Genomic DNA, 56476 nt, shown 5'->3' on the forward strand with positions numbered 1-56476 from the left:
AATCACCGCACAATCAAAGCACCGCACGCCCCTAAACCGGATCGAACCAGACCCTTGGGGTCAACTCCGACAGGCTGCTAGGGATCAGGTCAGTTCGCGACGGCCCGAAGCCGGGGGCCGGTTGATCCGCGCAGGATCGGCCGGCCCGACAGCACCATCTTGCGGGCGGGGCCGCCGGGGCGCGACAGGCGGTCGAACAGCAACTGCATGGCGGTGGTGCCGATTTCATGCACCGGCTGTTCGATCACGGTCAGGCCGGGGCCGACCAGACCGGTCCAGGTTTCGTTGTCGAACCCGGCTACGGCCAGATCATGGGGCATGCTGAGCCCCAGGCGGCGCACCGCACGGGCGGCACCCAGCAGCAGCTGGCCATTGCTGGCGATCACCGCATCCGGCCGGTCGGGTGCCGCCAGCCAGCGCAGCAGTTCGGCTTCGCCGGCATCGGCGGTGGGCGCCACGAACTGTGCCGGTGCCGCAAGGCCGCGGGCGCTGAGCATGGCCGCGAAACCGGCATGGCGTTCGACACCGGTGGTGCTGGTGTTGCCGAACAGACCGCCGATCCGCCGATAGCCTTGTTCCAGAAGATGCGACACCAGGGTGCCGGCGGCGGCGGCATTGTCGAGCACCACCGCGTCGTGCAGGCCCGGCGGGCCGGCGCGGTCGATCAGCACGGTGGGGAAATCCAGCGGCGATTGCGACAGTGCTTCGGCGGATATCCGGGTGGGCGCGAAGATCAGGCCGGTGACCCGTTCTTCCTGCATCAGCCGCAGATACAGGGCTTCCTTTTCCGGATTCTCGTCGGTGTTGCACAGGATGACGCGCATGCCGGCGTCATAGGCCGCATCCTCCACCGCACGGCTGACGGCGGTGAAGAACGGGTTGCGGATGTCCGACACGATCAGCCCGATGGTGCGGCTGTGCTGCGACCGCAGCCGCCGGGCCGACAGGTTGGGACGATAGCCGGTGGCGCGGATCGCGGTTTCCACCTTGGCGCGCAGGCCCGTGCTCACCGGCCCGCCGGTCAGCACGCGGGACACGGTGGCGACCGATACGCCGGCTTCGCGGGCAACATCCTTGATTCTGGTCATGGCCCTGGTTCTGATCGTGTTTCTGAAATCGTTTTCAGTGCGTTGGCGATCATTTTGGCTGATCGGATGGCTGAATGCAAGCATATGCTGCACTGCAGCATATGTGCGAACCGGTGCTGCCTTGACATCAGAACTGTAATCGATTTCAATTGCCCAACCGAAGCGTTTCCCGGCGGCCTGGCGTGAGCCGATTCCGGATCCTGATGGGCTCGGATCCCGGGAAATGCGTGCCGGAGATGCCGTGCCGGCACCAGACGATGCCGCCACGGGCTCGGGCTCTCGGTCACCACCACCACCACCGCCACTGCCATCGCTTGTGCGCCGCGGGCCACCGAAGAAGCCCGGGCCATCCGGAGGATACCCGCGCTGATGACCCCCGCTGCCCCGCCTCCCGTATCGCCGTCCCCCGTATCGCCTTCCTCCGTATCGCCGCCCGGGATCGTCCGCCGGGATCTGATCCGGCTGAATGCGCGCCCGGCCGACAAGGCGGCGGCGATCCGCGAAGCGGCGCAGATGCTGGTGGCGGCGGGGTTGATCGCGCCCGCCTATGCTGAGAGCATGGAACGGCGCGAGGCGGTGGCGAATACTTTCCTGGGCGCCGGTGTCGCCATTCCCCACGGCATGGTCGAGGACCGGGGCATGGTGCGCGGCAACGGCGTCGCCATCCTGCAGATCCGCGACGGCGTGACCTGGAATGATGGTCAAACGGCGCGACTGGTGGTGGCGATCGCCGCGACATCCGATGCCCATATCGGCATCCTGCGCCGATTGACCCGGCTGTTGCAGGATGAAGACCGGCTGGCGCGGCTGATGGTGACCGACCAGCCCGGCGATATTCTGCGCGCGCTGACCGATGACGCCGATGCCGCCGGCGGGTCCGGGATGCCGGCAGGCGATCTTCCACGCAGCTTCACCTGGACCGTCGACTATCCGACCGGCCTGCATGCCCGGCCGGCCGCAAGCTGGGCCGATACCGCAAGACGGTTTTCCGGGCCCATCCGCGTGCGCCACGGCACCGAGACCGCCGACGCCAAGAACATGATCCCGCTGCTGCAACTGGGCCTGCGCGCGGGTGACGAGATCACGGTTTCGGCCGATGGCGCCGATGCCGACCGGGCGCTGGAGCGGCTGCGCGCGGTGATGACCCGGATCAGTGCCGAGGAACAGACGGCCGCCCGGCGTGCGGCCGAACGCGCCGCCGCCCCCACCACCGGCTGGACACCACCGGCGGATGACCGCTCACCGGTGATCGCGGGCCTTGCCGCCAGCCCCGGTCTGGCGATCGGCCGGATGCATCTTCTGGCCACCGGGCCGCTGACCGTGCCCGACCGGCCGGTGCCGCTGATCGAGGGTGGCGACATCCTGCATGACGCCCTGCAACTGACCCGTGAACAGTTGAAGGTGCTGGCCGATGACACCGCCCGTCGGCTGGGTGCCGCCGAGGCCGGTATTTTCCAGGCCCAGGCCGGTTTGCTGGATGATGCCGATCTGGTCACCCTGACCTGCCAGTTGATGGTTGAAGGCCATGGCGTCGCCTGGTCGTGGCACGAGGCGGTGGAGCGTCAGGCATTGGCGCTGGCCCGCCTCGACAACCCGGTGCTGGCGGCGCGCGCGGCCGATCTGCGCGATGTCGGCCGTCGGGTGCTGCTGCGGATCGATCCCGCATTGAAAGCGGGCGGCGCCGACGACCTGCCGGATGAACCATGCATCCTGATCGCGCCCGATCTGTCGCCCTCGGATACCGCCGGGCTGGATACCGGCCGGGTGATCGGGCTGGCGACCGCCCAGGGCGGCCCGACATCGCACACCGCCATCCTGGCCCGCACGCTGGGTCTGCCGGCCATGGTCGCGGGCGGCGGCAGCCTTCTTGACCTTGAGCCCGGCACCCGGGTGATCCTGGACGGTCAGGCCGGCCGTCTCTACCCCGATCCGTCGGATGCGGCGATCGCATCGGCGCAGGCCTGGGCCGCCGAACAGCAGGCGCAGCGCCTGCGCGATGCCGCGGAACGCGGCCTGCCTGCCCGCACCCGCGATGGCCATACGGTGGAAATCGGCGCCAATGTGAACCGCCCCGATCAGGTGGCGATGGCATTGGACCAGGGGGCCGAGGCGGTGGGGCTGATGCGCACCGAATTCCTGTTCCTGGAACGCAGCCGCACCCCGGACGAGGACGAGCAATACGCCTATTACCGCGATATGGCCGCGGCGCTGGACGGCAGGCCGCTGATCGTGCGGGCGCTGGATATCGGCGGCGACAAGCAGGTGGCGCATCTGGGCCTGCCGCATGAAGACAATCCGTTTCTGGGCGTGCGTGGCGCCCGGCTGCTGCTGCGCCGGCCGGATCTGCTGGAACCGCAATTGCGGGCACTGTACCGGGCGGCGGCCGATGGCGCGCGGCTGTCGATCATGTTTCCGATGATCACCTCGCTGGGCGAGGTGCTGGAGCTGCGCCGGATCGCCGAGGGCATCCGTGCCGTGCTGGGGGCCCCTGAAGTGCCGCTGGGCATCATGGTCGAGGTGCCGTCCACCGCGATCCAGGCCGATATCTTCGCGCCCCATGTCGATTTCTTCTCGATCGGCACCAATGATCTCACCCAATACGGGCTGGCGATCGACCGACAGCATCCCGACCTTGCGGCCGAGGCCGACAGCCTGCATCCGGCGGTGCTGCGGCTGATCGCGATGACGGTGGATGGCGCGCGCAAATCCAGCCGCTGGGTGGGTGTCTGTGGCGGCATCGCCGGCGATCCGTTCGGCGCCGCCCTGCTGGTGGGGTTGGGGGTCGAGGAATTGTCGATGACCCCGCGCGACATTCCGGCGGTGAAGGCGCGGCTGCGCCAACTGGATCATGTGGCCTTGCAACGCCTGGCCGCCGAGGCGCTGGCTGCCGGCACCGCGGCCGACGTCCGCGCGCTGGAAGGGCGGCTGTCATGACGGCGGGCATGCAGAGACAGGCAGCGGAACAGGCACCGGTCGTGACCGTGACCCTGAACCCGGCCATCGACCAGACCGTGATCATCGACCGCCTGACCCCCGGTGCCGTGCACCGTGCCCGGCGGGTGGAGCGCAATGCCGGCGGCAAGGGCGTGAATGTCGCAAGCTGCCTGGCGGATTGGGGCCTCGCCGCCACCGTCACCGGCGTGCTGGGCCAGGACAATACCGCCAGCTTCGATGCCCTGTTCGCGGCCGGTGGCATCACCGACCGCTTCATCCGGGTGCCGGGCGCGACCCGGGTGAATATCAAGCTCGCCGATCTCGACAGCGCCGACACCACCGACATCAATCTGCCGGGGCTGGATGTCGACACCGGCGCCATCGGCCGGCTGATGGCGGTGCTCGACGACGTGGCCGGGACCGGGGCGATCGTGGTGCTGGCCGGCAGCCTGCCGGCCGGGGTCGATACCGATCTCTACCGGGTGCTGACCGGTTATCTGCGCGGCCGCGGGGCGCGGGTGGTGCTGGATACCAGCGGCCCGCCGCTTGCGGCGGCACTCGATGCCCCCCCGGAGGCCATGCCCGATTGCGTGAAGCCCAATCGGGCGGAACTCGCCGACTGGGCCGGCCGGCCGCTGGATGATGACGCGGCGGTGGTGGAGGCCGCCCGCGCCCTGGTCCGGCGCGGCATCGGGCTGGTGGTGGTGTCGATGGGTGCCGATGGCGCGCTGTTCGTCACCGCCGAAGACGTCATCCATGCCGCCCTGCCACCCGAGCGGGTGTTGAGCACGGTGGGCGCGGGCGATGCCATGGTCGCCGGTATCGTGGCGGCGATGGCCGAGGGGGGGGCGATCGAGGATCTGGCCCGGCGCGGGGTTGCCTTCGCCACGGCCAAGCTGGCGCTGGTGGGGCCGCATCTGCCGCCGGCACCTCGCGTTGCGGCCCTGGCGGCGCAGGTGATGCTGGATCATCCGCTTTCCCCCGCACGCCTGCAGGCCTGAGCGCCGACCATCGCCATCCGGCGGCCCCGCTGCTTCCGCTCCCGCACATGATACGGCGCCCAGAGATGCCGTGACGGAGGAACCCCATGTCGATACTGCTGGCCGTGATCACGGCCGATGACCGCAGCACCCGCGGGGTGCTGGCCGCCGAGGCGTTGCGCAAGCGGGCGGGCGAGCAGGGCCATCACCTGTCGATCGAACTGCGCCACGACGATGAGATCCGCGATCCGATCGCCCCCGAGGCGATCGCCGGTGCCGATGCGGTGCTGCTGATCGGCGGCGCGGGCGATGCCGCGCGCTTCGCCGGCCGCCATCAGGTGACCGCCACCATCGACGACGTGCTGCGCGATCCGGCGGCGGTGCTGGCGCGGGCCACGGCGCCGGCCGCCGCACCCGCCGCACCGGCTTCCGACGCACCGAAGCGGATCGTCGCCATCACCTCATGCCCGACGGGGATCGCCCATACCTTCATGGCGGCGGAAGGCATTCTTCAAGCGGCAAATGCGCTGGGCCATGAGGCGCGGGTGGAGACGCAAGGCTCGGTCGGTGCCCGGGATGCGCTGACTGCCGACGAGATCCGTGCCGCCGACATCGTGATCATTGCCGCCGATACCCAGGTCGATCTGTCGCGGTTCGCGGGCAAGCGGGTCTTTCTGTCGGGCACTAAGCCTGCGATCAATGACGGCCGCGCGCTGATCGCGCGCGCCTTCGCCGAAGCGACCGTGCAGGGTGGTGGCGCGGAGCCAGCCGCCACTGCCGCCGCCGATACCAGGGCGGGCGGCGGCAGCGGCCGCACCGGGCCCTACCGGCATCTGATGACCGGCGTGTCGTTCATGCTGCCCTTCGTCACCACCGGCGGTCTGCTGATCGCGATCGCCTTCGCGCTGGGCGGCATCTATGCCTATGACGATGCCAATCAGGGCACGCTGGCCTATGCCCTGTTCCAGATCGGCGCCAAGGGTGCCTTCGCGCTGATGGTGCCGGCGCTGGCCGGCTATATCGCCTATTCGATCGCGGACCGGCCGGGCATCGCGCCGGGCATGATCGGCGGCATGCTGGCGGCGGAACTGGGCGCGGGGTTTCTGGGCGGCATCGTCGCCGGCTTCATCGCCGGCTATGGCACCGCCTGGCTGAACCGCAACATCCGGCTGCACAAGAACCTGGAAGGCCTGAAGCCGGTTCTGATCCTGCCCATCCTGGGCTCGCTGCTCACCGGTCTGCTGATGATCTATGTGGTGGGCGAACCGGTGGCGGAGTTGCTGGCGGTGCTCAGCGCCTGGCTGAAGGGCATGCAGGGTGGCAGCGCCATCGCGCTCGGCCTGATTCTGGGGCTGATGATGGCCTTCGACATGGGCGGTCCGGTCAACAAGGCCGCCTACGCCTTCTCCACCGGTCTGATCGCGTCCGAGATCTATGGCCCGATGGCGGCGGCGATGGCCGCTGGCATGACCCCGCCGCTGGGGATCGCGCTGGCCACAAAGCTGTTCCCCGGCCGGTTCACCCGTGACGAGCGCGAGGCCGGCAATGCCGCCGCCGTGCTGGGGCTGGCCTTCATCAGTGAAGGCGCCATCCCCTTCGCCGCCCGCGACCCGCTGCGGGTGATCCCGTCGCTGATGATCGGATCGGCCTTTGCCGGCGCGATCTCCATGGCGGTGGGCGCGCAGTTGAAGGTGCCCCATGGCGGCGTGTTCGTGCTGCCCATCCCCAATGCGGTGGTGTCGCTTGGCGGCTATCTGGTGGCGCTGGTCGCTGGCACCGTGGTCACGGCGCTGATGCTGCGGGTGCTGAAGAAGCCGGCGCCGGTGGTGCCGGCCTGACCACGGCCCACGCTGACCACGGCCCACGCTGTCCATGGCTCAGGCTGCGCGCCGCCTTTCCCAGGTCTCGATCAGATCGGCGGCGTCGGCGACCAGTCCCAGATGCATGGCGATGATCCGCCGGCTCGATGCCTCCAGATCGGCATTGGTGCCGGCGATCAGATCGTTCAGCACCGTCACCCGATAGCCCAGATTGGAGGCGTCGAAGGCGGTGTTCAGCACGCAGCAATCGGCCAGACAGCCGTTCAGCACCACCGACTGCACGCCCATATTGCGCAGCAGGAAATCCAGATCGGTGGGATAGAAGGCCGACAGCCGCTTCTTCGACGACACGATCAGGTCGCGGTCGTCGACATCGGTCACGAATTCGGTCCAGTGCGAGCCCTCGATGGCATGGGCGTCGGCATTGGGGATCGGCCCCACATGCAGCGGAAACACCCGCCGCCAGGCCGAGCTGATGCCGTGGATATCGTCGATGCCGCTACGGCGCAGGGTGCTGCGGACATGGATCACCGGCACGCCCAGCCGGCGGGCGGCGGCGTGGAAGCGGTCGACCCCATCGACGATCGCCCGCGCCCGCGGCGCAGGGCAGGGGCAGTCGGGGCTGTCTTCCAGATGGCCGCGGTGCAGGTCGATGGAGATGACCGCCGTGCGGGCCGGGTTCAGGAAATCGTCGAACCCGCTGTCGAGCGGCCGCCGCTCGGCGTCGATATAGACATGCATGGCCTGTACAGCCCTCGATACGGAAGCGTGTGGCCGGGGGTGGCGGTGATGGTAGTGCAGATCCGGTCCGGGGGGAATGGACGACACCGCCGCAATCATCCGTCTTGCGACAGGCGGGCTGCCGAATGATGCTGTCCGTCAGGTGGCGTTCAGGCACGGACGAGGCGGATCATGACGATGGAAATGGCGCGTCAACTGGCGGTGCGGGCGATCCGTCCGGCGGAGACCGGTGATCTCGCCGCGATCGCCACCATTTACGGCCATCACGTGCTGACCGGCCGCGCCTCGTTCGAAGAGCAGCCGCCAACGGCGGACGAGATGCGCGCCCGCCATGCGGCGATCACGGGCGCCGGCTATCCTTATCTGGTCTGCACTATCGATGGCGCCGTCGCCGGCTATGCCTATGCCAGCCTCTACCGCGCCCGACCGGCCTATCGCTATGTGGTCGAGGATTCGGTCTATATCGCCCCCGGGCTGGAGGGGCAGGGCATCGGCCGCGCGCTTCTGGCCGCCCTGATCGACCACTGCGCCGCCGGCCCCTGGCGCCAGATGATCGCGGTGATCGGCGACAGCGGCAATGCCGGCTCGATCGGCCTGCATGCGGCCCTCGGCTTCGAGACGATCGGCACCTTCCGCTCCATCGGCTTCAAATTCGGTGGCTGGGTCGACTCGGTGCTGATGCAGCGGCCGATCGGGGCAGGAGATCAGACGTTGCCGTGACGATCCGTCGCCGCGTTCAGGCGCAAAACACGCGATCGAGCCGGCATGGCTTCCGCCCATGGCGGCGATGCCGTCGCTAGAGTGATTTTCGCGCAATCCGGTTCACGAAAATCACTCTAACATATTGGTTTGTAGAGCATCTTAACCCAATCAGGTGGTTCCACCTGATTGCGATCTGCTCTAACCGTTCAAGCGGTCAAACGACTGGGAGTAGCGATCCTCCCGTTCGGCAAAGCGCTGGAAGTGCACGCGCTCGACAAGGATTTCCTCAGCGTCAGGCTGCTTCTGGAGCAGCGCCATGGTCTCGGAAATATAGTCACCGAGAGGCATGGCATTGGGGTCGCCGGCCTGCTGCGGGCCTGTCAGTTCGGTCTGAACATAAGGCGGCACCAGTTCGATGACCTGCACCGACGTGTCGCGCAACTGCACGCGCAGCGTCTGGCTGTACGAGTGGATGGCCGCCTTGGACGCGCAATAGGTTGGAAAGCCGCCACGTGGCAGGAAGGCCAGCCCCGACGAAACCGTCAGCACAGCCGCATCCGGCCTCGCCATAAGGTGGGGAAGCAGCGCGGTCGTCAGACGGATCGGACCGAGCAGATTGGTGGTGATCGTGGCTTCCGCCGTGGCCGTAGAGCCGTCGCGGACGGTTTCGGCCGGCATGATCCCGGCATTGTTGATCAGGATGTTGAGCGAGGGAAAGTCCGTCGTAACCTGGCTGGAAAAGGCGCGGATCGCGTCCGGATCGTCGACATCGAGTTGATAGGTACGGATTCCGGGATTGGCGCATTCCACCTCCGTCAGCTTGTCCCGGTTGCGGCCGGTGACGATGACATCATTGCCTCTTTCGAGGAATGCTTCGGCAAGAGCGCGGCCAATACCGCTTCCGCCTCCGGTGATGAGGATGGTGTTGCCCGTGATTTTCATGTCCGTCTCCTTTGGCCTGCGTCCGACACGAAGATAGCGTGCCTCACCATGCCCTTCCTGCCGCATCCTCGAAAGAACCTGCCTGTTTCTCCAGACTGCGTATCTGCGCCCTTGTGGAATTCCCCCATACGGGCACCATTGTCGTGCCTGTTTCTATTGAGGATCCCATGACGCTCGACGACCTTTCTCGCAAGGTGCTCGCCTATGCCGATGCCCGGGACATTGGCGACGAGCCGAGCACGACGGACGTTCCGGGTCTGAAGGTGTCGCGTCGGATACAGGCGACCGAATTGGTTCCGGTTCTTTACGAGCCCATTTTCTGCCTGGTCCTGGAGGGCGCAAAGCAAGCGCGTCAGGGATCCCGGATCATCGATTTCCCGAGGGGGCACTCGGTTGTTGTCGGCATCGATCTTCCCACAGACGCCCGCGTCGTCGAGGCGTCGCCAGAGCGGCCCTATGTTGCGTTGGCGCTCAAACTCGATATGGGCCTCATTCGGGAGCTGTCAGCCGAACCGGGTTTCGCTGGCGGCGCCGGCGGGGAGGTCGCAGCGATATCGGTGGCGGAGGCGGACGACGCCATCATCGCCGCGATGGGGCGCCTGTTCGCGCTTATGGACAAACCCGCGGCACTGCCAGTTCTACACCCGCTGCTCATACGCGAAATCCACTATTGGCTGCTGTGTGCCAATCACGGCTCGCTGCTTCGCGCACTGACACAGGCCGGCAGCAATGCGTCGAGGATTGCCGACGCCATCGTCATCATCCGCAGCAACTTCGAACGGCCGCTTGTCGTGGCCGACCTGGCAAGTGCCGTCGGCATGAGCGTTTCGGCCTTCCATCTTCAATTCAAGGCCGTCACCGGTACGACGCCGCTCCAATACCAGAAGCGCCTGCGGCTCATCGAGGCGAAACGGCTCATGCAGTCCGAGAGGCAATCGGTCTCCAGCGCAGCGTTCAGTGTCGGCTACGAAAGTCCCACCCAGTTCTCACGAGAGTATGTACGTATGTTCGGGCTTCCGCCTGCAAGGCATGCGCGCGTGCCGGCACGCGCGCATGCCTCGAACTATGAAGACCCGAGGTGGATGTAAGGCGACCGTGGCGAAAATGGCGGCGGCAGTATGCCCGACACCTGCCACGGCCGGGGCCGAGCCAGGGCACCGCTCGCCACCCGGAACCAACCTCTCGGCCGGGGCGTTGGATGGGGATCGCACCCTATCCCTGACAACGCTCCACCAGAGGACACCGATCTGCCATGGCACGCGATCTTCGCTTCGAGCCCCATGACCAGCCGGCGGGTGGCTGGGGCTCGGTACGGTCCCTGTTCCGGCACGTGACCAATGCTCATGGCTGGAGCCGCGCGGTGCCGGTGCTGCCGAAGCAGAACAAGCTCGACGGTTTCATGTGCGTGAGCTGCGCCTGGGCGAAGCCGGCGGAACCGCACAGCTTCGAGTTCTGCGAGAACGGCGCCAAGGCGACGTTCTGGGAACTGACCGCAGATCGGGTGAAAACCGGCTTCTTTGCCGATCACACGGTCAGCGAGTTGCTCGGCTGGTCGGATCACGCGCTGGAGGCCGAGGGCCGGCTGACCCGGCCTCTTCGCTATCACGGCCCCACCGACACCTATGTGGTGGTGTCGTGGGCGGAGGCCTTCGCGGATATCGGCGCCCGATTGAAGGCGTTCGAACCCGACCGGGTGGTATTCTATGCCTCGGGTCGGGCCTCGCTTGAGACCTCGTATATGTATCAGCTGTTCGCGCGGCTCTATGGCACCAACAACCTGCCCGACAGTTCGAACATGTGCCACGAGACCACATCGAAGGCGCTGCCCGAGAGCATCGGCGTGCCGGTCGGCACGGTACGGCTCGATGAATTCGATGCGACCGATTGCATCCTGTCGTTCGGGCAGAATGTCGGCAGCAACGCGCCGCGTATGCTGCATCCGCTGCAGCGCGCGGCCGAACGCGGCGTGCCGATCGTGGTGTTCAACCCTTTGCGTGAACGCGGCTGGGAAAGCTTCATCAATCCGCAGGCGCCGGGTGAGATGATCACCCGCGAGCCCACCGACCTTGCCTCGCAATATCATCAGCTGCGGGCCGGCGGCGACATCGCGGTGCTGATGGGCATGTGCAAGGTGCTGGTCGATCGCGACGATCAGGCCAGGGCCGACGGCAGCCCACGGGTGCTGGACGTGGACTTCATCCAGGAACACACCCACGGCTTCGAGGATTTCATCAGCCGGGTCCGCGCCAGCAACTGGGCCGAGATCGAGCGGGCGTCGGGCCTCAGCCGCCAGGCGATCGAGGCGGCGGCGACCACCTATCTCAACGCCCGGCGGGCGATCGCGATCTATGGCATGGGGCTGACCCAACACCGGCGCGGCGTCGACAGCATCCAGATGCTGGTCAACCTGTTGTTGCTGCGGGGTAATATCGGCCGGCACGGCGCCGGCATCCTGCCGGTGCGCGGCCATTCGAATGTCCAGGGCCAGCGCACGGTGGGCATCGCCGACGAGCCGCATCTGGTGCCGCTGGACCGGCTGGCGGCGCAATATCATTTCCAGCCGCCCCGCAACAAGGGCCTGAACACGGTGGAGGCCTGCGAGGGGATCATCGACGGCACGGTCGACGCCTTCATTGGTCTGGGCGGCAATTTCGTGCGCGCCATCCCCGATCGCGAGCGGATGGAACCGGCCTGGCGCCGGCTGAAGCTGGCGGTGCATGTGGCGACCAAGCTGAACCGCAGCCATTTGATCACCGCCGAGACCACCTATGTCCTGCCCTGCCTGGGGCGGCTAGAGGTCGACGAGCAGGCAACCGGTCCGCAGATCGTGACCATGGAGGACAGCACCGCCTGTATCCACGCCTCACGCGGGGTGGCGCCGCCGGCGGGCCCGCATCTGCTGTCGGAACCGAAGATCGTGGCGGAACTGGCCAAGGCGACGCTGCCGCCCAATCCTCATGTGCCGTGGGACGACTGGGTGGCCGATTATGGTCGGATCCGCGATGCCATCGAGGAGACCTTCCCTAACGATTTCAAGGACATGAACCGGCGGATGGGCACGCCCGGCGGTTTTCCCCGGCCGCTGGCGGCGCGCGAGCGGCGCTGGAACACCGATACCGGCCGGGCCAATTTCAAATGCCCGTCCAGCCTGAACGCCAGCTTCGACGCCGATGACGATCCCGCCGTGATGCGGCTGCTGACCCTGCGCTCCAACGACCAGTTCAACACCACCGTCTATGGCTATGACGACCGCTTCCGCGGCATCCATGGCAGCCGGATGGTGCTGATGATGAATGCCGACGACATCATCCGGCTGGGCTTGACCAGGGGTGGCACGGCCACGCTGACCACGGTTGCCGATGACGGCGTCAGCCGCCGGATGGATGGCTTCACCATCGTGGAATACAATATTCCCCATGGTTGCTGCGGCGCCTATTACCCTGAATGCAACGCCCTGATCCCGCTGTCGCACTATGCCGAGGGCAGCAAGACGCCGGCGGCCAAATCGGTGCCGGTGCGGGTGAGCGCACAGCCATGACGCCGCCGGCCGCCGGGGCGGGATGGGGAGCGACGCGTCAGGCGGTCGGGCCGGCTGGCTCTGGCAGTTCAGGTCGTCGCGTTGCTGGCGGCGATGGGGGTGCTGTCGCGGCTGTGGCCCGAGGGCCGGCTGTTGCCGCCGCCCTGGCAGTTCATCGGGCTGGTGCCGCTGATGGCAGGGTTGATGATACCACTGGCGGTAAACCGCCGCTTGCGGCGGATCGACGAGACCCGCGACCGTGAGCCCGACGTTCTGATCACCGACGGCATCTTCGGCCACAGCCGCAACCCGGTGTGTCTGGGTTTCGCGCTGCTGCTGCTGGGGGCGGCGCTGATCTTCAACGTCCCTGCCGCCCTGCTGCTTGTGGTGGGGTATGTGGTGGCCGCCGATATCTGGATCATCCGGCCCGAGGAGCGGCGGATGGCGCGAGGCTTCGGGGCGCGGTACGACGCCTATCGCCGCCGGGTCCGGCGGTGGATCTGACCGGCGCTGCCCGACACCCTGTCACCATATCTCGCGGAACGGCCGCACTTCGGTCAGGAACGACCAGGCGCTTCTGGGTTGATGCGCGAGGTGCCAGAGTTCGGCGGCGATGTCGTCGGGCTGGATGAAAAAATCGTCGGGCGCATCGGGAATGCGGGCGCGGGCACGGGCGGTGTCGATCACCGCGTCGATCACCAGATAGGCGACATGCACGCCCTTGGGGCCAAGATCACGGGCGATCGCCTCGGCCAGTATCCGCTGAGCCGCCTTGGTCGGCGCGAAGCCCGCGAAATTCGCCCGACCGCGCAGCGCCGAGGTGTTGCCGGTGACCAGGATCGTGCCCCGGCCGGCCGCGACCATGGCCGGAGAGACCCGGCGGGCCAGATGCATCAGCGCCATGACGTTGACGTCGAAGTTTCGCGCCAGCACCGCCGGATCAATGGTCATGAAGCTGCCGAAGGCGCCGCCGACGGCATTGTGCACCACCACCTCCGGCGCGCCGGCCCAGGCTTCGGCCCGGTCGATCGCCGCCATGAAGGCGGCGGTATCGGTGACGTCGGCCGGGCAGGCGAGGGTGCCGGGGATCTCGGCCGCGATGGCGTTCAGCCGGTCGGCGTCACGGGCGATCATCGCCACCCTGAAGCCGCCTTCGACAAAGCGGCGGACGGTGGCGAGCCCGGTGCCCGGGCCGACGCCGGTGACGAGTGCGGCTTTGGCGGTCATGATGCTCCTGCCCTCCTGATCCGGTATCGGTCGCGACGGAAGGTGGCTTTTAAATTATGATCATCCTGTAAAATAGATTGATCGCGCCGTTGTCGTCAATGGCGACCGGGTGGGCCAGATGCCGACCGGCCCCTCAGACAGAGGCCATATAACCGCCATCGACATAGAGCAGGGTGCCGGTGATATAGGCGGCGGCGGGCGACGCCAGGAAGATGGTGGCACCGAGCAGGTCGTCGACCGCGCCGAACCGGCCGGCGGGAATGCGGGCGAGCATGGCCTGTTGCCAATCGGGATCGTTGAAGAACACATCGGTCATGTCGGTGCGGAAATAGCCCGGACCGATGCCGTTGACCCGGATGCCATGGGGCGCCCATTCGGTGGCGAGCGTGCGGGTCAGCCCCAGCAGTCCGCTTTTCGTGGCGCCATAGGCCGCCGCCGTCGGCACGCCGACCTCCGATGTCAGCGAGCAGATGTTGACGATGGCGCCGGCGCCGGCCGGTGCCATGATCCGGCCCGCCGCCTGGGCGCAGAAGAAGGCGCCCTTCAGATTGGTGTCGTGGATGCGGTCCCACAACACCTCGTCGACATCCAGCGACGGGCAGACCTGCTCGATGCCGGCATTGTTGACCAGGATATCCAGCCCGCCCAGACGTTCGGCGGCATGGGCGATGCCGGCCTGCGCCGCGGCGGTATCGGCGACGTCGAAGGGGGCTGCCACCGCGGCACCGCCGGCGCCGATGATCCGCGCCACCACCCGTTCGATGGCGGTGAGATCGCGGCCGGAGACCGCGACCGCGGCACCGGCCTGGGCCAGCCCGATGGCCAGCGCCCGGCCGATGCCGCGGCTGGCGCCGGTGACCAGGGCCTTGCGGCCGGCAAGGGAGAACCGGGCGAGGACATCGGTGGGCAGGGTATGGGGCATCGGTCTGGATCCTGACGGTGGTGATGGCAGACGATGATCGGCCTTGCGCGGTCTTGTATCAATGCTCCGGCGTGGCTCATGCCAACCAGTGGGGGCCAACCAGTGGGGGCCAACCGGGCGCTGTCAGGCCGAAACCTCGGCTGTCAGGCCCAGGCGGCGCAGCAACTGCCCGTCGCGATCCTCGCCGGGATTGGCGGCGGTCAGCAGCCGGTCGCCCACGAAGATGGAATTGGCGCCGGCCAGGAAGCACAGCGCCTGCATCTCGTCGGTCATTGCCGTGCGCCCCGCCGTCAACCGGACATGGGACTGCGGCATCAGGATACGGGCGGTTGCCACCACCCGCACGAAGGCGATCGGATCGACCGGCGGCGCATCGGCCAGCGGCGTGCCGGGCATCGGGATCAGCAGGTTGATCGGCACGCTTTCCGGCGGCTCGGGCAGATTGGCCAGGGTCACCAGCATGTCGATGCGGTCGTCGATGCTCTCTCCCAGGCCCAGAATGCCGCCGGCGCAAACCTTGATGCCGGCGGCCCGGACCCGGTCGAGCGTCTCCAGCCGGTCGCCATAGCTGCGGGTGCTCACGACCTGTGGATAGAAGCCTTCCGAGGTGTCGAGATTGTGGTTGTAGAAATCGAGCCCGGCGGCGGCCAGCCGGCCGGCCTGATCGCAGCTCAGCATGCCCAGCGTCATGCAGGTCTCAAGCCCCAGCGCTTTGACGCCATCGACCATCGCCACCAGCATGTCCATGTCGCGATCCTTGGGCTCGCGCCAGGCGGCGCCCATGCAATAACGCGTGGCGCCGCCGGCCCTGGCCCGGCGAGCCTCGTCGATCACCCGTTCCACCGCCATCAGCCGGCCGGCCTTCAGCCCGGTGGCGTGATGGGCGGACTGGCTGCAATAGCCGCAATCCTCGGCACAGCCGCCGGTCTTGATGTTGAGCAGCGTCGACAACTGCACCCGGTTGGGGTCGAACTGCGCCCGATGCACGGTCTGGGCACGGAACAGCAGACCGTTGAACGGCGCGTCATGAATATCGCGCGCGGTGTCACGGGTCCAGCGGGGGGTCGGATCCGGCATTGCGTCCTCCGTCTAATTATAGATAATCTATAAATGATCTGGCCTTCATGTCAGTATTGCGAAGGATCCCCGGTGAGGCACCCGGATTCTTCATAGATTATCTATAAGTGATCATGGCCGAAACGATTGCAGAGCGGATTGCGCGGGTGTTGAGCGCCAGGATTGTCAGTGGCGAACTGGCGCCGGGCACGGCCCTGCGCCAGGACCGGATCGCGGAAGACTTCGAGGCGAGCCATGTGCCGGTGCGCGAGGCATTTCAGCGCCTGAAGGCCCAGGGGCTGGCGGTGGCGGAGCCCCGCCGGGGCATGCGGGTGGCGCCGCTGGACCCGACATCGATGATGGAAATCGTTGAGATCCGCGCCCGGCTGGAACCGCTGGCCCTGAAGGTCGCCACGCCGTTGATGAACGCCACCGCGTTCGAGCGGATCGAACGGGCGCTGGTCGCCGGCGAAGCGGCCGACACCATGGCCGACTGGGAGCGCGCCAATCAGTCGTTCCATCGCGAACTCGCCGCTCCCTGCCGGATGCCGCGTCTGCTGGCGATGATCGACGATCTGCAACTGGCCAGCGCCCGGATCATCTTCGCGGTCCATCGTTCCGCCGGCTGGCAGCCGGGATCGAACCATGCCCATCGCCAGATCTTCAACGCGGTGAAGCGCCGCGACGCGGTGCGTGCCGTGGCCCTGCTGGAAAGCCATATCCGCATGCTGGAACGGCCGGCCGGGGCCGATGGCGCAATCACCGCCTTGCCAGACACATAAGTCTGTGCTTATGTATAAATCATGATCGAGACCAACCCCTCCGGGGCGGATGGCATGGCCACACCGCCCGATATCTTCAAGGCCCTGGGCGACCCGACCCGCTGCGCGATCTTCGAGAAGCTGGCGGGCGGTGCCATGAATGCCAGCCGCCTGCGCGACGGCATGACGATCAGCCAGCCCGCGATGTCGCAGCATCTGGCGGTGCTGCGCAAGGCCGGGCTGGTGCGAGAGCACCGCCAGGGGCGCTTCGTGAATTACGAGGTCGACCCGGCGGGGCTGGCGCTGATCGCCGGCTGGCTGGCGAAATACCGGGCTTATTGGCCGGCGCGGATCGAGGCGTTGACCGTGCTGCTGAAGGACATGGATCAATGAGCGACACCGAAGCCGATGGCGGCCCCGAAGATCGGGGGCTGCCGCATCTGACACTGGAATACGACCTTGACGCACCGCCCGACCGGGTCTGGCGGGCGATCAGCGTGCCTGAATTCCGCGAGGCATGGTTGCCGGCGCGGGATCTGGCCGATGAAAAACCGATATCGTCCGAGCCCGGCCGGCAGGTGGGCTATCGGCTGCGCGAGGCCGAGCCGCCGTTTCTTGAAAGCGTGGTGACGTTCCAACTGCGGCCCAATGCCGATGGCGGCACCCGGCTGAGGATCGTTCACGGGCTGACCGGTGCCGGCAACGCGCGACCGCTGCCACTGGCCGCGAACAACAATCGCCGCGATGAGATGCGCGCGGCCTGATGATGCCCCCACACCAGCCGCATTCCGGCGCCGGATAGCAGGACATCGCCCATGCCCGACACGATGCAACTCGTTCCAATGGTCGTGGAGCGATCCGACCGGGGCGAACGCTCCTATGACATCTTCTCGCGGCTGCTGCGCGAGCGGATCATCTTCCTGAACGGCGAGGTCAACGACACGGTCTCGGCGCTGGTCTGCGCGCAATTGCTGTTCCTTGAGGCGGAGAATCCCGACAAGCCGATCTTTCTGTACATCAACTCGCCCGGCGGTGTGGTCACCAGCGGCTTCGCCATGTACGACACGATGCAGTATATCCGCTCACCGGTGCACACGGTGTGCATGGGCACCGCGCGGTCGATGGGTTCGTTCCTGCTGATGGCGGGGGAACCGGGCCAGCGCGCGGCCCTGCCGAATGCCAATCTGCACGTCCACCAGCCGCTGGGTGGCTACCAGGGCCAGGCATCCGATATCCTGATCCATGCCCGGGAAATGGAGCGGACCAAGCAACATATCAGCCGGCTCTATGCCCGCCATTGCGGGCGCAGCCTCGACGAGGTTGAACGCGCGCTCGACCGCGACCGCTTCATGACCGCGCAGGAGGCCCTGGACTGGGGGTTGATCGACCGCATTCTCGATGTGCGCGGGGCCGGCCGTTGATGGCTTTGGCGTGATCGGCACGCCAGGATGCGCTATCACTCGGGCCTTCGCATGTTGTCTGTCGACAGAAGGCGCGCCCCTGATGACCACCGCCATCGCCACCGAGACGCAGATCGCCGGCACACCGACGGCGCTGGCCCGTGATCTGGCCCGCGCCGGCCGGATCGCCGAGGCCGAGGCGGTGATCGCCGGTCTGGTGGCCGAGGTGGCGGGCTTCGTGCCGGCGCGGGTGGCGATCAACCGCGATGGTTATAGCCTGAATTCGGTCAACGGCTTCATCGATGCCGAGGATGGCCGGGCGTTCTTCTTCAAGTTCCATCAGGAAGAGGACGAGGCCGAGACGGTCGGCGAATATTACCGCGCCGAACTGCTGGCCGAGGCCGGCTTCCCGGTCGACCGGCCGATCGTCGCCTGTGGCGAGGTCGGCCGGCAGATCCTGATCTATGCCCGCCGCGACCAGCCCCGGCTGGCCGATCTGGCGCGCGCGGTCGAGGCTGCGGACGCCGGGTTGGCGGGGCCGGCGCCGGTGACGGCCGAGCGGCTGATCGCCGCGCAGGCGGCGACCGACCGGATCGTCGCCGCGCGCTATCTGGCCGGCCTGCACGACATCACCGCCGAAGAGGCCGCCGCCGAGCCGCTGCACCGGCTGTTTCACGACCGGCTGGTCGACCGCGATGCGCCCGACCGGGCGGGTGGTCGGATGGCGCGGTTCTATGACGGCCGGATCTTCCATCTGGGCGGGCGTGCCGCCGCCCCCGACCTGACCCTGTCGTGGTATCAGATGCGGGATCTGCGCTGGACGGTCGGCGGCGTCACCTATGACCGGCCGCTCGGCGCGCTGTTCGACGAGGCCCGCGCCCGCCTGGTGCCCTCGCGCTTTGCGGGCGCCGGGGTCACGGCCCATGGCGATGCCCACAATGCCAATGTCTGGTTCGAGGCGGGGGCGGGTGAGGGCGGCGTGGCGGACCGACTGAGCTTCTTCGACCCGGCCTTTGCCGGCCGTCACGTGCCGGCGCTGCTGGCCGAGGTGAAGGCGACGTTTCACAACATCTTCGCGCATCCCTTCTGGCTGTATGACGCGGCGCTGGCCGAGACGTTGTATGGTGTGCGGGCCGAACTCGATGCCGATGGCCGCGGCATCATCATCGCCCATGATCACCGCCTGTCGGATCTGCGGCAGGGCTTTCTGGATGCCAAGCGCGACCATCTGTGGCGGCCGCTGCTGCGGGCGCTCGCCGATCGCGGCGCGCTGGATGACGACTGGCGGCGGGTGGTGAAGCTCGCCCTGTTCTGCTGCCCGACGCTGGTGATGAACCTCAGGGCGGGCCCGGATGCAGGCGGCGCCGGTGGCGGCCATCACGGTCCGGCGGCCTCGGCGATCGGGCTTGGCATCGCCATCGCCATGGGCGCCGAGCCGGTGGCGGGACAGAGCGACGCGCTCTCCACTATGCTGGATGCGGTGACACCCTGACGGAAACCATGCGGATGTCTGCTGTCACCATGGCCGCCCGGCTGTGGTTCCGGGTCATCTTGACAGTTTTCCTGCAATCCGTTGGACTGGCCGCAACCGCGCAAGGCGGCGCCTTTTCACAAGAACTCCCGGAGGTCTTGAACGATGCCCGCAGATGCAGCGGCCGCGCCGGCCATGGTGCGCGTCGACGGGGTCAGCCGCAGCTTCGACGGCACATTGGCCGTGGATGCGGTGTCGTTCGATCTGGCACGCGGCCGGTTCCTGACCATCCTTGGCCCCAGCGGTTCGGGCAAGACCACGCTGTTGCGGATGATCGCCGGCTTCCTGACACCCACCGGTGGCGAAATCGTGCTGAACGGCCGGCCGGTGTCGTCGGAACCGCCGCATCGCCGATCGATCGGCATGGTGTTTCAGAAGCTGGCGCTGTTCCCGCACATGACCGCGGCCGAGAATGTGGCCTATCCCCTGCGCATGCGCCGCGCCGATGCCCGCACCATCCCCGATCGGGTGGAGCGCTATCTGGAACTGGTGCGGCTGGGCGGCTTCGGCCGGCGGCGCATTCATGAATTGTCGGGCGGTCAGCAGCAACGGGTGGCGATTGCGCGTGCGCTGGTGTTCGAGCCCGACCTGCTGCTTCTGGATGAACCGCTGGCGGCGCTGGACAAGAAGCTGCGCGAGGAAATGCAGCTCGAATTCCGTCGCATTCAGCGCGAGCTTGGCGTCACCACCATCAACGTCACCCATGACCAGCGCGAGGCGCTGGTGATGTCGGACGAGATCATGGTGATGGATGGCGGCCGCGCCCAGCAGATCGCCGGGCCGGTGGAAACCTATCGCCGCCCGGCCAACCCCTTCGTCGCCGGCTTCATCGGTGTCGCCAATCTGCTCGACGGCCGTGCGGCGGTTGATGGTGGCACGGTCGCGGCCTTCGGCACCCTGGAATGTCCGGCGACGCCGGCGGGCGGCGATGTCATTGCCGCCGGCCAGCCGATCACCGCGGCGATCCGGGCCGAACAGTTGCGGATCGCCGATGATGCGGATGTGCTGGAGGTCGACGGGCCGGGCGCGCTCGATATCATCGTCTCGGCAACGGTGGTCGAGGCAATCTTTGAAGGCGAACGATCCGTTTATGCGGCCAAGGTGCCGGCACTGGGCAACGCCGTGCTCAGGGTGTTCGACCATGATCCGGCGGCGCACCGGGCCTGGGGCGTGGGCCAGCCGGTCTATCTGGGCTGGACCGCGCGCGACCTGCTGGTCTGGCCGCGTTGAGCGGCGCCATGGCGGCACGCGCGGGCCATCAGCGATCGGGAACAATCAAGCGGCCGGCGGCATCAGGCCGGCCATCCAGACGAGACAGGGAGACAGGGGGCCATGTCGATGCATGACGACGAGATCCAGGGCGCCAGCCGCCGGCAGGTGCTGAAGAGTGGCATGATCGCCGCGGCCGGTGCCGCGCTGGCGGGGACGCCGGCGATGCTGATCGGCCGCCGGGCCTTTGCGGCCGAGCCGGCCAAGCCGGCCGAGATCATCGTCCGCGCCTGGGGCGGGGTCTGGGTCGATGCGCTGGACCAGGGCGTGTCGCAGAGCTTCACTGAAGCGACCGGCATTCGTGTCCGCCATGATCTGACGGAAGACAACGAGATCCAGCCCAAGATCTGGGCGGCGGTGGCCCAGAACCGGGTGCCGCCGATCCATGTCAACTGGGATACCTCGACCAATGCCACCAAGTCGGCACTGCGCGGCGTGACCCTGGATCTGTCGGATCTGTCGAACCTGTCGCAGCTTCTGCCGGTGGCGCGCCCGAAGGGGCTGGAGGGCTGGCCGATCGTCAACACCTATTCCTATGTCTATGTCCTGGCCTATCGCACCGAAGCCTTCCCCGATGGCGCGCCCAAGAGCTGGAACGTGATGCTGGAGCCGCGGTTCAAGGGCCGGGTGGCGCTGTACAATGACGGCATCGGCTTCCACCCCTCGGCGCAGGTGGCGGGCGGCGGCAAGGTCTCGGACATTCCGGGCAACATGGCCCCGGCCTGGGAGTTCATCCGCAAGCTGAAGGCGCAGCAGCCGCTGCTGGGCGAGGATCCGGACTTCACCAACTGGTTCCAGCAGGGCGAGATCGACGTCGCCTGCACGATCATCTCCAACGCCCGCGAGGCGAAGCAGAACGGGATTCCGGTCGCCTGGACGGTGCCGCAGGAAGGCGCCAAGGTCGATACCGATGCGCTGTGGGTGCCGAAGGGGCTGCCCGAGAACGAGGCCTATTGGGCGAAGCAGTATGTGAACCATGCGATTTCCAAGGGCGCCCAGCAGGCCTGGACCGAAAAGCTTGGCCTGCCCGGCGTTCAGCCCGGCCTGACGCCGCCGGCCGATCTGGCCGGCGACCCGGCCTATCCGACCACGGACGAGGATTTCGCCCGGCTGATCAGCGTGCCGACCCCGGTGCTGGTCGAACATGAGCGGGACTGGTTCCAGACCTTCAAGGAAATCATGCAGGGCTGATCCTGCCAGCGGGCGGACCAGTTCCGCTGGCCCGCCCGCTATCCATGAACCGTGAGCAAGGACACCGCAGCGCGTCATGCCCCGACCATCCAGAACCGCCTATCCGCTGTCATGGCGGCTGCTCGACGCGGCCGAGGCAGTGGTGGGGGCCATGCGTCCCAAGCGGCCGGAGATCGTGGTGCCGGCGCTGTTCCTGGCGCCGGCCATCCTGCTGGTCGCTGTGCTGGTCTGGGGGCTGGCCGGCATGGTCGGCGACAGCCTGCATGTGCTGGATACCGCCACATTCCTGCCGGCGGCCGAGGCCAGCCTTGGCAATTATGCCCAGCTCGCCGACCGGCCGATCTATGCCACCGTCATCCGGCGCAGCCTGGTGGCGGGGGTGATCGTCACGGCGGCGACCCTGCTTCTGGCCTTTCCCTATGCCTATGTGATGGTGCGGACATCGTCGTCGGGGCTGCGCCGGCTGCTGCTGATCGGCCTGTTCCTGCCGTTCTTCATCGGTCAGGTGGTGCGGGCCTATGGCTGGCTGATCATCCTGGGCAACAAGGGCATCGTGAATGCCGCGATCACGGCCCTGGGCTTCGAACCGCTGAAGCTGATCTATACCTATGAGACGATCCTGTTCGGGCTGGTGCAATACATGCTGCCCTTCGCCGTGCTGCTGATCGCACCGGCGATCACCGCGATTTCCGAGGAGATGGAGATGGCGGCGGCATCGCTTGGCGCCAACTGGTGGCGCGGTTTCACCACCGTGGTTCTGCCGCTGGCGCGGCCGGGGCTGATCGCCGCCGGCGTGGTGGTGTTCACCCTGACCCTGACCGATTTCGCCATCCCGAACATCCTGGGCGGCGGCACCAATGATTTCGCCGCCAATGCGATCTATGACGCCTTCTTCCGGATATCCGATGCCGGGCTGGGGGCGGCGCTGGCACTGGTGCTGACCTTCATCGGCAGCACCATCGTCGGCGTGATCCTGGCGATCGCCGGCGCCGGCACGCTGGGCCTGGGCGGAAGGGCCGGCAAATGAGCGCCGCCAGCACCAGCCCGCGTGGCAAGCGCCTGGTTCTGTGGGCGGTGGTCGGCTTCGATCTGCTGATCCTGGCCCTGCCGACCCTGATCGTGCTGGGCGCATCCTTCACCGCCGGCAATATCGTGACCTTCCCGCCCGATGGCCTGTCGCTGCAATGGTATGAGAAGGTGGTCGGCGCCTATGAACTGCGGCAGGCATTCTGGCGCTCGCTATGGGTGGCAGTGGTGTGCACGCTGATCAGCCTGCCGGCGGGGACGCTGGCGGCGATCGCGCTGGCGCGCTGGCGGATCGCCTTCGGGCGCAGCCTTCAGGTCTATCTGCTGCTGCCGTTCACGGTGCCGCTGATCGCATCGGGCATCGGCATGATGCTGCTGTTCGGCCGCATCGGCATTCTGGGCCAGTTGTGGCCGGTGGGGCTGGCCTGCGCTGTCATCAACCTGCCCTTCATGATCTGGGCGGTGGGCGCATCGGTGAACGGGCTGGACCCGGATCTTGAGAATGCCGCCGCCAATTGCGGCGCGCCGCCGGTCCAGACCTTTCTGACCGTCACCCTGCCGGCGGTGATGCCGGGGGTGATCACCGGCGCGCTGCTGATGTTCGTGCTGGCCTTCAACGAATTCCTGGTCAGCCTGCTGCTGGTGGATGCCCGGATCGTGACCCTGCCGGTGCTGATCTACAACTCGATCCGCAGCGTCATCACGCCCGATCTGGCGGCGGTGTCGGTGGTTTATATCGTGGTGGCGGCGCTCGCCATCCGTGCGCTCGACAGGCTGGTCGGGCTCGACCTGTTCCTGCGGTCCAAATAGCCCTCTCTCCCAAGGAGCCAGCCCGATGCCGGCCGCCGTCAGTTTCCACGATCTGTCCACCCTCGACGCCGCGGCGCGCGCCGGGCTTCTGAAGCGTGCCGAAAGCGATCTGGGGCCGTTTCTCGACAAGGTCCGGCCGATCATCGAGGCGGTGCGCACCGAAGGCGACGCGGCGCTTGCCCGCTTCGCCCGGGATTTCGACAAGGCGCCGGTCGATCCGGCCCGTATCCAGGTGGAGCCGGCCGCCTTCGACCGGGCTTTCGATGCGGTCGAGCCCGAGGTGATCGAGGCGATCCGCTATGCGGTCGACAACATCCGCCGCTTCCATCAGGACCAGAAGCCGGAAGAGATGTGGCTGCACGAAATCCGGCCCGGCGCCTTCGCCGGCGACCGCTTCCTGCCGATCCCGTCGGTGGCCTGCTATGTGCCGCGCGGCAAGGGGTCGTTCCCCAGCGTGGTGATGATGACCACGGTGCCGGCTGTGGTGGCGGGGGTGCCCGAGATTTCGATCATCACGCCCCCCGGGCCTGATGGCGAGGTCGATGCGGCAACGCTGGTGGCGGCACGGCTGGCGGGGGTTGAGACGGTCTATAAATGCGGCGGCGCGCAGGGCGTGGCGGCGGTGGCCTATGGCACCGAAACCGTGCGCCGGGCGGTGAAGATCGTCGGCCCCGGCAGCCCGTGGGTGGTGGCGGCCAAGCGGCTGCTGTCGGATGTGATCGACCCGGGCATTCCGGCGGGGCCGAGCGAGGCGATCATCTTCGCCGACGACACCGCCGATGGCCGGCTGGCGGCGCTGGATCTGCTGGTCGAGGCCGAGCACGGCCCCGACAGTTCGGCCTGGCTGGTGACCACCAGCCGTCAGGTGGCCGACGATGCGATCGCGGCGCTGGATGGCTACTGGGCGAAGATGGGCGCGCAGCGCACCGCGTTCTCCACCGCGGTGCTGACCGGTCCGCGCGGCGGCGTGGTGCTGGCGCCGGATCCGGAGGCCGCCTATGCCTTCATCAACGACTATGCGCCCGAGCATCTTGAGGTGCTGGGCGACGAGCCGTTCGCGCATCTGGGCCGGCTGGTCAATGCGGGCGAGATCCTGCTGGGCAACCGCACGCCGGTGACGCTGGGCAATTTCGTGCTGGGGCCGAACGCGGTGCTGCCGACCAATGCCGCTGCGCGCACCTTTTCGCCGCTGTCGGTGTTCGACTATATGAAGCGGTCATCGGTTGGTTATGTGACCGCGAAGGCCTATCCGGAACTGGCCCGTCATGCCGGCATCCTTGCCCGTTACGAGGGCTTCGAGGCCCATGCCGCGGCGGTGTCTCCGGTCCGCGACGACATTCTGAACCGGCGGCGCTGACGCGGCAGGAGCTTTGCGAACGGAAAACGGCGCGTACCCTGGCAGAGTGATGCCAGGGTACGCGCCGTTTCTGTGGTTGGTGAGCCGATGCCGCGCTGGATCAGAAGCGGTATGCGACGCCCACACCGATCAGCCAGGGGTCGATATCGACATCGGCCTTGATCGAGTTGTTGATGGTGGCGTCGGTGTTCAGGAACAGTTTCTTGACGTCAAAATTCAGCGCCCATTTGTCATCAAGCGCCACATCGACGCCAGCCTGAAGAGCGAAGCCGAAAGCATTGTCATACTTAATGTTGATGCCGTCGGGCTCGTCCTTGTTGTAGAAGATCGTATAGTTGATGCCGGCACCCACATAGGGCCGGATATTGCCTTCGGGCAGGAAGTGATACTGCGCGGTCAGGGTGGGCGGCAGCAGCCACACCTTGCCCAGATCCACATCGCCCGCGGCCGTGCCCTTGGCGCTGACCTTGTGCGGGGTGGTGCCCAGGATCAGCTCGAAGGCGATGTTCTGGGTGGCGAAATAGGTGATGTCGAGTTCCGGCACCAGCGAATTGTCGATGCTGACATCGCCGCCGATCGGATCGATCGAGGCGCTCTCATCCGGCACCACGGCCAGACCGCGCACGCGCAGCATCCACGGGCTCTTGTCCTCTGCGGCGGCGGGCGCCGCCATGCCGAGTGCGCCGAACACGGTGCCGGCGGCAAGAACGGTGGCGAGACCGGCGGCTTTCAGCGCCCGGGTGCCGAGGATGGCGGACTTGGTCATGGCAGTGGCCTTTTCTGGGGCACGTTCACGGTCGGTGTGACGCTTGCGCGAGGCAATGCCCGCCCGACGGAATGCGGGCGGAGGAGATGGGCGGGACCGGGCCGCAGTGGCCAGCGGATGTGTCTTCTGCATCACCGGTCGATGCGCCTATTCATGCGCCAGCCGGCGTGCGGAGCGTTGATCTGGATCAACCCGCCCTGGCCTGCGACCGGATGCCGCAACCGGGTCCGCTGAGCGGATTGCGTTCCGCCCTCTCTGCTGTCGCGCACCGCACCGCACCGGCTTTTGATCTTGCGCAAGGTATGGGCGGCGGCGATCGGGCAGCATGGCCGCAATGATCACGCCCCGTCCGCTGGAGGTCCGCATTCCGATGGCTGTCATCACATCCGCCCTGTCGCCGGCGACGGCCGTTCCGGCAAGCCCTGCGGAAGATCGCGAGGCCGCGCGCCGGGTGCCGGTCCAGTCGGCACGGCTGCCGCGCTACACCAGCTATCCGACCGCGCTTCAGTTCAGTGGTGCGGTGGGCCCCGATCAGGCGGCGGCCTGGATGCGGGCGGTGGCGGGCCACGACCCGGTGTCGATCTATATCCATGTGCCGTTCTGCGACACACTGTGCTGGTTCTGCGGCTGCCATACCCGGGTGATCAACACCCGCGGTCCGATCGTGGCCTTCGTTCACAGCCTGATCGCCGAGATCGAGATGGTGGGCGCGCTGCTGGGCAGGCGGCATCCGGTCCGCCATCTGCATTTCGGCGGCGGCAGCCCGACCATTCTTGAGCCCGAGGATATCGACCGGATCTTCCAGACGCTGGCGCGCAGCTTCGACATCGGCGCCGATGCCGAGATCGCGCTTGAAATCGACCCGCGCGATGTCGATCCGGCGCGGCTGGATGCCTGGGCGACCGCCGGTGTCAACCGCGCGAGCCTGGGCGTTCAGGATCTGGACCCGGTGGTGCAGAAGGCGATCAACCGTATCCAGCCGGCCGAGGCCACGGCCCGTGCCGTGACGATGCTGCGCGAGCGGGGGATCAACGCCATCAACATCGATCTGGTCCACGGCCTGCCGCACCAGACCACTGACGGCGTGCTGGCGACGCTGGATCAGGTGCTGACCCTGACACCAGACCGGGTGGCGCTGTTCGGCTATGCCCATGTGCCGTCGATGAAGCAGCATCAGCGGCTGATCCCCGACGCCGCCCTGCCGGGGCCGGCAGCGCGGCTGGAACAGGCGGATGCGGCCGCGCGCCGGCTGAAGGCGGCGGGTTATGTCGGCATCGGGCTCGATCATTTCGCCCGGGCTCATGACCCGCTGGCGGTGGCGCAGCGCCAGGGGCTGCTGCGGCGCAATTTCCAGGGCTATACCACCGACAACGCCGCGGCGATCATCGGCTTCGGCCCGTCGGCGATCGGCGATCTGCCGGGCGGCTATGTCCAGAACACCATCGATGTCCGGGCATGGCGCGAGGCCGTGGCCGAAGGCCGGCTCGCCACCATTCGCGGCGTGGCGGTGGACGACGACGACCGGCTGCGCCGGGCGGTGATCGAGCGGCTGATGTGCGACCATGCGGTCGACGTGGCGGCGGTGGCGGCATCCATGGGCCGCGATCCTGAGGTTCTGGCCGGCGCCATGGCGCTGATCGATCCGCTGGAAGACCGCGGCATCGTGCTGCGCGATGGCTGGCGGTTGCTGGTGCCGGTTGAGATGACCCCCGATATCCAGCGCGTCGCCGCTTGTTTCGATGCCTATCTGAACCCGGCGGTGCGTCAGTTGATCGCCGCCGAGTGAGGCGGGCGGCCCGCCATCGGCCAGATCAGGTTCAGGTGCTGTCGGCCTTGCGGCCACGCCGGGCAAGAACCCGTCGGCCATAGCCCTGGGTCATGCGGTCGAGCAGCATGGCCAGGGCCACGATGCCCAGGCCGCCGATCAGCCCCATGCCGCTGTCATTGCGTTGCAGGCCGACCAGCACGGTTTCGCCCAGGCCGCGCGCACCGATCATCGATGCCACCACCACCATGCCCAGCGCCAGCATCGTGGTCTGATTAAGGCCCTGCAGGATGGTCGGCAGGGCCAGCGGCAGTTCCACCTTGAACAGCAATTGCCGGCGCGAGGCGCCGAAGGCATTGGCCGCCTCACGCACCTCGTGATCCACGCCGCGCAGGCCCAGATCGGTCAGCCGCACCAGTGGCGGCATGGCATAGATCACGGTCGCGAACACCGCCGGCACCTTGCCCAGCCCGAACAGCATCGCCGCCGGCAGCAGATAGACGAAGATCGGAATGGTCTGCATGAAATCGAGCACGGGCAGCGCCACGGCACGCATGCGGTTGGATTTGGCCATCAGGATGCCGATCGGCAGGCCGAACAGCGCGGCGATCGACACCGCCACCAGCATCAAGGCCACGGTCTGCATCGCCTGATCCCACAGGCCAAGCGCGCCCACGCCCCACAGGCCCGCCGCCAGCAGCACCGACGTGACGGGGCGGCGGGTGACGGCGAATGCCGCCACCGCCACCGCGCCCAGGATCACGGCGGGATGGGCACCGCGCAGCACACCTTCGATGGCGCCAAGGATGCCGAGCAGAAACCCGGCGGCGGCCTCGAAGCTGTTGCCATGGGTGACGATCAGCCAGTCGAGTGCGTCATTCACCGCATGGCGCAGCGGCGTGCCCAGATCCGGAAACATGTCCGATGATCAGCCCTTCTTCGCGGCGGCGGAGACACGCTCGGCGACCTCGGGCGAGACCCAGGCCTTCCAGACATCCGGATATTCGGCGAGGAACCATTTGGCGCCATCCTCGGGCGAGCCCTCGGTGTCGCGGATATGGGCAAGCGCGCGGCTGACCTGCTCGGAGGTGGTTTCATAGCGCTCAAGAAAGCCGATCACCTTGGGCGCGGCCTTGGCGAAGTCGGCATTGGCGCCGATGATCACGGTGCTTTCCGGATAGGCGGTGGCCTGTTCGGGCGCGTCGGCCGCCATCATCGCAGCCCAGGTGTCGGCATTGAAGGCCGGCTCCTCCAGCGCCACGAAATCATATTTGCCCAACAGCCAGGTCGGCCCCCAGTAATAGAACAGGATCGGCTTTTTGCGCTTGATCGCGCTGTCCACCGCCGCCGACAGTGCCTCGCCGGTGCCGGGACGGAAATTGGTGTAGCTGCCCTCAAGCCCATAGGCGTGCAGTTTCTTGGAATTCACGATCTCGCACTGCCAGCCTGCCGGGCAGTTATAGAAGCGGCCCTTGTCGGTCTCTTCCTGATCCTCGAACAGTTTGGTGTATTTCGGCAGATCGTTGACCGATGTCAGATCCTTGGCCGGGGCGTCGGCGCCTTCCACCACATAACGGGGCACGAACCAGGCTTCACGGGCGTCGGGGAAATTGGTGCCGACCTCGACCACCTGCCCTTTCTCCCTGGCGTCCAGCCAGACCTGGACCGGATTGGCCGACCAGATCTCCATCACCACATCGACATCGCCGCGCGACATGCCGCCGACCAGCGGGATGACCGCGCCCGGCAGTTCGTCGGTGGCGCAGCCATAGCCTTCATCCAGGATCATGCGGGCCAGCGCATTGTGGAACCGGGCGCTGTCGTAATCGAGGCCTGCGAAGATGATCGGGCGTTCGATGTCGCAGGCCCGGGCATCGCCATCGGCTGCCGCGGCAGGGTTGGCCAGCATCATGCCGGCAGTGGTCAGGGCTGCGGCGGCGCTGCCGCCACGCAACAGGTGGCCGGCACGGTGATGTGGCCGGTCGATGCGGGTATGCCGGGTCATGGGTCTCTGTTCCCTGTTCGGGGTGGGGCCCGCCGAGGCGCGCCGTCATCGGCCGTGCCGCCTGACGATGTCTCAAGGCTGATGGCGCGGCCGCTCCGGAAGCCTCAACTATGGCGTCCCCGGCCGCGCCTGCCAACCATTCGAACGGGATGATGGCTGCGTCCGGGCACGATCCGTGCCCGGACAGTGCCCGGACGGCGATGGTGCTAGGCGAACAGCGGATCCAGGGCATGGGGCATGAACGCGTCGGCCCATTCCTGAACGAAGTGGCCGCCATCCGCCACCTTGATCGGCTCCGGGCAGCCCCGGATGAGCTTGGCCAGCGACATCATCGGTGCCTCGCCCAGCACCGGATCGGCCATGCCGATCACCATGGAACTGCGGCCGGTCCATGCGGTGCTCCACCAGTCGCGGGCATCACGCGACAGGGCGGCACCCTCGGCATCGGGGTGGGCCGGAACCAGTGCCGGGAACACCCGGGCGCCGGCGCGATAGCTGTCATCGGGGAAGGGCGCGTCATAGGCGGCGGCTTCCTCGGGCGTCAGATGCGGGCAGCCGCGCGCGAACAGCTTCGGGATCGAGAAATCGGGACTGTTGGCGACAAAATCGCGCCAGGCTTCGAATCCCTTGCCCAGCGGCCGGTCGCCGGTGCCGAGGGCGGTGTTCATCACCAGCAGGCCGCGGAAGCGGTCCGGCATCTCCGGCGGCAGGGTCAGGCCCAGTAGCCCGCCCCAGTCCTGCACCACCAGAATGACGTGCTTCAGATCCAGGCGCTTGACCAGTTCCACCAGCATGCCGCGATGGAACAGGAAGCCATAGGCCTTGTCGTCGGCCAACTTGTCGGAGCGGCCGAAGCCGATCAGATCCGGCGCCACCACCCGGCCACGTGCCGCAAGATAGGGGATCATCCGGCGATAGAGATAGCTCCAGCTTGGCTGGCCGTGCAGACACAGGAAGGTCGGCGCCTCGGCGCCGGCATCGGCAACGGCGGCCGGCTCGTCGACATAGGCGACGCGGATGCCCTCATAGCCGGGCAGGTCGTCGACATAATGCGGCGGATAGTGCCAGCCGGGCAGGTCGAGGAAACGGGCGTCGGGCGTGCGCAGAATGTCGGACATCGGGGCGTTCTCTCCGGAAGGCTTCTTGTGGGTGACCGGTTCGCTCCGGAACGGAACGAACGTTCGTCCTAATTGCAGCATATGCCTTTGAGCGCGCGGGGGCAGCCCCCAGGCGGCATCTGACTCCGAAAGATGGCTGATCAGGAAAGATGGCGCCAGAAGGCGGCCTTGCGCGCGTGGTCGCGGCGCAACTGCTCCAGATAGTCATCGTGGGACACAGCCGCGCCGACATCGCCGATCGTGCCGGCGACGCCCCGGCACTCATCCAGCCAACGTGCCGCCATGCGATAGCGGCCGGCGCGGCGCCGGGTCAGCGTGTCATCGATCATCGCCCGCCAGATCAGCGTCGCGGCCAGCGGGTAGCGCCCGGCCAGGGCCTGGGCGGCGGGGCCCAGCAGATCGTGGCGGTCGGTGTCGAGCGCGGCCCCGCGCTGCATCACCAGCGCTGCCGCCCGCTCCAGATCCGGCCACGACACCAGCACATGCAGGGCGAGCGTGGCGGCCGGGTGCCGCGTCGCCAGATCGAGTGCCAGATCCCGGGCCTCGATGTCGTCGAAATCGGGCAGCCGCTTGAGATAGGCTTTCAGATGCGGTGCCGACAGCGCCTGTTCGAAACAGGCCAGACGCAGCGCCTGTGCCGCGCTGCCACGGCCCTGCGCTTCCAGAACCGCGATCTGCGCATCTTCCCAGTCGAGATCCGTCCGGCTGTGGCTGAGCCGGGGGCGATGGTCGGGGCGGACCGCATGGAGGCTGGCGGCCGCCTCGGCCACGCGGCCGGCGGCCAGCAGGCGTTGCGCGATCCGGGCCGCGATGGTGGGCAGAGCGCGCGCCGCCGGGTCGATCTGGCCGATGAAGCCGTCGACATCCCCCAGGCAGTCGGCGATCGCCTGAAGGGCCTGACGCGGCGCCGGTCCAGGCAGCCTGGACAGGCGCTGCCTCAGGCGATCGAGGCCCGGCGAGCCGTCGCCTGTCGAGGCACCCAGCAGTGGCACCAGCGCCGCCGCCAGCCCGTCATACTGGCCCTGATCATTGGCGGCAAGTGCTGTGGCGGCGCGGTCGGCCAGGGCCAGCGGGTCGGCCCGTGCCGCCCGGGCGATGGCCGGCAGATCGGCAGAGGCGGCCTGAAACACGGCCGTCACCGCGCCGCTGGTGTCGGTGCTGCGCGCCAGAACCGGTCCCGCCAGGGCCAGGAACCGCCAGATCAGGTCCATCGCCTCGGCCGGATCGGTGGCGGCGAGCGGCCCGGCGATGGCCCGGCGCTGGGTGTCCAGATCCTCGACCAGCGCCTTGCGGCGGCGCCAACTGACCCGGCCCTTCGACGCGCCGATGGCGATCAGCCGTTTGCGCACCTCATGCGCCACCGCCAGCGGGCTGTCGGCCCCGGCCAGGGCCAGCCGGATCCGGCGCTTGGCGGCGGCATTGCCGGTGCTGACCTCGATCAGCAGCGCGGCCAGGCGTGCCGCACCCAGTGCTTCCAGATTGCGGGCATTCAAGGTCGTCTTCGATGCCAAGCCCTAGCGCCTTCCGATCGGATGGATGATCATGGCGGCGATGCTCACCCCAGCAGCCGGATGCCGTCGGCGATCAGCTTGGCGCCGATCAGCCACATGACCAGGGCGATGATGCCGTCGAGCACCCGCCATGCGGCCGGGCGCCGGAACACCGGCACCAGCAGCCGCGCGCCATAGCCCAGCGCCGAGAACCAGGTGATCGAGGCAAGCGCCGCGCCACCCACGAACCACAGCCGGTCGGGCATCGGGTGGCGCCCGGAAATGCTGCCCAGCAAAACCACCGTATCAAGATAGACATGCGGGTTCAGCAGGGTGACCGCGGCCACCGTCGCCAGGGTGCGCAGCAGCGGTGCCGCCGGCGCCTCGGAGGGCAGCAACTGGCCGGGCTTCCAGGCGCGCCGCGCCGCCATCATCCCATAGGTGACAAGGAAGCCCGCCCCGGCCAGAGACACCACGCCCAGCACCCGTTCATGGCCGCTGATCAGCGAACCGAGCCCCAGCGCGCCGGCCACGATCAGCGCGGCATCGGCAAGCGCGCAGAACGCCACGATCGGCAGCACATGGGCGCGGATCAGCCCCTGGCGCAGCACGAAGGCATTCTGCGCACCAATCGCGATGATCAGGGCCGCCCCCAGGGCAAAGCCTTCGATCGCGGGTCCGAGGGCCATGCCCGTGGCGGTGTCAGGCGTCATCGTCCGAACCCCTGTGGCGGCTGAAGTCATTGGCGCGGCACTATGCCCCGCCTGGCTGGGGGCTGCAACACGAGGCCCGGCGGGCCGTGCGCCGGCCGCAGATCTGCCGTTCGCTTGTGGTGCGTTACTTTCATTTGAAGTTTCGTATTGGCGCGTCAATATAGAGATGCGAACCTGATGGAACCGGAATGGTGGTCTCGGCGTCATGACCCCGATGCGATGGCGCCAAGGGAGCTTCGATATGGCAGAGCATGTGCACGATCTGGTGGTGATCGGCGGCGGCGTGAACGGGTGCGGTGTCGCGCGCGATGCGGCCGGCCGCGGTTATGACGTTGTGCTGGTTGAAAAAGGCGATCTCGCCGGCGCGACCTCGCAGGCCAGCACCAAGCTGATCCATGGCGGGCTGCGCTATCTGGAACATTATGAATTCCGACTGGTGCGCGAGGCCCTGCGCGAGCGGGCGGTGCTGCTGGATCTGGCGCCGCACATCATCTGGCCGCTGCGTTTCGTGCTGCCGCATAATCAGGGTCAGCGGCCGCGCTGGATGATCCGGGCCGGCCTGTTCATCTATGACCATCTGGCCGGCGGCAATGGCGGCCGCCGCCGGCTGCCCGGCACCCGCACGCTGGATCTGGGCCGCGACCCGGCCGGCCGGCCGCTGAAGGACGACTTCCGCCGGGCCTTCGAATATTCCGATGCCTGGGTCGACGATGCCCGGCTGGTGGTGCTGAACGCCATCGACGCCCATGATCGCGGCGCAGAGATCCGCACCCGCACTGAGCTGGTCGCGGCCGAGCGGGGCCGCGATCTGTGGACGCTGCGCCTGCGCGACACCGAAACCGGCGTCACCGCCATCCTGAAGGCGCGGGCGGTGGTGAACGCCGCCGGCCCCTGGGTGGCCGATGCGCTGGTCGAGCGGCTGCATGTGAAAACCCCGGAACGGGTGCGGCTGGTGCGCGGCAGCCATATCGTGGTCAAGCGGCTGTTCGATCACGATCGCGCCTATATCTTCCAGAATCCGGATGGCCGGATCGCCTTCGCCATTCCCTATGAGGATGATTTCACTCTGATCGGCACCACCGATGCCGATCATCAGGGCGATCCGGGGCAGGTTGCGATCACGCCCGCGGAAATCGATTATCTGTGCGCGGCGGTCTCGGCCTATTTCAAGCGGCCGGTCACCCCCGACATGGTGGTCTGGTCCTATTCCGGCGTGCGGCCGCTCTATGACGACGGGGCCAGCAAGGCGCAGGAGGCGACCCGCGACTATGTGTTGAGCGTCGACACCGCCGGTGCGCCGGTGATCAGTGTCTTCGGCGGCAAGATCACGACCTTCCGCCGGCTGGCCGAAGGCGTGATGGAAAGGCTGCTGCGGCTGCTGCCGCCATCGGCTGGCACGGGCATGGCGGCCTGGACCGCCGATGCGCCGCTGCCGGGGTCCGTGCTGCCCGCTGGCGGCACGGCTGCGCTGGCGGCAGCCCTGGCCGAGACCCATCCGGTGCTGGATGCACGCACCCGCCTGCGGCTGGCACGCAGCTATGGCGGCCGGGTGTGGCAGGCGGTGGGCGATGCCGCGACCGATCCGGCCGCACTGGGGGTAGGCTTCGGTGCCGGGCTCCATGCCCGTGAAGTCGCCTTCCTGATGGATCAGGAATGGGCGCGCACGGCGGAAGACGTGTTGTGGCGGCGCACCAAGCTTGGCCTGCGGATCGATACAGCCGGTGCCGACCGGCTGGCGGCCTGGATGCGCGCCCGCAGCGCCGGGCGGCTGGCCGCGTGACACCGCCGCGACCGCCGGTGAGCCTGCCCGTCTATCGCCCGCCCGTCAGGGCGGGCTTGCCGGCGGCGCGCGCCCCGGCCCAAACTGACGCCTGAATGATCGGGGCATCCAAGCCCCGGCCGTGGCCGGCGTGCGGTTGTTTTCATCCTGCATGGCCCGGCCCCAGACCTTGAAGGAGGATCGCCGCCGCCATGCCCGCCAATATCACCACTCCCGACGCAGTAGACGACCGGCCCGGCCGCCACGGCTTCACCGGCCAGGGATTGATCCTGGCGCTGGATCAGGGCACCACATCGACCCGGGCGATGCTGTTCGACGGCGCGATGCAGGTCATCGCCACCGATCAGCAGGAATTCCCCCAGCATTTCCCGGCATCGGGGCTGGTTGAACATGATGCCGAAGATCTGTGGCAGACCAGTGTCGCCACGATGAAGGGCGCGCTTGCCACAGCCGGCGTCGATGCCGGCGCGCTGGCCGCGATCGGCATCACCAACCAGCGCGAGACCACCGTGGTCTGGGACCGCGAGACCGGCCGCGCCATTCACCCGGCCATCGTCTGGCAGGACCGGCGCACCGCCCGGATCTGCGGCGAGTTGAAGCGCGAGGGCCATGAGCAACTGGTCCGCGACCGCTCGGGCCTGCTGCTCGATCCCTATTTCTCGGCGACCAAGATCGGCTGGATTCTGGACAAGGTGGAGGGGGCGCGCGCCGCCGCCGCCGCGGGACGCCTCGCCTTCGGCACCGTCGACAGCTTCCTGATCTGGCGGATGACCGGTGGTCGCGTGCATGCGACGGATGCCACCAACGCCTCGCGCACCATGCTTTACGACATCCATAAGGGCAGTTGGTGCCCGGATCTGTGCGCGGTGTTCGGCGTGCCGATGTCGATGCTGCCCGATGTCCGCGACAGCGCCGGCGATTTCGGCGAAACCCTGCCCGACCTTCTGGGCCGGCCGGTGCCGATCCGCGGGGTTGCCGGCGATCAGCAGGCCGCCACCACCGGCCAGGCCTGTTTCCGCCCGGGCATGGTCAAGGCCACCTATGGCACCGGTTGTTTCGCGCTGCTGGTGACCGGCCGCCAGTCGGTGCGGTCGCGCAACCGGCTGCTGACCACCGTCGCCCTGCAACTGAACGGCCGGCGCAGCTATGCGCTGGAAGGCTCGATCTTCGTCGCCGGGGCGGCGGTGCAATGGTTGCGCGACGGGCTGGGCCTGATTTCGACGTCGGCTGAAAGCGAGCAACTGGCGGCTGAGGCCGACCCGGCCCAGAGCGTGTATCTGGTGCCGGCCTTCACCGGGCTTGGCGCGCCGCATTGGGATGCCGATGCGCGCGGCGCCATGTTCGGTCTGACCAGGGCGACCGGCCCGCGGGAGATCGCGCGCGCCGTGCTGGACAGCGTCGCCTATCAGACCCGCGATCTGGTCGAGGCGATGCGTGGCGACTGGGAGGGCACCGATTTCGGCGAAACCGTGCTGCGCGTCGATGGCGGGATGGTCGCCAGCGACTGGCTGATGCAGCGTCTGGCCGACATGCTGGCAACGCCGGTCGACCGGCCGAAGCTGCGCGAGACCACGGCGATGGGGGCGGCCTATCTGGCGGGACTGGCCGCCGGGGTCTATCCGGACCCGGAGGTGTTCGCCGATGGCTGGGCGCTGGACCGGCGGTTCGAGCCGGCGATGGCCGAGGCCGAGCGCGAGCGGCTGTATGGCGGCTGGCAGGATGCCGTGCGTCGAACCCTGACCCGCACCTGACCCGATGGCGCGGATGACCTGACCCCGGCGGATCGCGGCGCGCCATTCTGCACCGCGATCCTCAGCCGGGGTGGCGGCGGCGGCGCATCCGCCTTATTCTGAAGGCTGTGTTCAGCCCCTGTTCACGCCGCCGGCCGGGACGATGCCTGACGATGGTCAACGAGATTCTGAAGCTGATCCTCAAGGGATATGAGCGTCGCCCGGCGCCGGCGATGTCGTGGCGGCTCGATGCCCTGTTCCGCGCGCTGCTCGACCCCGCCGCCGCGGAAGACCCCGACGACATTCAGGCGATGATCTGGGCCTTGTGGTGCGAACATCCCGACCCGGAGGCGGCGCGCAGCCTGTCGCGAGCTGCCGATGCCATGGTCGCCGGCCGGCTGGTGGTGGCCGAGAGCATGCTGGACCGCACCGTGCTGCGCTGGCCCGATTTTGCCGAGGCCTGGAACAAGCGGGCGACGCTGTATTACATGCAGGACCGCGACCAGGAGAGCATGTCCGACATTCGCACGGCGCTGGAGCTGGAACCACGCCATTTCGGCGCGATCTGCGGCTTCGGCCAGATCTGCATGCGTCGCGGCGATCGGATGGCGGCACTCGCCGCCTTTGAAACCGCGCTGCGCCTGAACCCGCACCTGGCCAATGTCCGCCAGATGGTCGAGGCGCTGGCCGAAGACCTGCCGCGCACAGTGAACTGACCCACGCCGGAAACCAACCCATGCCGGCCTCGCGCGTCCCCGTGAGCTTTCTGTAAGCGTTGCGGGTGTGGCTGAAACCTTTGCGGGCCGCCGGTTGCATTGTGGCGCCCTTGCCCTGACCTTAGCGATGATCTGGAGCCGTGGTGCATGCCGGCGTAAGCCGGCAGACGCGCCGGGAGGCGGGTTTCCGGGACGTGTCTGCTGAAAGGAAGGGTATGCGTCGATCGCTTGTGGCCGCCATCGTGGCGGCGGCACTGCTCGCCGCCTGCACCTCGGCGCGGGAAAGCGCGCCTGCCCGTACCGCCACCGAACAGCTGCTGCTGTCATCGGCGGTCGACCGGGCAGCCCAGGCCCTGATGCTGGATCTGCCGCCCGATGCCGCGGTCTATGTCGATGCCAGCCTGTTTGAGGGCCTGGATGGCAAATACGCGGTGGGATCGGTGCGGGAACAGCTTCTGCGACGGGGCGCCCGGCTGATGCCCGATCGCGACCGCGCGGACATCGTGGTGGAAATCCGCTCCGGCGCCCTGTCGATCGATGACGAGAAGGCGCTGCTCGGCATTCCGGCATTCGATGTGCCGGTGCCCTTGTCGGATACCATCAGCACACCGGAACTGGCCTTGGTGAAGCGTGATGAACGTCGCGGCACGGTGAAGCTGGCCGCCATCGCCTATGATGCCCATGACGGCCGCATGGTCGACGCCACCGGCCCCCGCTACGGCTTTTCGCACATCACCGACTGGACCGTTCTGGTGTTCTCGTGGAGCAACAGCGATGTGCTGCCGGAAGACAAGGCGATTCCGCCGATCACCAGCACGCTCCGCGATTTCGGCCTGGGAACCGGGCCATGACCCTCAGGCCAGCAGTGAACCTGGCGCGGTATGAGGCGCCTGCCGGTCAAAAAAACGGCCGGAGGCAGAACCTCCGGCCGATAAAGTCGCGTGTGTGAGGACGAGTCGTGCGAAACGGGAATGAAACGTTTGGCACGCCGCTGATTGTATGAGATTGAGAATTATTCGCAACATTAATTTACCCGGTCGGATGATTTTCCCGGGCTGGGCCGGAATCGGCGGAGCCCCGTGCCATGGCGGGGCCGTGGACAAATTGATGCCGATCCGGCAGGAAGAGGTACCGCGGGGCGCGTGCGGCAGGATTGGAGGGCGCGACATGACAGACAGCGTGAAAGACAGCGCCGCCGCCATCGCGGTCGCGGTGCCGGCGGATGCAGGCATCATCTCCAGGTCGATCCGTGCCACGCGGCAGCGCAAGGGGCTGACCTTGGCGGCGCTGGCCGACAGGATGGCGATGGACAAGGGCTATCTGTCGCGTGTGGAGCGGGGACAAAAATCTCCCTCGGTCGGCACGCTGCTGAAGATTGCCGCGGCGTTGGATGTGCCTATCGGCCAGTTGTTCGGCGAGACCACCGATGACGATGCGATCACCGTCATCCGGCGGGCTGACCATGTGGATGTCGCCGGCGGGGCGACCCCGGGGCCGGGCGCCCTGGTGCGGGCGCTGCTGCCGGCGGGCGACGGGCGGCGTTTGAGCGTCTTCACCATCGAGCCGGGCAGCGGCCGCCTGTCGCAGACCACGGATCATCCCGGCGACGAGTTCCTCTATGTTCTGGCGGGCGCCCTGGAAATCATCTTTCCCGACCGGGTGGTGCAGCTGGAGACGGGTGACGCCATCCATTTCGACGGCCATCTGCGCCACCAGCTGCGGCGGCTGGGCGAGGCGCGGACCCAGGCGCTGATCGTGGTCGCCCAGGATCTGACACCTGGTGGCGGCGAAGAGAGGCGGGGCGGCGAAGAGGGGCGGGTTGGCGAGGAGGGGCCGAAAAAAAACCGGCCGGAGGAGAACCACCGGCCGGCAAAGTCGCGTGTGTGAGGACGAGTCGTGCGAAACGGGAATGAAACGTTTGCACACCGATGATCATATGCAATTGAGAATTACTCGCAAGAATAAACTGCGTCATGGCCGCAGATTTTTTTGAACCGCGCGATCAGGCGTGGCCGCCTTCGCCCGAGAGGTGCAGAAGATTGACCCCCAGCCGGCCGATGGCGTCGCGCCACCGTCCATCGATATCGGGGCCGAACAGCAGGTCGCTGTCGGCATCGACCACCAGCCAGCTGTTGCTCTGGATCTCGATTTCCAGCTGACCGGGGCCCCAGCCGGCATAGCCCAGCGCCACCAGAACCTGATCCGGACCGTGGCCTTCGATCATCGCCTTCAGCACGTCGAGCGTGGCGGTCAGGGCCACCGCATCATCGACCCGCAGACTGGTCGCCAGAATGTAATCGGCGGAATGCAGCACGAAGCCGCGGCCGGTTTCCACCGGTCCGCCGAAATGGACCTTGACGCCCGCGGTATCCGGACCGGATTCCAGCCCCAGCTGCGTCAGAAGCTCGGGAAAATCGACCGTGTCGAGCACCCGGTTGACCACGATGCCCATGGCGCCATCATCGGAATGGGCACACAGATAGATCACCGTCTTGGAAAACCACGGGTCATCCAGCCGGGGCATGGCGATCAGCACCTTGCCGGAAAGGCCGTCGGGATCCGTCGTCTCGAACGACGCATTCGCCGCTGCCGCCATCGGGCGGTCTGCCCGCATCCCTGCCATCGCCCGTGTACCTTCTCGACCGTGTTTGCGGCGAAGCGCCGCATCTGACATGGTTCGCCGGCTGTTTCCCGGTCCCCGCGCCGGGGCACCCTGTCGCATGGGCATCCGGTGCCATGCTGCTTATGATATCGTTCCAGTTAGGTAGGCCGGGGCCGGAGCATGCGCAAGGGCGCATGATCCGCCCGTGCCGTTACACGCATGTCTTTGGCCCGCCCCCGCCCGGAAAACCGCCAGCCGATGTCCAGCACCCGACCCGTTCCGCCAAACCGTCCCGCCGTGCGCCGCCGCGGCCAGCGCATCCGGCCATGGCATGCGCTGATGGCGCTGGTGCTGCTGGTGGTGCTGATTCTGGTGTCGGCGGTTCTGGCCAATGCCGCGCAGAGCGGCGACGTGCAGACCGGTATTGCATCCGGCACCGGAACCTCGGCAGGCGAGGTGCCGCGCGGCTGGCTCGGCCCCTGGGTGGAAGGGCCGCAATCGGCGGTGCGTCTGGTGGTGGCCCCCCCCGTCCCGGGCGGCGGCGCGGCGGCGGGTGCGGTCATGGCCGGGCTCGATTTCAGGATGGCACCGGGCTGGAAGCTGTATTGGCGCTCGCCCGGCGATGCCGGCCTGCCGCCAGCCATCGATACCACGGCGTCGCCGCAGGTCGGCGATGCCCGGATTCTGTGGCCGCTGCCGGAACGCTTCACCGCCTTCGACACCATCCACACCTATGCCTATGCCGACCGGGTGCTGCTGCCGGTGCGTCTGCGCCAGAGCGCGGAAGCGCCATTGCGGCTGACCGTGGATTATCAGGTCTGCGAGGCCTTGTGCATTCCGGTGCGCGCCGATCTGGCGCTCGATGCGCCCTCAGGTGCCGCCGATCCGCTGGACCGCACCGCAGATGAGGCGCGGGCGCTGGTCGATGCCGGGCTGGCACGGGTGCCGCCGGTGGTGGCCGATGCGGTCTCCAGCCCGTTCGCGGCGGTGTCGGCGGGGCTGGTCGATGCGCGCGCGGACCGGCCGGCGCGGCTGGTGGTCGAGGCGAAAAGCGCCGAGGGCTTTGGCGCCGATGCCGATGTGTTCATCGAGGGGCCGGATGGCTTTGCCTTCACGCCGCCCGAACGGCGCCTTCTGGGCGACGGGCACACGGCGCGCTTCGTGTCGGAGGTTCTGCCGCCCACGGCCGATGCCCGGCTGCTGGGCGAAACCCTGCGCCTGACCCTGGTCGACCCGCGGCCCGATGTGTCGACCCCGCGCGTGGCTCCCCTGCACGCTGTCGAGACCACGGCACAGGTGGTGCCGGCACCGGCAACCCTGCTCGGCCCCGAAGGCGGGTTGATCGCGGCGGTGCTGATCGGTCTGGCCGGGGGACTGATCCTGAACATCATGCCCTGCGTGCTGCCGGTGCTGTCGATCAAGCTGATGGGGCTGGTGGCGGCGCGGGGGCTGAGCCGCGGTCATGTCCGCATCAGCCTGCTGGCCACGGCCGCCGGCATCATCCTGTCATTCCTGGCGCTGGCGGCGCTGGCGCTGGGCCTGAAGACCGCCGGCATCGCCGTGGGCTGGGGCGTCCAGTTCCAGCAGCCGGTGTTCATCGGCCTGATGATCCTGGCCATGGCGCTGTTTGCGGCCTCGCAGCTTGGTGCCTTCACCATCCGCGCACCGACCCTGTCGGGCGGCCTGGCGCGCGAGGCGGTGGGTACAGGCGGCCCCCGGCCCGGGCAGGCGCTGATCAGCGGCGTGGTCGCCACCCTGCTGGCGACCCCCTGTTCGGCACCGTTCGTGGGCACCGCGCTGGGCTTCGCGCTGGCCGGCGGCACCGGTGATATCCTGGCGGTGTTCCTGGCGTTGGGCATCGGCATGGCGCTGCCCTATCTGCTGATCGCGGCGGTGCCGGCGGCGATCCGGTTGTTGCCGCGTCCGGGGCGCTGGATGCTGTGGGTGAAGACCGCCATGGGGCTGGGGCTGGCCGGCACCGCCATCTGGCTGGGCTTCGTGCTGGCCGATCTGGTGGGGCCAGGGCCGGCCGCCGCCGTCGTGGCGCTGGCGGCCCTGGCCGCCGCCCTGCCGGCGGTGATCGCCAAGGCGCGGCTGCTGCGCTGGGCGGGCGTGGCTGGGCTTGCGACCGCGGCGATTGCGATTGCGGTTCTGGCGCCACCGCCGGCGGCGCGCGGCTTTCAGGCGCTGGCGGCCGATGGCCCCTGGGTGCCATTCCAGCCCGACATCATCGCCGGCGAGGTCGCGGCCGGACGGGTGGTGTTCGTCGACGTCACCGCCAGTTGGTGTGTAACCTGCATCGTCAACGAGCAACGGGTGCTGACGGTCGACCCGGTCGCCAGCCGCATCGCCGATCCGGCGGTGGTGGCGATGAAGGCCGACTGGACCCGGCCCGATCCGGCGATTTCCGCTTATCTGGAAGGCTTCGGCCGCTATGGCATTCCGTTCAACGTGGTCTATGGTCCGGCGGCACCGCAGGGGCTGGTGCTGCCGGAACTGCTGACCGCGGATGCCGTGACCGGCGCGATCGCGCGCGCGGCGGCGACCCCTGGCACCTCCGGCGGCTGACAGCGCAAGCCGCGCTTGCACCTGTCACCCGATCGCGCCTTAAATGTGGTCGGACCCGGCCGGCTGCCGGTGATCACGTCAAGAACCGGCCGGCGGGTGACAGACAGCAACCAGGAGAGCGACAGATGTCGATCACGACCGGCGACAAGATTCCCGCAGCGACGCTGGTGGAAATGACCGCGGACGGCCCGGCCAAGATCAGCACCGACGAGCTGTTCGGCGGCCGCACGGTTGCCGTGTTCGCGGTGCCGGGTGCCTTCACCCCCACCTGCTCGGCTCGTCACCTGCCGGGCTTCGTTGAAAAGGCCGATGCCTTCAAGGCCAAGGGTGTCGACGAGATCGTCTGCATCTCGGTCAATGACGCCTTCGTCATGGGCGCCTGGGGCAAGGCGCAGTCGGTGGATGGCAGCGTGCGGCTGCTGGCCGATGGCAATGGCGACTTCACCAAGGCGGTCGGCCTGACCCTCGACGGCTCGGGCTTCGGCATGGGCCTGCGCTCGCAGCGCTATTCGATGTTGGTCAAGGACGGGGTGGTTCAGCACCTCAATGTCGAGAAGGGCGGGGCCTTCGAGGTCAGCGATGCCGACACTCTGCTTGGCCAGCTCTGATCCGGGCTCTGACTGATCGACCGTTTCTGCTAGTCTGACCGATGGCCGGCGGCGCTCTGCGTTGCCGGCCATCGTCTATCGCCCCACCATCGCCACCACGTCGCGGAGCCCAGATGACCGAGACCGCCGCCACCGACGCCCATGCCGGCTCTGACCGGGATTTCGCCACGCGGTTTCCAAACCTGCACGTGCTGGACCATCCGCTGATCCTGCACAAGCTCAGCCATATGCGCGATCTTGCCACCTCGACCAAGACCTTCCGCCAATTGCTGCGCGAAATCGCCCTGCTGATGGGATACGAGATCACCCGCAGCCTGCCGATCACCCATGAGGAGATCGAGACACCGCTGGAACGGGTGGCGGCACCGGTGATCGAGGGCAAAAAGGTCGCTGTGGTGCCGATCCTGCGCGCCGGGCTCGGCATGGCCGACGGGCTGACCGAGCTGATGCCGGCGTCGCGCATCGGTCATGTCGGGCTGTATCGCGACGAGAACACCAAGGAGCCGGTGGAATATCTGGTGAAGCTGCCAAAGGCCGAGGGCCGCACCTTCATTCTGGTCGACCCGATGCTGGCCACCGGCAATTCGGCGGTGCATGCGGTCGATGTGCTGAACCGTCATGGCGTGGCTGACGAGCAGATCCGCTTCATGGCCCTGATCGCGGCACCCGAAGGGCTGGCGGTGTTCACCCGTGCCCATCCGCAGGTGCCGGTCTATGTGGCCGCTGTCGACCGCTGCCTGGACGAGAATGCTTATATCCGCCCTGGCCTTGGCGATGCCGGCGACCGGCTGTTCGGCACCCGTTGAAATGTCGAAGGCCTCGTCACACGGGGGAGTGTGTGACGAGGCCTGACTGGTACGGCCTGACTGGTACGCGATGTGCCTGGTACCATCCTACTCGGCGGCGGCGCGGGCATCCACCGGCGGTGTCCAGCGCAGGATCGGCTTGCGGGCCGCCAACGTCTCGTCCAGGCGGCGGCGCGGCGCGTAACGGGGGGCGGCGTGGAACATCGCCGCCTCGCCGGCCTTGGCGCGCCGGGCCAGCGACAGTAGCGCATCGACCAGCTGGTCCAGCGCCTGCTTCGATTCGGTCTCGGTCGGTTCGATCAGCATCGCACCATGCACCACCAGCGGGAAGTACATGGTCATCGGGTGGAAGCCCTCGTCGATCATCGCCTTGGCGAAATCGAGCGTGCTGACCCCGGTGCCATCCAGGAAGCTGTCGTCGAACAGGCATTCATGCATGGCCGGGCCGTCGAAGGCCGGGCTCATCTCGTCCGACAGCCGCACCATCAGATAATTGGCCGCCAGCACCGCATCGCCGGATGCGGTGTGCAGCCCGTCGCGGCCCAGACTTTTCATATAGGCGAGGGCGCGGGTGAACATGCCCATCTGGCCGAAGAATGCCTTCAGCCGGCCGACGGCGCCGCCACCCGGCACGGCATCGACGGTATAGCTGCCATCATCCGCCTTGCCGATGCGCGGCCCCGGCGCGACATGCGCCAGGCTTTCCGCGAACACCACCGGGCCGGAGCCCGGACCACCGCCGCCATGCGGCGTGGAGAAGGTCTTGTGCAGGTTGATGTGCATGCAGTCGAAGCCAAGCTCGGCCGGCTTCACGCGCCCGACGATGGCATTGAAGTTGGCGCCGTCGCCATAGAAATAGGCGCCCACCTCGTGCACCGCGTCGGCAATGGCGCGGACATCACGTTCAAACAGCCCGCAGGTGTTTGGATTGGTCAGCATCACGGCCGCGACATCGGGGCCGAGCGCCGCCTTCAGCGTCGCCACATCCACCCGGCCGTCCTCGGTGCCGGGGATGCTCTCGACGGTATAGCCGCACAGCACCGCCGATGCCGGGTTGGTGCCATGGGCGCTGTCGGGCACGATCACCCGCTTGCGGGCATCGCCGCGCGCGACGTGGGCGGCACGGATCGCCATCAGCCCGGCCAGCTCGCCATGGGCGCCGGCGGCGGGGGCGAGTGTGATCTCGGCCATGCCGGTCAGCCGCATCAGCCAGTCGGACAGCTCGGCCATCACACCCAGCGCACCCTGGATGGTCGACACCGGCTGCAGGGGGTGCAGATCGGCGAAGCCCGGCATCCGTGCCACCTTTTCATTCAGGCGCGGATTGTACTTCATGGTGCACGAGCCCAGCGGGAACAGGCCGCTGTCGATGGAATAATTCTTCTGCGACAGGCGCACGAAATGGCGCACCACCTGCGGCTCCGCCAGGTCGGGCAGGCCGATGGCGCCCTTGCGGGCAGTGCCGCCCAGCCGGCTGGTGGCGGCCGGCACCGGCGGCAGATCCACGCCGATCCGCCCGGGGGTGCCCTGTTCGAAGATCAGCGGCTCTTCGAGTTGAAGCGCCCGGTTGCCGGTCTCGGTCTCAGGGACCATCGAGGCATCGGCGTCGGCAGTGTCACGCGCGACGCGGCCCTGCGAACGATCGATCGCGGTCATGCCGCCAACTCCTCTGCAAGTGCTGCGGCCAGGGCCTCGACGTCGTCCTCGGTGACGAGTTCGGTGACGGCGACCACCAGCAGCGAGGCCAGACGGTCGGCATCGCCCTCCACGCCATCCAGAGTCGCGGGCGCGATGCCGGCCAGGATGCCGCGATCGGCCAGACGCTGGACCACCGGGGCCGATGGTCGACCCAGATCGAGGGTGAACTCGTTGAAGAAGCTGTCATTCACCAGGGTGACGCCCGGCACCGCCGCCAGCCGGTCGGCGGCCAGCGACGCCTGGGCATGGTTCAGCGCCGCCAGATGGGTGACGCCCTGTTCACCCAGCATCGCCACATGAATGGTGAAGGCGGTGGCGCAGAGCCCCGCCGAGGTGCAGATATTGCTGGTCGCCTTGTCGCGGCGGATATGCTGCTCGCGGGTCGACAGTGTCAGCACGAAGCCGCGGCGGCCATCGGCATCCACGGTTTCGCCGCACAGCCGGCCCGGCATCTGGCGCAGGAATTTCGACCGGGTGGCGAATAATCCGACGGTGGGGCCGCCGAAGGTGAGCATGTTGCCGAAGCTCTGGCCCTCGCCGACCACGATGTCGGCGCCCATGGCGCCGGGGCTTTCGATCGCGCCCAGCGACACCGCCTCGGTCACCGCCACCACCAGCAGCGCGCCCTTGGCGTGGACAGCGTCGGCCAGCGTCGTCAGGTCGCTGACATGGCCGAAGAAGCCGGGGTTCTGGACGATGACGGCGGCGGTGCCGGCATCGACCCGGGCCATGATGTCGTCCTCGGCCCGTGGATCGGCCGGGGCCAGATCGACCTCGATGCCGGCGAAGCCCAGTTGATTGCGGACCACGGCGCGGTAATGCGGGTGCACCGATCCGGCCACCACCACCTTGTTGCGACGGGTGATGCGCACCGCCATCATTCCGGCCTCGGCCGCGGCGGTCGAGCCGTCATAGAGCGAGGCATTGGCCACGTCCATGCCGGTCAGCAACGCCACCTGGGTCTGGAACTCGAACAGGGTCTGCAAGGTGCCCTGGGCGATTTCAGGCTGATAGGGGGTATAGGCGGTCAGGAATTCCGACCGCTGGATCAGATGGTCGACGGCGGCCGGCACGTGGTGGCGATACAGGCCGCCGCCCACGAAGAACGGGCCGTCGCCGGCCGAGCGGCTGGCGCGGGCATAGGCCTGCATCTCGCGCTCGACCTGAAACTCGCCCTTGCCGTCGGCAAGGTCGAAGGCGTCGGTGCCGTGCAGCATGCCGGCCGGTACGTCACGATAAAGGGCATCGATCGCCGGGGCCCCGACCACGCGGAGCATCTCCGCGCGATCGGCTCCGGTCAGCGGCAGATAACGCATGATGTCACTCCAGCCCGGCGATATAGGCCGCGTAGGCGTCTTCATCCATCAACTCGTCCAACTGGCCCGCATCGGTCACGCGCATGCGGAAGAACCAGCCCTCGCCGGCGGGGTCGCTGTTGACCAGACTTGGGTCGTCGACCACCGCCTCGTTGCCGGCAACCACCTCGCCGTCGATCGGCGCATAGACGTCGGATGCGGCCTTGACCGATTCGACCACCGCGGCGTCGTCGCCGGCGGCAAGCGTGCGGCCGACCTCGGGCAGTTCGACGAACACCACATCGCCAAGCTGGCCCTGGGCGTAATCGGTGATACCGATGGTCGCGACCTCGCCGTCGAGGTCGATCCATTCATGGTCTTTGGTGAAGTGCCGAGTGCTCATGAGAAAACTCGCTGTTCCCTGGTGGGGCGGGGTGGTGTTCTGTGGGCGCGGGGGCATGCATTGCGGCGGTCGGGCGCGCCGGCGGGCGCGGCCGATATCGTCAGCGCTTGTAGCGGTGCGGCACGAAGGGCATGGCGGCAACGGTCGCGGGTCGCGCCTTGCCACGGATATCCAGCGACACAGCCGTGCCGGCCGCCGCCAGATCCGCGCGGATATAGGCCATGGCGATCGGGCCGTCGGCGCTGGGGCCGAAACCGCCGCTGGTGACATGGCCGATGGTGGCGCCGTTGCCATCCAGAACCGCGGTGCCTTCCCGCGCGATCACCCGGCCGTCGGGCAGCAGGCCCACACGGCGGCGGGCGGGGCCGTCGGCGAAGGCCGTGGCGATCACCGCGGCGCCGGGATAGCCGGCATCGGCCACCCGCCGGCGTTTGGCGATCGACCAGCCCAGCCCGGCCTCGACCGGGTTGGTGACAAGATCGATGTCATGACCATAGAGGCAAAGCCCGGCTTCCAGACGCAGGCTGTCGCGGGCGCCAAGCCCGATCGGCCTCACCCGGTCATCGGCCAGCAGCAGCCGGGCCAGGGCATCGGCCTGGTCGGCGGGAACCGAAATCTCATAGCCATCCTCGCCGGTATAGCCCGACCGGCTGACCAGACATGTCGTGCCGGCGATGTCGAGCGCCATCATCGACATGAAGGTCATCGCCGCCGCATCCGGGGCATGAGCCGACAGCACCGCTTCGGCCGCCGGCCCCTGCACCGCGATCAAGGCCCGGTCGTCCAGCACCTCAAGCGCATGGCCGGCGGGCAGATGGGCGGCGATATGGGCGAAATCATCGGCCTTGCAGGCGGCATTCACCACCAGAAAGACATGGGTCTGGAACCGCGTCGCCATCAGGTCGTCGCGGATGCCGCCCTCAGGGGTGGTGAGCTGGGTATAGCGCATCCGCCCGGTGCCGAGCCCGGTGATGTCGCCCGGAACCATGGTTTCCAGGGCGGCGGCGGCATCGGGGCCGGTGATCCGCGCCTGACCCATATGGCTGACATCGAACAGCCCGGCCGCGGCGCGGCAGTGCAGGTGTTCGACCTTGATGCCATCGGGATACTGGACCGGCATCAGATAGCCCGCGAACGGCACCATCCTGCCGCCGAGGGCGACATGCAGGTCGTAGAGCGGTGTGCGCGCGACATCGGCATCGGCGGTCGACGTCTCGGGATCGGGTGCATGGGTGGCAGGCGATACGGCGGTCTTGTCCGTGCCGGACATCAGGTCGCTCCGTCAAACAGGAAAGCGGCCGCGCATCTCCCAGGTCCGGTGCCGGCATCCCTGCCGTTCCGTCCCCGGAGATGACCCCGCTCTGTCTTCGGACCTGAAAGATTGTGCGGTCGGCAAGTCCCGCCGCGCGGACGATCCGCGCGGTGAGGTCGCCGGTGCACTTACCCCTTCGGTGAGGCGCCGCGATCGATTGCGACGCCTGCTTTCCAGAGTGACATTCCCCTGCGGTCCCTGGTGCCTGAGAGTTTACCGGGGCCGGTTGCTCCTTCGGCGGCAATGCCACATCACCCCCGGCCGTTCAGGGCCGGGTGCGGTATCGCGCTCTCCCACAGGGTTCGACTGTCACGTAGCCTCCGAGCGCCCCCAAGATACACGAGGCGTCGGCACCGCACAATCTGTCCTGCACGTCCCGGCTGTTCTGCACGTCCCTGTCAGCGAACGAGGCGTGTGGTCATCAGCGCACCGCGCGCGCATGGCCGCGCTGGAATTCCAGCTGTTCGGGGCTGAGCTGGAAGCCGACCATCAGTGCGTAATCGGCGCCCGAGGTGCCGGCCGTCAGCGGCACGCGGATGCTGAGTTCCTCTTGTGCCGCCGCCTTCAGCCGGTCGGCCGGCAGCGGCAGGTCCGAGCGGAAGACCTGCTTGTTCAGGATCGTCTGGTCGCGATCGGTCACCGCGACGTAATAGTCGAAGGCTGTGCCGGTGTCGCCGGGGGCGGCGGGGCCGCGTTCGACATCGATCACCAGGGTCAGCGCCACGTCGATATAGCGCCGGCCGTCATCGGTATCGGCGTCGCAGTTCCATTGCGCATCGGCGATGCGGCCCAGGAAACGCACGCCGGTGACGTCGGTCGCGCCGGGCACGATCTGAACCGCCTGCGACGTTTCGCGCAGCACCACCACCCGCGGACAGACCGGCGGTTCGGCGCGACTGAAGGCGCCGCAACCGGCGGTGGTGGCCGCCAGCGCGATCGCGGCGGCGCCCAGCAGGCGGCGGCGGCCGCGGCCGCCGGTCTTCAGGGTGGTCCCGGGACCGGACGCGGAATTGGGCTGTGCCACGACGAAGCGCTCCGTGATCGTTGCCGCATGGGCGTGCAGATATGCGCCACTGTATAGCGACGCCGCGCGGGCGCGCAATGCCGCCGCCCGCGCGTGTCTGCCTCGTCTCATGACACGGGTCCGGTCACGATTGCGATGATGACGGTCACAGACCGTTATGGCTGCCGTCGCACATCGGATGGCCGCCGGTCTTCTTGCAGCCGCAGAACCAGGCGGTTCCGTCCTCTTCGGCCTTCCAGGCCAGCGGCGACAGGCCGGTGCCCTTGTGGGTGCCGTCGCAGAAGGGCTGCTTCTTGCTGAGGCCGCAGGAGCACCACCAATAGGTGCGGCCTGCCGTCACCACCACCTCATAGGGCTCGGCCTGGGCCACCACCGGTTCCATGATCGGTTCGGTCGTCATCTGGTCAGTCATCCCCATTGGGCGCCGCCAGGGCCTGGCCCATGCGGTCGCCCGGTTCACACGATGTCGTCGCCGGTGGGCCGGCGATCATTCGATGCTGCTACGGCCCCATGTCACGCCCGCATAAAGCTGTCACGCCCGCAGAGAGCCGCCTGACGTGATGTGGCGCGCAAGAGTTGTGATATATGGACCGTAGGCACGCATAAGTGTAACGGCCGTGGCAAGGCTGCGGCAAGCCTCCGTCGATGCGCCGGGCCGGGCGCCGCTGCGGGCGCATGGTGTTGAACTTCAAGGCCCGGCATGCCATACCGCACCCTTGAGCCCGTGACGCGCCCGACCGGAACCGCCCGACCGGCGGGTTGCGCCCCTCATGAGCGACCGGCCGCCAAGGTCCGGCCCCATCCTGATCCGGAGCGTCGATGCGATGACCCAGGTGGTCAACCCCGCCTCCCCGACCGCCGCCCCTGCGGCGGCCCCCGTCACCCTGGTCCTGGCCGAGCCGCGCGGCTTCTGCGCCGGCGTCGACCGGGCGATCCAGATCGTCGAGCGGGCCATCGAGCGGTTCGGCGCCCCGGTTTACGTTCGTCACGAAATCGTCCACAACAAGACCGTGGTGCAGGATCTGGTGGCCAAGGGCGCGGTGTTCGTCGAGGAACTGGACGAGGTGCCCGACGACGTGCCGGTGATCTTCTCGGCCCATGGTGTGCCCAAGGCGGTACCGCTGGAGGCCGCCCGCCGTAAGCTGCTGGCGATCGATGCCACCTGTCCGCTGGTCTCGAAGGTCCATCGCGAGGCGGAACGCCATCATGGTGACGGCCGCCATGTGCTGCTGATCGGCCATCGCGGCCATCCGGAGGTGATCGGCACCATGGGTCAGTTGCCCGATGGCGCGGTCGAGCTGATCGAAACCGTGGCCGATGCCGAGGCTTATGCGCCGGCCAAGGGCGGTCTGCCGCTGGCCTATGCCACCCAGACCACATTGTCGGTGGCCGACACCGCCGGCATCGTCACGGTGCTGCGCCGGCGCTTTCCCGATATCGCCGGGCCGAAGCGCGAGGATATCTGCTATGCCACCACCAACCGTCAGGAAGCGGTGGCGCAGATCGCGGCCAGCGTTCAGGCGGTGCTGGTGATCGGCGCGCCCAATTCGTCGAATTCGCGCCGGCTGGTGGAGACCGCGGCGTCTGCGGGCTGCGCCAATGCCCGGCTGATCCAGACCGCGGACGAGATCGACTGGGACCGGCTGGCCGGTGTCACCCGCATCGGCATCTCGGCCGGGGCCTCGGCCCCTGAGATTCTGGTCGAGCAGGTGATCGCGGCCTTCCGCGCCCGCGGCCCGGTGGTGATCGAGCGGGTGGTCACGGCCGAGGAGGGCGTGGTGTTCAAGCTGCCGCCGGATCTGAACCGGTGACGCCTGCGGCCGGTACGCGTGACACGATGATGCAGGGGGCCTGAGATGGCGGTTTACACGGCGGTCGCCGACGACGAGATGCGGGCGCTGCTGGCTGGCTATGACATCGGGCCGTTCCAGGGACTGGCCGGGATTCAGCAGGGGGTGGAGAATTCCAACTGGATTCTGGCCGCCGGTGGCCGGCGCTATATCCTGACCGTCTATGAAAAACGGGTCGATCCGGCGGATCTGCCGTATTTTCTGGGGCTGATGGATCACCTGACCCGTCGCGGCATCCGCTGCCCGCAGCCGGTGCAGGATCGCCAGGGCCGCGCGCTGGCCGAACTGGCCGGCAAGCCGGCGGCGATCTTCACCTTCCTGCCCGGCCGTGGCCCCACCCGGATCGTGCCCGCCCATTGCCGGGCGCTGGGCACGGCGCTGGCGGAACTGCACCTGGCGACCGCCGATTTTCCGATGCACCGCCCGAACACCCTGGCGCTGGCCGGCTGGCAGAGCCTGGCCGGCGGCATCGGGGCCCGCGCCGACGAGATCACGCCGGGCCTGTCGCGTGAGGTCGCGGCCAGCATGGCGACACTGGCGGCAGATTGGCCGCATGATCTGCCTTCCGGCACCATCCATGCCGATCTGTTTCCCGACAACGTGTTCTATGAACGCGCCGACCGGGTCTCGGGGATCATCGACTTCTATTTCGCCTGTTCCGATGCCTTCGCCTATGAAATCGCGATTTGCATCAATGCCTGGTGCTTCGAGCCGGACGGGCAGTTCAACATCACCAAGGCGCGGCTGATGCTGGGCGCCTATCGCGCGGTCCGGCCGTTTTCAGACGCCGAACTCGCCAGCCTGCCGCTGTTGGCGGAAGGGGCGGCGATGCGGTTTCTGCTCACCCGCGCCCATGACTGGCTCAACCGTGTCGAGGGGGCGCTGGTGAAGCCCAAGGATCCGCTGGAATATCTCCACAAGCTGCGCTTTCACCGCAGCGTCACCGGTCCCGGAGCCTATGGCCTTGACTGACGCCGCCACCGCCGGAGACACGGTGCCGCCGAAGCGGATCGTGGAAGCCTTCACCGACGGCGCCTGTTCCGGCAATCCCGGCCCCGGCGGCTGGGGCGTGGTGCTGCGCTGGGGCGAACTTGAGCGCGAGATGAACGGCGGCGAGGCCCAGACCACCAACAACCGCATGGAGCTGATGGCCGCGATCGAGGCGCTGCGCGCGCTGAAGCGCCCGACCACGATCCGGATCTGGACCGACAGCACCTATGTCCGCGACGGCATCACCAAATGGATCCACGGCTGGAAGCGCAATGGCTGGAAGACCGCGGCCAAGGCGCCGGTGAAGAACGCCGATCTGTGGCAGCAACTGGACGAACTGGCCCGTGCCCACAAGGTGGACTGGCAATGGGTCCGTGGTCATGACGGCCATCCTGAGAACGAACGCGCCGACGCGCTCGCCCGCGGCGGCATTCCGAAGCGGGGCTGAGCCGGCGGCCCTGGGCTTATGCCCTGGGGCCGTCCAGCGCCTCCACCAGCCCGGCCACGTCCAGGATGAAGTGGTCGTCATGCCAGCGGCCGATGATCTGCAAGCCGATCGGCAGGTGATCGTCGGGGGTGGTGCCGCAGGGCATCGACAGGGCCGGATGGCCGGTCAGGTTCAGCGGGAAGGTATAAGGATACCAGGCGCCACGGATGGTGCCGGCGGGCTCGCCATCGATGGTCACGATGCCGTTGGGATCCTGATCGACCGGCAGCGGCGGCGCGGTCAGGGTGGGCGAGATGATCACGTCGGCGCGTGACAGCTCGGCCTGGATGCGGGTGAAGATGGCGGTGCGGGCGGCGGCGGCGGCCTGAAAGTCGATCGCCGAATGGGCCATCCCCTTTTCGATCGTCATCACCAGCGACGGGTCCATGCGGTCGCGGAACCGGGCCAGATGCGGCCCGACGCGTGCCGCGAGCCCGCTTTGCAGCACCACCAGGAAATGTCGTTCCTCGGCGGCGAAATCGATCTCGATCTCGTGGATCTGGGCGCCCGCCTGGGCCATGCGGGTGATCACGGCATCGGTTGCCGCCAGAACCCGCGGGTCCACCCGTGTGCCGCAGCGCGGCAGATAGGCGACCTTGAGCCCTTCCAGAGTGGTGATCCGCCGCTCGGCCGGCAGGGCGCCCTGGCCCCAGGGATCGCGGGCATCCAGCCCGGATATGGCATCGAACAGCAGCCGGGTATCAGCCACGTCGCGGGCCATCGGCCCGACGAAGGAATTGGCCGCGAACAGATCCGGCAGCGCCAGATGCGGAATGCGGCCCAGCGTCGCCTTCAGCCCCACGATGCCGCAGCAGGCGGCCGGAATCCGGATCGAGCCGCCGCCATCGGTGCCAAGCGCGATCGGCCCCATGCCGGCGGCCACCGCCACGGCGGCACCGGAACTGGACGCGCCGCAGGTGACGGTGGGGTCGATCGGGTTCAGCGTCCGGCCGAAGATCGGCGCATCCGCCGCCTGCTTGTGGCCGAATTCCGGTGTGGTGGTCTTGCCGATCAGGATTGCACCGGCGGCGCGGGCGCGGGCCACGGCCACCGCATCCTCACCCGGCACATTGTCGGCAAAGATCGCCGATCCCATGGTGGTGCGCACGCCCCGGGTGGCGGTCAGATCCTTCACCGAATAGGGCACGCCCAGCAGCGGCGGCAGCGATGCCGGATCGTCGGACGCCATCACCAGCGCCTCGGCGGCGCGCGCCTCGGCCCGTGCCTCCCGGGCTGTGACGGTGATGAAGGCGTTCAGATCGGCCCGTGCCTCGATCCGCGCCAGCACCGCCTCGGTCACCTCCACCGGCGACATCGCGCGGCTGCGGATGGCTGCGGCGAGGTCACGGGCGGTCATGGCGGTGAGGTCGGTGCCAGAAGACGTGTCGGTGCGGGGCATCTGCGGTTCCTGTCGTTACGGTGGCGACGTGCGGCGGCGATCAGAGCATCCAGCGGCCGCCATCGATCAGCAGCGTCTGGCCGGTGACGTAGCGGGCGTCGTCGCTGGCGAGGAAGGCGACCACGCCGGCCACGTCGTCGGGCGTGCCGACATAGCCGGCCGGCGTCGCGGCCTTGATGCGCTCCACCACCTGGGGTGTAAGCCGATCATGGGCGCGGGTGGCGATGGCGCCCGGTGCCACGGCGTTGACGGTGATGCCATGGGCGGCGTTCTCGCGCGCCACGGCCCGGGTGAAGCCGATCACGCCCATCTTGGCGGCGGCATAATCGGCAATGCCGGCATCGCCCGCGAGTGCGCCATCGCTCGACATGTTGACGATCCGGCCCTGGCCGCGCTCGCGCATCGCCGGCAGGACCAGCCTGGTCATGCGCAGGGTGGTCATCAGGCTGATCTCCAGCACGAAGCGCCAGACGCCTTCTTCCGAGGCATGGAACGGGCCGGCACGCTCGCGCGCGCTCTGGCCAACATTGTTGAACAGCACGTCGACCGGCCCGAAGCGGTCGGTGGCCATGATATAGGCCCGGCCCAGCACGGCCGGATCGGTGCAGTCGCCGGCGACCGCCAACCCCCGGTCACCGGCGCCGGCGAACACCTGGGCCAGCCCCTCGCCATCCAGATCGACACCCACCACCCTGGCGCCTTCCGCCAGAAAGCGGCGCACGGTCGCGGCACCGATGCCGTTGGCGGCACCGGTGACGATCACCAGCCTGTCGGAAAACCGCTGCATCGCCTTCAAGCCTTTCGCGATCAGTGAAAGCTGCGGCCGCCATCGACGGCGAGCGCGATGCCGGTGACATAGCCGGCCTCGGGCCCCAGCAGCCACAGCACCGCGCCGGCGATCTCGTCGGGCGTGCCGATCCGGCCCAGGGCATAGCGGGCGCGGATACGCTCCAGCGCCGCCTGTGGATCGGGCCGGGGCTCCCAGGATGTGCGGAACAGTGGAGTGTCGATGGCGCCGGGGCAGATGCTGTTGACCCGGATGCCGTCGGCGGCCAGTTCCATGGCCAGCGACTTGCCCAGCATCACCAGGCCGGCCTTGGCCGCGCAATACGCCGCCCGGCCGGCGATCGGCATCAGGCCGGCGGCCGAGGACACGAACACCATGGCGCCTCCGCCGGCGGCACGCAGATGCGGCAGGCTCGCCCGCGCGGTTAGCATCGGTCCGGTCAGGTTCACGCCGATCGACCGCGCCCAGCCGGCATCGTCGATCCGGTCCAGCGGCTGTTCATGATCGATGCCGGCGGCACAGACCACGCCGTCGATGCCACCCATGGCGGCCGCCGCGGCATCGACCGCCGCCAGAACCGCGGCACTGTCGGCCACATCCGCCTGATGGCCGGTGACGCGGTCGAGGGCAAGGGCTGCCAGCGCCGCCGCGTCGCGATCAAGCACGGCGACATGCGCCCCGCGCGCGGCCAGCATGGCCGTGCAGGCAAGGCCGATACCGCTGGCGCCGCCGGTCACCAGCACCCGGCGCCCGGTCATCATGGCCGCGCGGCCTCCAGCCCCGGCCGCATGGCATCGACCAGCTCGTCACAGCGGCCGATCACGACGCGGCTATGCGCCAATGCATGCTTGATGATGCCGTCCAGAAGCGTCAGCCGCGATGGCTGACCGATCAATTGGGGGTGCATGCCCAGCATCATCATCCGGCCCTCGGCATAAAGCGTGTCGAATTCCAGCGTCCAGGCCTCCAGCGCCGCCGATGGCGCCTGAAGCGTGCGGCCGGGCAGGACGATCGAATACTGGAAGAACGGCGCGTCATCCAGAACCCAGCGGAAGGGCAGCTCCACCAGCTTTGTGGGCCGGCCCTTGTGGCTGTGCAGATAGGGGCTGTCATCGTCGAAGAAGTTCGACGAATAGTCGAAGCCGTAATCGACCAGCAGATCCATGGTGATGGCGCTGAACTCGGCGGCGGGCGAGCGCCAGCCGCGCGGTGCCCGGCCGGTCATCCGCTTGATGATCTCGATGCCGCGTTCCATTTCCTCACGCTCCTGTTCAGGGCTGAGGTTGACGA

At 68.0% G+C, this 56476-nt stretch carries 52 protein-coding genes and 2 riboswitches (1 of these 54 cut by a window edge); of the genes, 29 read left to right on the plus strand and 23 right to left on the minus strand.

Annotated elements, in window-relative coordinates:
- Nucleotides 1-89 precede the first annotated feature (89 nt).
- On the minus strand, nucleotides 90-1088 hold the full coding sequence (locus tag IEW15_RS13105) for a LacI family DNA-binding transcriptional regulator (RefSeq protein WP_188578582.1): 999 nt from the start codon (nucleotides 1086-1088) through the stop codon (nucleotides 90-92).
- Nucleotides 1089-1457: 369 nt separating this feature from the next.
- On the opposite strand from IEW15_RS13105, the gene ptsP reads away from it, so the two are divergent.
- From ptsP to IEW15_RS13120, 3 genes are all read left to right on the plus strand, one after another.
- Nucleotides 1458-4022 carry a phosphoenolpyruvate--protein phosphotransferase gene (gene ptsP, locus IEW15_RS13110; RefSeq protein WP_188578584.1) on the plus strand — a complete coding sequence of 855 codons (2565 nt, stop codon included), beginning with the start codon at nucleotides 1458-1460 and terminating at the stop codon, nucleotides 4020-4022.
- An 8-nt stretch (nucleotides 4023-4030) separates the two neighbouring features.
- Nucleotides 4031-5023: a 1-phosphofructokinase gene (pfkB, locus tag IEW15_RS13115; protein WP_188578586.1), complete on the plus strand. Its 993-nt coding sequence runs from the start codon at nucleotides 4031-4033 to the stop codon at nucleotides 5021-5023.
- An 86-nt stretch (nucleotides 5024-5109) separates the two neighbouring features.
- A complete protein-coding gene (locus tag IEW15_RS13120) occupies nucleotides 5110-6840 on the plus strand; it encodes a fructose-specific PTS transporter subunit EIIC (RefSeq protein WP_188578588.1) in 1731 nt (576 codons plus the stop codon).
- A 39-nt stretch (nucleotides 6841-6879) separates the two neighbouring features.
- Here IEW15_RS13120 and IEW15_RS13125 read toward each other — a convergent pair whose 3' ends face one another.
- Nucleotides 6880-7563: a cysteine hydrolase family protein gene (locus tag IEW15_RS13125; RefSeq protein ID WP_188578590.1), complete on the minus strand. Its 684-nt coding sequence runs from the start codon at nucleotides 7561-7563 to the stop codon at nucleotides 6880-6882.
- A 171-nt stretch (nucleotides 7564-7734) separates the two neighbouring features.
- On the opposite strand from IEW15_RS13125, the gene IEW15_RS13130 reads away from it, so the two are divergent.
- On the plus strand, nucleotides 7735-8283 hold the full coding sequence (locus IEW15_RS13130) for a GNAT family N-acetyltransferase (protein WP_188578592.1): 549 nt from the start codon (nucleotides 7735-7737) through the stop codon (nucleotides 8281-8283).
- Nucleotides 8284-8463: 180 nt separating this feature from the next.
- Here IEW15_RS13130 and IEW15_RS13135 read toward each other — a convergent pair whose 3' ends face one another.
- Nucleotides 8464-9207 (minus strand): SDR family oxidoreductase, encoded by a 744-nt coding sequence (locus IEW15_RS13135; RefSeq protein ID WP_188578594.1) that lies wholly within the window; start codon nucleotides 9205-9207, stop codon nucleotides 8464-8466.
- Between the two features lie 167 nt (nucleotides 9208-9374).
- Between IEW15_RS13135 and IEW15_RS13140 the strand changes: the two genes are divergently transcribed.
- From IEW15_RS13140 to IEW15_RS13150, 3 genes are all read left to right on the plus strand, one after another.
- Nucleotides 9375-10295 carry an AraC family transcriptional regulator gene (locus IEW15_RS13140; protein WP_188578596.1) on the plus strand — a complete coding sequence of 307 codons (921 nt, stop codon included), beginning with the start codon at nucleotides 9375-9377 and terminating at the stop codon, nucleotides 10293-10295.
- A 164-nt stretch (nucleotides 10296-10459) separates the two neighbouring features.
- Nucleotides 10460-12745, plus strand: a complete 2286-nt coding sequence (locus IEW15_RS13145; protein ID WP_188578599.1) for an FdhF/YdeP family oxidoreductase — start codon at nucleotides 10460-10462, stop codon at nucleotides 12743-12745.
- Between the two features lie 81 nt (nucleotides 12746-12826).
- Nucleotides 12827-13228: a methyltransferase family protein gene (locus IEW15_RS13150; RefSeq protein ID WP_188578601.1), complete on the plus strand. Its 402-nt coding sequence runs from the start codon at nucleotides 12827-12829 to the stop codon at nucleotides 13226-13228.
- A 21-nt stretch (nucleotides 13229-13249) separates the two neighbouring features.
- Here IEW15_RS13150 and IEW15_RS13155 read toward each other — a convergent pair whose 3' ends face one another.
- From IEW15_RS13155 to bioB, 3 genes are all read right to left on the minus strand, one after another.
- On the minus strand, nucleotides 13250-13951 hold the full coding sequence (locus IEW15_RS13155) for an SDR family NAD(P)-dependent oxidoreductase (protein ID WP_188578603.1): 702 nt from the start codon (nucleotides 13949-13951) through the stop codon (nucleotides 13250-13252).
- Between the two features lie 133 nt (nucleotides 13952-14084).
- A complete protein-coding gene (locus IEW15_RS13160; RefSeq protein WP_188578605.1) occupies nucleotides 14085-14873 on the minus strand; it encodes a glucose 1-dehydrogenase in 789 nt (262 codons plus the stop codon).
- 123 nt (nucleotides 14874-14996) lie between these two features.
- Nucleotides 14997-15950, minus strand: a complete 954-nt coding sequence (bioB, locus tag IEW15_RS13165) for a biotin synthase BioB (protein ID WP_188578607.1) — start codon at nucleotides 15948-15950, stop codon at nucleotides 14997-14999.
- A 113-nt stretch (nucleotides 15951-16063) separates the two neighbouring features.
- Here bioB and IEW15_RS13170 point away from each other — a divergent pair, with 113 nt between their 5' ends.
- From IEW15_RS13170 to hisD, 10 genes are all read left to right on the plus strand, one after another.
- Complete coding sequence (locus IEW15_RS13170) at nucleotides 16064-16711, plus strand: GntR family transcriptional regulator (RefSeq protein ID WP_188578609.1); 648 nt, start codon at nucleotides 16064-16066, stop codon at nucleotides 16709-16711.
- A gap of 54 nt (nucleotides 16712-16765) precedes the next feature.
- A complete protein-coding gene (locus IEW15_RS13175) occupies nucleotides 16766-17083 on the plus strand; it encodes an ArsR/SmtB family transcription factor (protein ID WP_322111499.1) in 318 nt (105 codons plus the stop codon).
- On the plus strand, nucleotides 17080-17454 hold the full coding sequence (locus IEW15_RS13180) for an SRPBCC family protein (protein ID WP_188578613.1): 375 nt from the start codon (nucleotides 17080-17082) through the stop codon (nucleotides 17452-17454). Before IEW15_RS13175 ends, IEW15_RS13180 begins: the two co-directional genes overlap by 4 nt.
- A gap of 51 nt (nucleotides 17455-17505) precedes the next feature.
- On the plus strand, nucleotides 17506-18111 hold the full coding sequence (locus IEW15_RS13185) for an ATP-dependent Clp protease proteolytic subunit (protein ID WP_188578615.1): 606 nt from the start codon (nucleotides 17506-17508) through the stop codon (nucleotides 18109-18111).
- Nucleotides 18112-18193: 82 nt separating this feature from the next.
- Nucleotides 18194-19582: a hypothetical protein gene (locus tag IEW15_RS13190; protein WP_229708074.1), complete on the plus strand. Its 1389-nt coding sequence runs from the start codon at nucleotides 18194-18196 to the stop codon at nucleotides 19580-19582.
- 144 nt (nucleotides 19583-19726) lie between these two features.
- Nucleotides 19727-20851 (plus strand): ABC transporter ATP-binding protein, encoded by a 1125-nt coding sequence (locus IEW15_RS13195; protein ID WP_188578617.1) that lies wholly within the window; start codon nucleotides 19727-19729, stop codon nucleotides 20849-20851.
- 102 nt (nucleotides 20852-20953) lie between these two features.
- Nucleotides 20954-22081, plus strand: a complete 1128-nt coding sequence (locus IEW15_RS13200) for an ABC transporter substrate-binding protein (protein WP_188578619.1) — start codon at nucleotides 20954-20956, stop codon at nucleotides 22079-22081.
- A 76-nt stretch (nucleotides 22082-22157) separates the two neighbouring features.
- Nucleotides 22158-23108: an ABC transporter permease gene (locus IEW15_RS13205; protein WP_188578621.1), complete on the plus strand. Its 951-nt coding sequence runs from the start codon at nucleotides 22158-22160 to the stop codon at nucleotides 23106-23108.
- The gene (locus IEW15_RS13210) at nucleotides 23105-23917 is read left to right on the plus strand and encodes an ABC transporter permease (RefSeq protein ID WP_188578623.1); all 813 of its coding nucleotides are present in this window, start codon (nucleotides 23105-23107) and stop codon (nucleotides 23915-23917) included. Before IEW15_RS13205 ends, IEW15_RS13210 begins: the two co-directional genes overlap by 4 nt.
- Nucleotides 23918-23942: 25 nt before the next feature.
- Nucleotides 23943-25274 (plus strand): histidinol dehydrogenase, encoded by a 1332-nt coding sequence (hisD, locus tag IEW15_RS13215; protein WP_188578625.1) that lies wholly within the window; start codon nucleotides 23943-23945, stop codon nucleotides 25272-25274.
- Nucleotides 25275-25374: 100 nt separating this feature from the next.
- On the opposite strand, the gene IEW15_RS13220 is transcribed toward hisD, so the two are convergent.
- A complete protein-coding gene (locus IEW15_RS13220; RefSeq protein WP_188578627.1) occupies nucleotides 25375-26040 on the minus strand; it encodes an OmpW/AlkL family protein in 666 nt (221 codons plus the stop codon).
- Between the two features lie 370 nt (nucleotides 26041-26410).
- Between IEW15_RS13220 and hemN the strand changes: the two genes are divergently transcribed.
- On the plus strand, nucleotides 26411-27826 hold the full coding sequence (gene hemN / locus IEW15_RS13225) for an oxygen-independent coproporphyrinogen III oxidase (RefSeq protein ID WP_188578629.1): 1416 nt from the start codon (nucleotides 26411-26413) through the stop codon (nucleotides 27824-27826).
- 31 nt (nucleotides 27827-27857) lie between these two features.
- Here the strand turns inward: hemN and IEW15_RS13230 are convergent, their stop codons facing one another.
- The 5 genes from IEW15_RS13230 to IEW15_RS13250 form a co-directional block, all read right to left on the minus strand.
- On the minus strand, nucleotides 27858-28724 hold the full coding sequence (locus IEW15_RS13230; RefSeq protein WP_188578631.1) for an ABC transporter permease: 867 nt from the start codon (nucleotides 28722-28724) through the stop codon (nucleotides 27858-27860).
- Between the two features lie 9 nt (nucleotides 28725-28733).
- Nucleotides 28734-29810, minus strand: a complete 1077-nt coding sequence (locus tag IEW15_RS13235) for an ABC transporter substrate-binding protein (RefSeq protein ID WP_229708075.1) — start codon at nucleotides 29808-29810, stop codon at nucleotides 28734-28736.
- A gap of 206 nt (nucleotides 29811-30016) precedes the next feature.
- Nucleotides 30017-30928 (minus strand): haloalkane dehalogenase, encoded by a 912-nt coding sequence (locus IEW15_RS13240; protein ID WP_188578633.1) that lies wholly within the window; start codon nucleotides 30926-30928, stop codon nucleotides 30017-30019.
- A 140-nt stretch (nucleotides 30929-31068) separates the two neighbouring features.
- Nucleotides 31069-32439, minus strand: a complete 1371-nt coding sequence (locus tag IEW15_RS13245) for a DUF6880 family protein (protein WP_188578634.1) — start codon at nucleotides 32437-32439, stop codon at nucleotides 31069-31071.
- Between the two features lie 44 nt (nucleotides 32440-32483).
- Nucleotides 32484-33131, minus strand: a complete 648-nt coding sequence (locus IEW15_RS13250) for a LysE/ArgO family amino acid transporter (protein ID WP_188578636.1) — start codon at nucleotides 33129-33131, stop codon at nucleotides 32484-32486.
- Between the two features lie 241 nt (nucleotides 33132-33372).
- Here IEW15_RS13250 and glpD point away from each other — a divergent pair, with 241 nt between their 5' ends.
- From glpD to IEW15_RS13275, 5 genes are all read left to right on the plus strand, one after another.
- Nucleotides 33373-34911: a glycerol-3-phosphate dehydrogenase gene (gene glpD / locus IEW15_RS13255; protein ID WP_188578638.1), complete on the plus strand. Its 1539-nt coding sequence runs from the start codon at nucleotides 33373-33375 to the stop codon at nucleotides 34909-34911.
- Between the two features lie 191 nt (nucleotides 34912-35102).
- On the plus strand, nucleotides 35103-36662 hold the full coding sequence (gene glpK, locus IEW15_RS13260) for a glycerol kinase GlpK (protein WP_268237161.1): 1560 nt from the start codon (nucleotides 35103-35105) through the stop codon (nucleotides 36660-36662).
- A gap of 152 nt (nucleotides 36663-36814) precedes the next feature.
- A complete protein-coding gene (locus IEW15_RS13265) occupies nucleotides 36815-37357 on the plus strand; it encodes a tetratricopeptide repeat protein (protein ID WP_188578643.1) in 543 nt (180 codons plus the stop codon).
- A 215-nt stretch (nucleotides 37358-37572) separates the two neighbouring features.
- Nucleotides 37573-38208 carry a DUF6655 family protein gene (locus tag IEW15_RS13270; RefSeq protein WP_188578645.1) on the plus strand — a complete coding sequence of 212 codons (636 nt, stop codon included), beginning with the start codon at nucleotides 37573-37575 and terminating at the stop codon, nucleotides 38206-38208.
- 316 nt (nucleotides 38209-38524) lie between these two features.
- Nucleotides 38525-39244, plus strand: a complete 720-nt coding sequence (locus tag IEW15_RS13275) for a helix-turn-helix domain-containing protein (RefSeq protein ID WP_188578648.1) — start codon at nucleotides 38525-38527, stop codon at nucleotides 39242-39244.
- Between the two features lie 115 nt (nucleotides 39245-39359).
- On the opposite strand, the gene IEW15_RS13280 is transcribed toward IEW15_RS13275, so the two are convergent.
- Nucleotides 39360-39971, minus strand: a complete 612-nt coding sequence (locus IEW15_RS13280) for a YqgE/AlgH family protein (protein WP_229708076.1) — start codon at nucleotides 39969-39971, stop codon at nucleotides 39360-39362.
- A gap of 246 nt (nucleotides 39972-40217) precedes the next feature.
- On the opposite strand from IEW15_RS13280, the gene IEW15_RS13285 reads away from it, so the two are divergent.
- From IEW15_RS13285 to upp, 3 genes are all read left to right on the plus strand, one after another.
- Nucleotides 40218-42527, plus strand: coding sequence for a protein-disulfide reductase DsbD family protein (locus tag IEW15_RS13285; protein ID WP_188578650.1), 2310 nt, complete (start codon nucleotides 40218-40220; stop codon nucleotides 42525-42527).
- A 125-nt stretch (nucleotides 42528-42652) separates the two neighbouring features.
- The gene (locus IEW15_RS13290; protein ID WP_188578652.1) at nucleotides 42653-43135 is read left to right on the plus strand and encodes a peroxiredoxin; all 483 of its coding nucleotides are present in this window, start codon (nucleotides 42653-42655) and stop codon (nucleotides 43133-43135) included.
- A gap of 113 nt (nucleotides 43136-43248) precedes the next feature.
- On the plus strand, nucleotides 43249-43941 hold the full coding sequence (upp, locus tag IEW15_RS13295; RefSeq protein WP_188578653.1) for a uracil phosphoribosyltransferase: 693 nt from the start codon (nucleotides 43249-43251) through the stop codon (nucleotides 43939-43941).
- A gap of 87 nt (nucleotides 43942-44028) precedes the next feature.
- Here the strand turns inward: upp and gcvPB are convergent, their stop codons facing one another.
- The 6 genes from gcvPB to IEW15_RS13325 all read right to left on the minus strand — a co-directional run bounded on the left by gcvPB (nucleotide 44029) and on the right by IEW15_RS13325 (nucleotide 50073).
- Nucleotides 44029-45597: an aminomethyl-transferring glycine dehydrogenase subunit GcvPB gene (gene gcvPB, locus IEW15_RS13300; RefSeq protein WP_372402578.1), complete on the minus strand. Its 1569-nt coding sequence runs from the start codon at nucleotides 45595-45597 to the stop codon at nucleotides 44029-44031.
- On the minus strand, nucleotides 45594-46955 hold the full coding sequence (gene gcvPA, locus IEW15_RS13305; RefSeq protein ID WP_188578655.1) for an aminomethyl-transferring glycine dehydrogenase subunit GcvPA: 1362 nt from the start codon (nucleotides 46953-46955) through the stop codon (nucleotides 45594-45596). Before gcvPA ends, gcvPB begins: the two co-directional genes overlap by 4 nt.
- 4 nt (nucleotides 46956-46959) lie before the next feature.
- The gene (gene gcvH / locus IEW15_RS13310; RefSeq protein WP_188578657.1) at nucleotides 46960-47337 is read right to left on the minus strand and encodes a glycine cleavage system protein GcvH; all 378 of its coding nucleotides are present in this window, start codon (nucleotides 47335-47337) and stop codon (nucleotides 46960-46962) included.
- A gap of 100 nt (nucleotides 47338-47437) precedes the next feature.
- A complete protein-coding gene (gcvT, locus tag IEW15_RS13315; RefSeq protein ID WP_188578659.1) occupies nucleotides 47438-48607 on the minus strand; it encodes a glycine cleavage system aminomethyltransferase GcvT in 1170 nt (389 codons plus the stop codon).
- A gap of 84 nt (nucleotides 48608-48691) precedes the next feature.
- Nucleotides 48692-48831: riboswitch (glycine riboswitch) on the minus strand.
- A riboswitch (glycine riboswitch) is annotated at nucleotides 48832-48955 on the minus strand.
- A 115-nt stretch (nucleotides 48956-49070) separates the two neighbouring features.
- A complete protein-coding gene (locus tag IEW15_RS13320) occupies nucleotides 49071-49784 on the minus strand; it encodes a hypothetical protein (RefSeq protein ID WP_188578661.1) in 714 nt (237 codons plus the stop codon).
- A gap of 34 nt (nucleotides 49785-49818) precedes the next feature.
- Nucleotides 49819-50073, minus strand: a complete 255-nt coding sequence (locus tag IEW15_RS13325) for a CDGSH iron-sulfur domain-containing protein (RefSeq protein ID WP_188578663.1) — start codon at nucleotides 50071-50073, stop codon at nucleotides 49819-49821.
- A 424-nt stretch (nucleotides 50074-50497) separates the two neighbouring features.
- On the opposite strand from IEW15_RS13325, the gene ispH reads away from it, so the two are divergent.
- Genes ispH through rnhA form a run of 3 tightly spaced genes read left to right on the plus strand, consistent with a single transcriptional unit; the run spans nucleotide 50498 to nucleotide 52961 of the window.
- Entirely contained in the window at nucleotides 50498-51484 is a 987-nt protein-coding gene (ispH, locus tag IEW15_RS13330; protein ID WP_188578665.1) for a 4-hydroxy-3-methylbut-2-enyl diphosphate reductase, read from the plus strand.
- Nucleotides 51485-51529: 45 nt separating this feature from the next.
- On the plus strand, nucleotides 51530-52495 hold the full coding sequence (locus tag IEW15_RS13335; RefSeq protein ID WP_188578667.1) for a homoserine kinase: 966 nt from the start codon (nucleotides 51530-51532) through the stop codon (nucleotides 52493-52495).
- Nucleotides 52482-52961 carry a ribonuclease HI gene (rnhA, locus tag IEW15_RS13340; RefSeq protein WP_188578669.1) on the plus strand — a complete coding sequence of 160 codons (480 nt, stop codon included), beginning with the start codon at nucleotides 52482-52484 and terminating at the stop codon, nucleotides 52959-52961. Before IEW15_RS13335 ends, rnhA begins: the two co-directional genes overlap by 14 nt.
- Nucleotides 52962-52977: 16 nt before the next feature.
- On the opposite strand, the gene IEW15_RS13345 is transcribed toward rnhA, so the two are convergent.
- The 4 genes in view from IEW15_RS13345 to IEW15_RS13360 are tightly spaced (at most 40 nt apart) and all read right to left on the minus strand, a layout consistent with a single transcriptional unit that may run on beyond the window.
- Nucleotides 52978-54399, minus strand: coding sequence for an amidase (locus IEW15_RS13345; RefSeq protein WP_188578671.1), 1422 nt, complete (start codon nucleotides 54397-54399; stop codon nucleotides 52978-52980).
- Nucleotides 54400-54439: 40 nt separating this feature from the next.
- Nucleotides 54440-55186, minus strand: a complete 747-nt coding sequence (locus IEW15_RS13350) for an SDR family NAD(P)-dependent oxidoreductase (RefSeq protein WP_188578673.1) — start codon at nucleotides 55184-55186, stop codon at nucleotides 54440-54442.
- Between the two features lie 20 nt (nucleotides 55187-55206).
- On the minus strand, nucleotides 55207-55947 hold the full coding sequence (locus IEW15_RS13355) for an SDR family NAD(P)-dependent oxidoreductase (RefSeq protein WP_188578675.1): 741 nt from the start codon (nucleotides 55945-55947) through the stop codon (nucleotides 55207-55209).
- On the minus strand, nucleotides 55944-56476 hold the 3' portion of the coding sequence (locus IEW15_RS13360; RefSeq protein ID WP_188578677.1) for a polysaccharide deacetylase family protein. Its footprint extends 289 nt past the window's final position; 533 of the gene's 822 nt are visible here — the last part of the coding sequence; its start codon lies beyond the right edge, outside the window — the gene reads right to left on this strand; the stop codon is at nucleotides 55944-55946. The genes IEW15_RS13355 and IEW15_RS13360 overlap by 4 nt, the downstream gene beginning before the upstream one ends.

This window comes from Tistrella bauzanensis (genome assembly GCF_014636235.1).
In the GTDB taxonomy this organism is placed as follows: domain Bacteria; phylum Pseudomonadota; class Alphaproteobacteria; order Tistrellales; family Tistrellaceae; genus Tistrella; species Tistrella bauzanensis.

Bases quoted from the DNA above. Each gene is read 5' to 3' on its own strand.
- IEW15_RS13105 (WP_188578582.1), bottom strand. From the start codon at position 1,088: ATGACCAGAATCAAGGATGTTGCCCGCGAAGCCGGCGTATCGGTCGCC.
- ptsP (WP_188578584.1), top strand. From the start codon at position 1,458: ATGACCCCCGCTGCCCCGCCTCCCGTATCGCCGTCCCCCGTATCGCCT.
- pfkB (WP_188578586.1), top strand. From the start codon at position 4,031: ATGCAGAGACAGGCAGCGGAACAGGCACCGGTCGTGACCGTGACCCTG.
- IEW15_RS13120 (WP_188578588.1), top strand. From the start codon at position 5,110: ATGTCGATACTGCTGGCCGTGATCACGGCCGATGACCGCAGCACCCGC.
- IEW15_RS13125 (WP_188578590.1), bottom strand. From the start codon at position 7,563: ATGCATGTCTATATCGACGCCGAGCGGCGGCCGCTCGACAGCGGGTTC.
- IEW15_RS13130 (WP_188578592.1), top strand. From the start codon at position 7,735: ATGACGATGGAAATGGCGCGTCAACTGGCGGTGCGGGCGATCCGTCCG.
- IEW15_RS13135 (WP_188578594.1), bottom strand. From the start codon at position 9,207: ATGAAAATCACGGGCAACACCATCCTCATCACCGGAGGCGGAAGCGGT.
- IEW15_RS13140 (WP_188578596.1), top strand. From the start codon at position 9,375: ATGACGCTCGACGACCTTTCTCGCAAGGTGCTCGCCTATGCCGATGCC.
- IEW15_RS13145 (WP_188578599.1), top strand. From the start codon at position 10,460: ATGGCACGCGATCTTCGCTTCGAGCCCCATGACCAGCCGGCGGGTGGC.
- IEW15_RS13155 (WP_188578603.1), bottom strand. From the start codon at position 13,951: ATGACCGCCAAAGCCGCACTCGTCACCGGCGTCGGCCCGGGCACCGGG.
- IEW15_RS13160 (WP_188578605.1), bottom strand. From the start codon at position 14,873: ATGCCCCATACCCTGCCCACCGATGTCCTCGCCCGGTTCTCCCTTGCC.
- bioB (WP_188578607.1), bottom strand. From the start codon at position 15,950: ATGCCGGATCCGACCCCCCGCTGGACCCGTGACACCGCGCGCGATATT.
- IEW15_RS13170 (WP_188578609.1), top strand. From the start codon at position 16,064: ATGGCCGAAACGATTGCAGAGCGGATTGCGCGGGTGTTGAGCGCCAGG.
- IEW15_RS13175 (WP_322111499.1), top strand. From the start codon at position 16,766: ATGGCCACACCGCCCGATATCTTCAAGGCCCTGGGCGACCCGACCCGC.
- IEW15_RS13180 (WP_188578613.1), top strand. From the start codon at position 17,080: ATGAGCGACACCGAAGCCGATGGCGGCCCCGAAGATCGGGGGCTGCCG.
- IEW15_RS13185 (WP_188578615.1), top strand. From the start codon at position 17,506: ATGCCCGACACGATGCAACTCGTTCCAATGGTCGTGGAGCGATCCGAC.
- IEW15_RS13190 (WP_229708074.1), top strand. From the start codon at position 18,194: ATGACCACCGCCATCGCCACCGAGACGCAGATCGCCGGCACACCGACG.
- IEW15_RS13195 (WP_188578617.1), top strand. From the start codon at position 19,727: ATGCCCGCAGATGCAGCGGCCGCGCCGGCCATGGTGCGCGTCGACGGG.
- IEW15_RS13200 (WP_188578619.1), top strand. From the start codon at position 20,954: ATGTCGATGCATGACGACGAGATCCAGGGCGCCAGCCGCCGGCAGGTG.
- IEW15_RS13205 (WP_188578621.1), top strand. From the start codon at position 22,158: ATGCCCCGACCATCCAGAACCGCCTATCCGCTGTCATGGCGGCTGCTC.
- IEW15_RS13210 (WP_188578623.1), top strand. From the start codon at position 23,105: ATGAGCGCCGCCAGCACCAGCCCGCGTGGCAAGCGCCTGGTTCTGTGG.
- hisD (WP_188578625.1), top strand. From the start codon at position 23,943: ATGCCGGCCGCCGTCAGTTTCCACGATCTGTCCACCCTCGACGCCGCG.
- IEW15_RS13220 (WP_188578627.1), bottom strand. From the start codon at position 26,040: ATGACCAAGTCCGCCATCCTCGGCACCCGGGCGCTGAAAGCCGCCGGT.
- hemN (WP_188578629.1), top strand. From the start codon at position 26,411: ATGGCTGTCATCACATCCGCCCTGTCGCCGGCGACGGCCGTTCCGGCA.
- IEW15_RS13230 (WP_188578631.1), bottom strand. From the start codon at position 28,724: ATGTTTCCGGATCTGGGCACGCCGCTGCGCCATGCGGTGAATGACGCA.
- IEW15_RS13235 (WP_229708075.1), bottom strand. From the start codon at position 29,810: ATGACCCGGCATACCCGCATCGACCGGCCACATCACCGTGCCGGCCAC.
- IEW15_RS13240 (WP_188578633.1), bottom strand. From the start codon at position 30,928: ATGTCCGACATTCTGCGCACGCCCGACGCCCGTTTCCTCGACCTGCCC.
- IEW15_RS13250 (WP_188578636.1), bottom strand. From the start codon at position 33,131: ATGACGCCTGACACCGCCACGGGCATGGCCCTCGGACCCGCGATCGAA.
- glpD (WP_188578638.1), top strand. From the start codon at position 33,373: ATGGCAGAGCATGTGCACGATCTGGTGGTGATCGGCGGCGGCGTGAAC.
- glpK (WP_268237161.1), top strand. From the start codon at position 35,103: ATGCCCGCCAATATCACCACTCCCGACGCAGTAGACGACCGGCCCGGC.
- IEW15_RS13265 (WP_188578643.1), top strand. From the start codon at position 36,815: ATGGTCAACGAGATTCTGAAGCTGATCCTCAAGGGATATGAGCGTCGC.
- IEW15_RS13270 (WP_188578645.1), top strand. From the start codon at position 37,573: ATGCGTCGATCGCTTGTGGCCGCCATCGTGGCGGCGGCACTGCTCGCC.
- IEW15_RS13275 (WP_188578648.1), top strand. From the start codon at position 38,525: ATGACAGACAGCGTGAAAGACAGCGCCGCCGCCATCGCGGTCGCGGTG.
- IEW15_RS13280 (WP_229708076.1), bottom strand. From the start codon at position 39,971: ATGCGGGCAGACCGCCCGATGGCGGCAGCGGCGAATGCGTCGTTCGAG.
- IEW15_RS13285 (WP_188578650.1), top strand. From the start codon at position 40,218: ATGTCCAGCACCCGACCCGTTCCGCCAAACCGTCCCGCCGTGCGCCGC.
- IEW15_RS13290 (WP_188578652.1), top strand. From the start codon at position 42,653: ATGTCGATCACGACCGGCGACAAGATTCCCGCAGCGACGCTGGTGGAA.
- upp (WP_188578653.1), top strand. From the start codon at position 43,249: ATGACCGAGACCGCCGCCACCGACGCCCATGCCGGCTCTGACCGGGAT.
- gcvPB (WP_372402578.1), bottom strand. From the start codon at position 45,597: ATGACCGCGATCGATCGTTCGCAGGGCCGCGTCGCGCGTGACACTGCC.
- gcvPA (WP_188578655.1), bottom strand. From the start codon at position 46,955: ATGCGTTATCTGCCGCTGACCGGAGCCGATCGCGCGGAGATGCTCCGC.
- gcvH (WP_188578657.1), bottom strand. From the start codon at position 47,337: ATGAGCACTCGGCACTTCACCAAAGACCATGAATGGATCGACCTCGAC.
- gcvT (WP_188578659.1), bottom strand. From the start codon at position 48,607: ATGTCCGGCACGGACAAGACCGCCGTATCGCCTGCCACCCATGCACCC.
- IEW15_RS13320 (WP_188578661.1), bottom strand. From the start codon at position 49,784: ATGAGACGAGGCAGACACGCGCGGGCGGCGGCATTGCGCGCCCGCGCG.
- IEW15_RS13325 (WP_188578663.1), bottom strand. From the start codon at position 50,073: ATGACGACCGAACCGATCATGGAACCGGTGGTGGCCCAGGCCGAGCCC.
- ispH (WP_188578665.1), top strand. From the start codon at position 50,498: ATGACCCAGGTGGTCAACCCCGCCTCCCCGACCGCCGCCCCTGCGGCG.
- IEW15_RS13335 (WP_188578667.1), top strand. From the start codon at position 51,530: ATGGCGGTTTACACGGCGGTCGCCGACGACGAGATGCGGGCGCTGCTG.
- rnhA (WP_188578669.1), top strand. From the start codon at position 52,482: ATGGCCTTGACTGACGCCGCCACCGCCGGAGACACGGTGCCGCCGAAG.
- IEW15_RS13345 (WP_188578671.1), bottom strand. From the start codon at position 54,399: ATGCCCCGCACCGACACGTCTTCTGGCACCGACCTCACCGCCATGACC.
- IEW15_RS13350 (WP_188578673.1), bottom strand. From the start codon at position 55,186: ATGCAGCGGTTTTCCGACAGGCTGGTGATCGTCACCGGTGCCGCCAAC.
- IEW15_RS13355 (WP_188578675.1), bottom strand. From the start codon at position 55,947: ATGATGACCGGGCGCCGGGTGCTGGTGACCGGCGGCGCCAGCGGTATC.